This window comes from Cognatiyoonia sp. (genome assembly GCF_965661665.1).
Classification (GTDB): domain Bacteria; phylum Pseudomonadota; class Alphaproteobacteria; order Rhodobacterales; family Rhodobacteraceae; genus Cognatiyoonia.
On the sequence record NZ_CBFIEO010000003.1, the window covers coordinates 1 to 55,595 of the forward strand.

60 protein-coding genes, 2 tRNA genes and 1 pseudogene (1 of these 63 running past the window's edge) are annotated in these 55,595 nt (G+C 56.6%); 29 read left to right on the forward strand and 34 right to left on the reverse strand.

All coding sequences use genetic code 11. The features are described from left to right. Together ACTF5F_RS02410 and ACTF5F_RS02415 are read right to left on the reverse strand one after the other, a co-directional pair. Window positions 1-869, reverse strand: an 869-nt coding sequence (locus ACTF5F_RS02410; RefSeq protein ID WP_438955292.1) for a UDP-N-acetylglucosamine 1-carboxyvinyltransferase, incomplete at its 3' end; no start/stop codon positions are given. A gap of 6 nt (window positions 870-875) precedes the next feature. Next, window positions 876-1,022: a hypothetical protein gene (locus tag ACTF5F_RS02415; RefSeq protein WP_438955293.1), complete on the reverse strand. Its 147-nt coding sequence runs from the start codon at window positions 1,020-1,022 to the stop codon at window positions 876-878. Window positions 1,023-1,105: 83 nt separating this feature from the next. Here ACTF5F_RS02415 and ACTF5F_RS02420 point away from each other — a divergent pair. After that, a tRNA-Thr gene (locus tag ACTF5F_RS02420) sits at window positions 1,106-1,180 on the forward strand. 276 nt (window positions 1,181-1,456) lie between these two features. Then, window positions 1,457-1,867 (forward strand): GAF domain-containing protein, encoded by a 411-nt coding sequence (locus ACTF5F_RS02425; RefSeq protein ID WP_438955294.1) that lies wholly within the window; start codon window positions 1,457-1,459, stop codon window positions 1,865-1,867. Between the two features lie 56 nt (window positions 1,868-1,923). Here ACTF5F_RS02425 and ACTF5F_RS02430 read toward each other — a convergent pair whose 3' ends face one another. The 4 genes from ACTF5F_RS02430 to ACTF5F_RS02445 form a co-directional block, all read right to left on the reverse strand. Then, window positions 1,924-2,454 (reverse strand): hypothetical protein, encoded by a 531-nt coding sequence (locus ACTF5F_RS02430; RefSeq protein ID WP_438955295.1) that lies wholly within the window; start codon window positions 2,452-2,454, stop codon window positions 1,924-1,926. Window positions 2,455-2,480: 26 nt separating this feature from the next. Beyond that, window positions 2,481-4,367, reverse strand: a complete 1,887-nt coding sequence (locus ACTF5F_RS02435; RefSeq protein ID WP_438955296.1) for an acyl-CoA synthetase — start codon at window positions 4,365-4,367, stop codon at window positions 2,481-2,483. A 112-nt stretch (window positions 4,368-4,479) separates the two neighbouring features. Beyond that, a complete protein-coding gene (locus ACTF5F_RS02440) occupies window positions 4,480-6,273 on the reverse strand; it encodes an ABC transporter transmembrane domain-containing protein (protein WP_438955297.1) in 1,794 nt (597 codons plus the stop codon). Window positions 6,274-6,350: 77 nt separating this feature from the next. Continuing rightward, window positions 6,351-6,424 (reverse strand) — tRNA-Gly (locus ACTF5F_RS02445). Between the two features lie 316 nt (window positions 6,425-6,740). Here ACTF5F_RS02445 and ACTF5F_RS02450 point away from each other — a divergent pair. Both ACTF5F_RS02450 and ACTF5F_RS02455 read left to right on the forward strand, forming a co-directional pair. Continuing rightward, complete coding sequence (locus tag ACTF5F_RS02450; RefSeq protein ID WP_438955298.1) at window positions 6,741-6,914, forward strand: hypothetical protein; 174 nt, start codon at window positions 6,741-6,743, stop codon at window positions 6,912-6,914. A 75-nt stretch (window positions 6,915-6,989) separates the two neighbouring features. Then, the gene (locus ACTF5F_RS02455) at window positions 6,990-7,262 is read left to right on the forward strand and encodes a hypothetical protein (RefSeq protein WP_438955299.1); all 273 of its coding nucleotides are present in this window, start codon (window positions 6,990-6,992) and stop codon (window positions 7,260-7,262) included. Here the strand turns inward: ACTF5F_RS02455 and ACTF5F_RS02460 are convergent. From ACTF5F_RS02460 to ACTF5F_RS02470, 3 genes and pseudogenes are all read right to left on the reverse strand, one after another. After that, window positions 7,256-7,924 carry an SOS response-associated peptidase gene (locus tag ACTF5F_RS02460; protein ID WP_438955300.1) on the reverse strand — a complete coding sequence of 223 codons (669 nt, stop codon included), beginning with the start codon at window positions 7,922-7,924 and terminating at the stop codon, window positions 7,256-7,258. The genes ACTF5F_RS02455 and ACTF5F_RS02460 overlap by 7 nt on opposite strands. A gap of 1 nt (window position 7,925) precedes the next feature. Beyond that, on the reverse strand, window positions 7,926-8,228 hold the full coding sequence (locus tag ACTF5F_RS02465; protein ID WP_438955301.1) for a DUF1992 domain-containing protein: 303 nt from the start codon (window positions 8,226-8,228) through the stop codon (window positions 7,926-7,928). Between the two features lie 69 nt (window positions 8,229-8,297). After that, window positions 8,298-9,804, reverse strand: a pseudogene (locus ACTF5F_RS02470) (bifunctional metallophosphatase/5'-nucleotidase). Between the two features lie 141 nt (window positions 9,805-9,945). On the opposite strand from ACTF5F_RS02470, the gene ACTF5F_RS02475 reads away from it, so the two are divergent. From ACTF5F_RS02475 to arsC, 3 genes are read left to right on the forward strand one after another with little or no spacing between them, the layout of a single operon-like run. Continuing rightward, a complete protein-coding gene (locus ACTF5F_RS02475; RefSeq protein WP_438955302.1) occupies window positions 9,946-10,278 on the forward strand; it encodes a DUF952 domain-containing protein in 333 nt (110 codons plus the stop codon). After that, entirely contained in the window at window positions 10,275-11,321 is a 1,047-nt protein-coding gene (locus ACTF5F_RS02480) for a quinone-dependent dihydroorotate dehydrogenase (RefSeq protein ID WP_438955303.1), read from the forward strand. Before ACTF5F_RS02475 ends, ACTF5F_RS02480 begins: the two co-directional genes overlap by 4 nt. Continuing rightward, a complete protein-coding gene (gene arsC, locus ACTF5F_RS02485; protein ID WP_438955304.1) occupies window positions 11,318-11,656 on the forward strand; it encodes an arsenate reductase (glutaredoxin) in 339 nt (112 codons plus the stop codon). The genes ACTF5F_RS02480 and arsC overlap by 4 nt, the downstream gene beginning before the upstream one ends. Here the strand turns inward: arsC and ACTF5F_RS02490 are convergent. From ACTF5F_RS02490 to ACTF5F_RS02500, 3 genes are read right to left on the reverse strand one after another with little or no spacing between them, the layout of a single operon-like run. Next, the gene (locus ACTF5F_RS02490) at window positions 11,653-12,912 is read right to left on the reverse strand and encodes an MATE family efflux transporter (protein WP_438955453.1); all 1,260 of its coding nucleotides are present in this window, start codon (window positions 12,910-12,912) and stop codon (window positions 11,653-11,655) included. The genes arsC and ACTF5F_RS02490 overlap by 4 nt on opposite strands. Window positions 12,913-12,970: 58 nt before the next feature. Beyond that, window positions 12,971-13,450, reverse strand: coding sequence for a PaaI family thioesterase (locus ACTF5F_RS02495; RefSeq protein ID WP_438955305.1), 480 nt, complete (start codon window positions 13,448-13,450; stop codon window positions 12,971-12,973). 1 nt (window position 13,451) lies between these two features. Continuing rightward, entirely contained in the window at window positions 13,452-13,892 is a 441-nt protein-coding gene (locus ACTF5F_RS02500; protein WP_438955306.1) for a PaaI family thioesterase, read from the reverse strand. A 158-nt stretch (window positions 13,893-14,050) separates the two neighbouring features. On the opposite strand from ACTF5F_RS02500, the gene ACTF5F_RS02505 reads away from it, so the two are divergent. The 8 genes from ACTF5F_RS02505 (at window position 14,051) to ACTF5F_RS02540 (ending at window position 21,692) form a co-directional block, all read left to right on the forward strand. Then, window positions 14,051-14,419 carry a MerR family transcriptional regulator gene (locus ACTF5F_RS02505; protein WP_438955307.1) on the forward strand — a complete coding sequence of 123 codons (369 nt, stop codon included), beginning with the start codon at window positions 14,051-14,053 and terminating at the stop codon, window positions 14,417-14,419. A gap of 242 nt (window positions 14,420-14,661) precedes the next feature. Continuing rightward, window positions 14,662-15,063: a MerR family transcriptional regulator gene (locus tag ACTF5F_RS02510; protein ID WP_438955308.1), complete on the forward strand. Its 402-nt coding sequence runs from the start codon at window positions 14,662-14,664 to the stop codon at window positions 15,061-15,063. A 17-nt stretch (window positions 15,064-15,080) separates the two neighbouring features. Then, window positions 15,081-16,859, forward strand: a complete 1,779-nt coding sequence (locus ACTF5F_RS02515; protein ID WP_438955309.1) for an acyl-CoA dehydrogenase C-terminal domain-containing protein — start codon at window positions 15,081-15,083, stop codon at window positions 16,857-16,859. A gap of 45 nt (window positions 16,860-16,904) precedes the next feature. Next, entirely contained in the window at window positions 16,905-17,117 is a 213-nt protein-coding gene (locus tag ACTF5F_RS02520) for a hypothetical protein (RefSeq protein WP_438955310.1), read from the forward strand. 19 nt (window positions 17,118-17,136) lie between these two features. Continuing rightward, window positions 17,137-17,769, forward strand: coding sequence for a glutathione S-transferase family protein (locus ACTF5F_RS02525; RefSeq protein WP_438955311.1), 633 nt, complete (start codon window positions 17,137-17,139; stop codon window positions 17,767-17,769). A gap of 11 nt (window positions 17,770-17,780) precedes the next feature. Further along, entirely contained in the window at window positions 17,781-18,992 is a 1,212-nt protein-coding gene (locus tag ACTF5F_RS02530) for an acetyl-CoA C-acetyltransferase (protein ID WP_438955312.1), read from the forward strand. 5 nt (window positions 18,993-18,997) lie between these two features. After that, the gene (locus ACTF5F_RS02535; RefSeq protein WP_438955313.1) at window positions 18,998-19,438 is read left to right on the forward strand and encodes a hypothetical protein; all 441 of its coding nucleotides are present in this window, start codon (window positions 18,998-19,000) and stop codon (window positions 19,436-19,438) included. Between the two features lie 52 nt (window positions 19,439-19,490). Continuing rightward, complete coding sequence (locus ACTF5F_RS02540) at window positions 19,491-21,692, forward strand: 3-hydroxyacyl-CoA dehydrogenase NAD-binding domain-containing protein (RefSeq protein WP_438955314.1); 2,202 nt, start codon at window positions 19,491-19,493, stop codon at window positions 21,690-21,692. Window positions 21,693-21,828: 136 nt separating this feature from the next. On the opposite strand, the gene ACTF5F_RS02545 is transcribed toward ACTF5F_RS02540, so the two are convergent. Next, window positions 21,829-22,281 carry a Hint domain-containing protein gene (locus tag ACTF5F_RS02545; protein ID WP_438955315.1) on the reverse strand — a complete coding sequence of 151 codons (453 nt, stop codon included), beginning with the start codon at window positions 22,279-22,281 and terminating at the stop codon, window positions 21,829-21,831. A gap of 641 nt (window positions 22,282-22,922) precedes the next feature. On the opposite strand from ACTF5F_RS02545, the gene ACTF5F_RS02550 reads away from it, so the two are divergent. Beyond that, window positions 22,923-24,548 (forward strand): AMP-binding protein, encoded by a 1,626-nt coding sequence (locus ACTF5F_RS02550; RefSeq protein ID WP_438955316.1) that lies wholly within the window; start codon window positions 22,923-22,925, stop codon window positions 24,546-24,548. Between the two features lie 268 nt (window positions 24,549-24,816). On the opposite strand, the gene ACTF5F_RS02555 is transcribed toward ACTF5F_RS02550, so the two are convergent. From ACTF5F_RS02555 to ACTF5F_RS02575, 5 genes are all read right to left on the reverse strand, one after another. After that, window positions 24,817-25,161, reverse strand: a complete 345-nt coding sequence (locus tag ACTF5F_RS02555; RefSeq protein WP_438955317.1) for a hypothetical protein — start codon at window positions 25,159-25,161, stop codon at window positions 24,817-24,819. Between the two features lie 134 nt (window positions 25,162-25,295). Continuing rightward, window positions 25,296-25,439: a hypothetical protein gene (locus ACTF5F_RS02560; RefSeq protein ID WP_438955318.1), complete on the reverse strand. Its 144-nt coding sequence runs from the start codon at window positions 25,437-25,439 to the stop codon at window positions 25,296-25,298. 137 nt (window positions 25,440-25,576) lie between these two features. After that, window positions 25,577-25,807, reverse strand: coding sequence for a hypothetical protein (locus ACTF5F_RS02565; RefSeq protein ID WP_438955319.1), 231 nt, complete (start codon window positions 25,805-25,807; stop codon window positions 25,577-25,579). A 32-nt stretch (window positions 25,808-25,839) separates the two neighbouring features. Beyond that, on the reverse strand, window positions 25,840-26,127 hold the full coding sequence (locus ACTF5F_RS02570) for a hypothetical protein (RefSeq protein WP_438955320.1): 288 nt from the start codon (window positions 26,125-26,127) through the stop codon (window positions 25,840-25,842). Then, complete coding sequence (locus ACTF5F_RS02575) at window positions 26,124-26,603, reverse strand: hypothetical protein (protein ID WP_438955321.1); 480 nt, start codon at window positions 26,601-26,603, stop codon at window positions 26,124-26,126. Before ACTF5F_RS02575 ends, ACTF5F_RS02570 begins: the two co-directional genes overlap by 4 nt. A gap of 228 nt (window positions 26,604-26,831) precedes the next feature. Here ACTF5F_RS02575 and ACTF5F_RS02580 point away from each other — a divergent pair, with 228 nt between their 5' ends. Further along, complete coding sequence (locus ACTF5F_RS02580; RefSeq protein ID WP_438955322.1) at window positions 26,832-27,818, forward strand: hypothetical protein; 987 nt, start codon at window positions 26,832-26,834, stop codon at window positions 27,816-27,818. Window positions 27,819-27,884: 66 nt separating this feature from the next. On the opposite strand, the gene ACTF5F_RS02585 is transcribed toward ACTF5F_RS02580, so the two are convergent. From ACTF5F_RS02585 to ACTF5F_RS02615, 7 genes are all read right to left on the reverse strand, one after another. Then, window positions 27,885-28,376, reverse strand: a complete 492-nt coding sequence (locus tag ACTF5F_RS02585) for an SPOR domain-containing protein (RefSeq protein WP_438955323.1) — start codon at window positions 28,374-28,376, stop codon at window positions 27,885-27,887. After that, window positions 28,377-29,066 carry a hypothetical protein gene (locus ACTF5F_RS02590; protein WP_438955324.1) on the reverse strand — a complete coding sequence of 230 codons (690 nt, stop codon included), beginning with the start codon at window positions 29,064-29,066 and terminating at the stop codon, window positions 28,377-28,379. Between the two features lie 124 nt (window positions 29,067-29,190). After that, window positions 29,191-29,823 (reverse strand): uracil phosphoribosyltransferase, encoded by a 633-nt coding sequence (upp, locus tag ACTF5F_RS02595; protein ID WP_438955325.1) that lies wholly within the window; start codon window positions 29,821-29,823, stop codon window positions 29,191-29,193. Continuing rightward, on the reverse strand, window positions 29,820-30,806 hold the full coding sequence (locus ACTF5F_RS02600) for an adenosine deaminase (protein ID WP_438955326.1): 987 nt from the start codon (window positions 30,804-30,806) through the stop codon (window positions 29,820-29,822). Before ACTF5F_RS02600 ends, upp begins: the two co-directional genes overlap by 4 nt. Next, window positions 30,803-32,014: a phosphopentomutase gene (locus ACTF5F_RS02605; RefSeq protein ID WP_438955327.1), complete on the reverse strand. Its 1,212-nt coding sequence runs from the start codon at window positions 32,012-32,014 to the stop codon at window positions 30,803-30,805. The genes ACTF5F_RS02600 and ACTF5F_RS02605 overlap by 4 nt, the downstream gene beginning before the upstream one ends. Beyond that, window positions 32,014-33,318, reverse strand: coding sequence for a thymidine phosphorylase (locus tag ACTF5F_RS02610; RefSeq protein WP_438955328.1), 1,305 nt, complete (start codon window positions 33,316-33,318; stop codon window positions 32,014-32,016). Before ACTF5F_RS02610 ends, ACTF5F_RS02605 begins: the two co-directional genes overlap by 1 nt. 2 nt (window positions 33,319-33,320) lie before the next feature. Beyond that, window positions 33,321-33,713, reverse strand: coding sequence for a cytidine deaminase (locus tag ACTF5F_RS02615; protein WP_438955329.1), 393 nt, complete (start codon window positions 33,711-33,713; stop codon window positions 33,321-33,323). 147 nt (window positions 33,714-33,860) lie between these two features. Here ACTF5F_RS02615 and ACTF5F_RS02620 point away from each other — a divergent pair, with 147 nt between their 5' ends. From ACTF5F_RS02620 to ACTF5F_RS02635, 4 genes are all read left to right on the forward strand, one after another. After that, window positions 33,861-36,140, forward strand: a complete 2,280-nt coding sequence (locus ACTF5F_RS02620; protein ID WP_438955330.1) for an NADP-dependent malic enzyme — start codon at window positions 33,861-33,863, stop codon at window positions 36,138-36,140. 114 nt (window positions 36,141-36,254) lie between these two features. Continuing rightward, window positions 36,255-38,147, forward strand: coding sequence for a propionyl-CoA synthetase (locus ACTF5F_RS02625; protein WP_438955331.1), 1,893 nt, complete (start codon window positions 36,255-36,257; stop codon window positions 38,145-38,147). Continuing rightward, complete coding sequence (locus tag ACTF5F_RS02630; protein WP_438955332.1) at window positions 38,147-38,926, forward strand: HalD/BesD family halogenase; 780 nt, start codon at window positions 38,147-38,149, stop codon at window positions 38,924-38,926. The genes ACTF5F_RS02625 and ACTF5F_RS02630 overlap by 1 nt, the downstream gene beginning before the upstream one ends. A gap of 25 nt (window positions 38,927-38,951) precedes the next feature. Further along, window positions 38,952-39,497 carry a CIA30 family protein gene (locus ACTF5F_RS02635; RefSeq protein ID WP_438955333.1) on the forward strand — a complete coding sequence of 182 codons (546 nt, stop codon included), beginning with the start codon at window positions 38,952-38,954 and terminating at the stop codon, window positions 39,495-39,497. A gap of 611 nt (window positions 39,498-40,108) precedes the next feature. Here the strand turns inward: ACTF5F_RS02635 and ACTF5F_RS02640 are convergent. Then, window positions 40,109-40,873: an NAD kinase gene (locus ACTF5F_RS02640; RefSeq protein ID WP_438955334.1), complete on the reverse strand. Its 765-nt coding sequence runs from the start codon at window positions 40,871-40,873 to the stop codon at window positions 40,109-40,111. 176 nt (window positions 40,874-41,049) lie between these two features. On the opposite strand from ACTF5F_RS02640, the gene glyA reads away from it, so the two are divergent. Next, window positions 41,050-42,345, forward strand: a complete 1,296-nt coding sequence (gene glyA / locus ACTF5F_RS02645) for a serine hydroxymethyltransferase (RefSeq protein WP_438955335.1) — start codon at window positions 41,050-41,052, stop codon at window positions 42,343-42,345. Window positions 42,346-42,376: 31 nt separating this feature from the next. On the opposite strand, the gene ACTF5F_RS02650 is transcribed toward glyA, so the two are convergent. Continuing rightward, the gene (locus ACTF5F_RS02650; protein WP_438955336.1) at window positions 42,377-42,748 is read right to left on the reverse strand and encodes a hypothetical protein; all 372 of its coding nucleotides are present in this window, start codon (window positions 42,746-42,748) and stop codon (window positions 42,377-42,379) included. A 67-nt stretch (window positions 42,749-42,815) separates the two neighbouring features. Here ACTF5F_RS02650 and ACTF5F_RS02655 point away from each other — a divergent pair, with 67 nt between their 5' ends. Next, window positions 42,816-43,568 carry an alpha/beta fold hydrolase gene (locus ACTF5F_RS02655; RefSeq protein ID WP_438955337.1) on the forward strand — a complete coding sequence of 251 codons (753 nt, stop codon included), beginning with the start codon at window positions 42,816-42,818 and terminating at the stop codon, window positions 43,566-43,568. Window positions 43,569-43,722: 154 nt separating this feature from the next. On the opposite strand, the gene ACTF5F_RS02660 is transcribed toward ACTF5F_RS02655, so the two are convergent. From ACTF5F_RS02660 to ACTF5F_RS02675, 4 genes are all read right to left on the reverse strand, one after another. After that, complete coding sequence (locus ACTF5F_RS02660) at window positions 43,723-43,920, reverse strand: hypothetical protein (RefSeq protein WP_438955338.1); 198 nt, start codon at window positions 43,918-43,920, stop codon at window positions 43,723-43,725. Between the two features lie 77 nt (window positions 43,921-43,997). Beyond that, a complete protein-coding gene (locus ACTF5F_RS02665; RefSeq protein WP_438955339.1) occupies window positions 43,998-44,192 on the reverse strand; it encodes a hypothetical protein in 195 nt (64 codons plus the stop codon). An 83-nt stretch (window positions 44,193-44,275) separates the two neighbouring features. Then, window positions 44,276-44,464: a hypothetical protein gene (locus ACTF5F_RS02670; protein ID WP_438955340.1), complete on the reverse strand. Its 189-nt coding sequence runs from the start codon at window positions 44,462-44,464 to the stop codon at window positions 44,276-44,278. Window positions 44,465-44,691: 227 nt separating this feature from the next. After that, on the reverse strand, window positions 44,692-45,936 hold the full coding sequence (locus ACTF5F_RS02675; RefSeq protein WP_438955341.1) for an NAD(P)/FAD-dependent oxidoreductase: 1,245 nt from the start codon (window positions 45,934-45,936) through the stop codon (window positions 44,692-44,694). Window positions 45,937-46,711: 775 nt separating this feature from the next. Here ACTF5F_RS02675 and ACTF5F_RS02680 point away from each other — a divergent pair. Further along, window positions 46,712-46,987 (forward strand): DoxX family protein, encoded by a 276-nt coding sequence (locus ACTF5F_RS02680; protein ID WP_438955342.1) that lies wholly within the window; start codon window positions 46,712-46,714, stop codon window positions 46,985-46,987. Window positions 46,988-48,440: 1,453 nt separating this feature from the next. Here ACTF5F_RS02680 and lepA read toward each other — a convergent pair. Continuing rightward, complete coding sequence (gene lepA, locus ACTF5F_RS02685; RefSeq protein WP_438955343.1) at window positions 48,441-50,240, reverse strand: translation elongation factor 4; 1,800 nt, start codon at window positions 50,238-50,240, stop codon at window positions 48,441-48,443. Between the two features lie 56 nt (window positions 50,241-50,296). Further along, window positions 50,297-51,151, reverse strand: coding sequence for an MBL fold metallo-hydrolase (locus tag ACTF5F_RS02690; protein WP_438955344.1), 855 nt, complete (start codon window positions 51,149-51,151; stop codon window positions 50,297-50,299). Window positions 51,152-51,307: 156 nt separating this feature from the next. Between ACTF5F_RS02690 and ACTF5F_RS02695 the strand changes: the two genes are divergently transcribed. Then, the gene (locus ACTF5F_RS02695) at window positions 51,308-51,610 is read left to right on the forward strand and encodes an arginine transporter (protein WP_438955345.1); all 303 of its coding nucleotides are present in this window, start codon (window positions 51,308-51,310) and stop codon (window positions 51,608-51,610) included. A gap of 58 nt (window positions 51,611-51,668) precedes the next feature. Here the strand turns inward: ACTF5F_RS02695 and ACTF5F_RS02700 are convergent, their stop codons facing one another. Further along, a complete protein-coding gene (locus tag ACTF5F_RS02700) occupies window positions 51,669-51,917 on the reverse strand; it encodes a hypothetical protein (RefSeq protein ID WP_438955454.1) in 249 nt (82 codons plus the stop codon). Between the two features lie 50 nt (window positions 51,918-51,967). On the opposite strand from ACTF5F_RS02700, the gene ACTF5F_RS02705 reads away from it, so the two are divergent. From ACTF5F_RS02705 to hrpB, 4 genes are all read left to right on the forward strand, one after another. Next, window positions 51,968-52,123 (forward strand): hypothetical protein, encoded by a 156-nt coding sequence (locus tag ACTF5F_RS02705; protein WP_438955346.1) that lies wholly within the window; start codon window positions 51,968-51,970, stop codon window positions 52,121-52,123. 104 nt (window positions 52,124-52,227) lie between these two features. Then, on the forward strand, window positions 52,228-53,205 hold the full coding sequence (gene meaB / locus ACTF5F_RS02710) for a methylmalonyl Co-A mutase-associated GTPase MeaB (protein WP_438955455.1): 978 nt from the start codon (window positions 52,228-52,230) through the stop codon (window positions 53,203-53,205). 193 nt (window positions 53,206-53,398) lie between these two features. Further along, window positions 53,399-53,683 (forward strand): 50S ribosomal protein L28, encoded by a 285-nt coding sequence (gene rpmB, locus ACTF5F_RS02715; protein ID WP_438955347.1) that lies wholly within the window; start codon window positions 53,399-53,401, stop codon window positions 53,681-53,683. 131 nt (window positions 53,684-53,814) lie between these two features. Continuing rightward, window positions 53,815-55,595 carry the 5' portion of an ATP-dependent helicase HrpB gene (gene hrpB, locus ACTF5F_RS02720; protein WP_438955348.1) on the forward strand. The gene runs 607 nt beyond the window's last position, so 1,781 of the gene's 2,388 nt are visible here — the first part of the coding sequence; the start codon lies at window positions 53,815-53,817; the stop codon falls past the right edge of the window.

Here is a 55,595-nt window from a genome sequence, read left to right on the forward strand (position 1 = left end):
CCGTCGCCTTTGGTCACTTTCAAGCCAAGGTCTGTTTCCTCGATAATCGCGCCCGCTTCGACCATCTTTTCCGCAAAACACGGGATGAGGTCGAGCCGTCCGCCGATCAACTCCACCGACCCACCTGCTATCATCGGCGCGACCATAAACGTGCCAAGCTCAATCCGATCCGTCAGAACTTGCTGCGTGACACCGTTCAGGCGATCGACACCTGTAATGGTCAGGGTGGACGTGCCGGCCCCTTCGATCTGCGCCCCCATCGCGTTTAGGCAATCGGCCAGCGCAACCGTGTCCGGCTCCCGCGCCGCGTTCTTGATGACTGTCGTTCCTTTGGCCAGCGTCGCCGCCGCCATCGCATTTTCCGTCGCACCGACGGAGGCGAAGCGAAACTCAATTTCGCACCCCTTTAGGCCCTGGAGCGCGGACGCATGCACATAGCCATCGCGCAACTCAACCTTGGCACCCATCTTTTCGAGCGCATCAAGGTGCAAATCCACTGGTCGCGCACCAATCGCGCAGCCACCGGGGAGAGAAACGACCGCCTCCCCATTCCTCGCCAACAGCGGACCCAACACCTGAAAAGACGCGCGCAGCTTCCGCACCAAATCATATTCTGCCTTATGGCTCGTCAAATCTGCCGCGCTCAAAACTATCACGCGCCCGCCTTCAAGTCGCGCAATCTCGACACCTAGCGACTCCATCACGTCGGAGATCGTGCGCACATCGGCGAGCTTCGGCACGTTGGTCAGCGTCACCGGCTCTTCCGTTAAAATGGACGCGGCGATGAGCTTTAAGGAGGTGTTCTTAGCGCCCGCAATTTGAATGCGACCGTCGAGGGCATTTCCCCCTTTGACAACTATCGAGTCCATGCCTGTCTACTCTTTCTGATCTGCCGATTGAGCCGCCCGTGCGCGGGCTTGCGCCTTGCGTTTGCCCATATTGGCCTTCAACGCCGCCTTCAACCTGTCTTCACGGGTCTGGGGCTTCTTGGCCTTATCTTCTTTGTCGCGCTTTTGCTCCATACTGATGGAATATCAACCCAACGAAAAAGGGTCCAGAGAGGGCTTGCGTGAACGATCGTTTGCAGCTAATTCGCAGCCTCGATGCTGCCGTAGCTCAGAGGTAGAGCACTCCCTTGGTAAGGGAGAGGTCGAGAGTTCAATTCTCTCCGGCAGCACCATCCTCAAGATGAACGCACCGAAAATATTGCCGTCTAGAGTGGTGATTGCGCCACCGCCATCTATTTCGAACCAGATTCATATAAAAGACTCAAAATAGATGCATAAGGCTCTAATATTAATAGATATTTCCGGACCTATTTTCACGCAAAAAAGCAAACATAAATGATGCTTACTAAATACTTAGAACAATAAGTCGAATTAACTTTAGCGCCTCAAGGAAACACTATTACACCTCAAAGGAGAGTTGGTTTTGATCATTCAAATAGGTGCCCACATTGCGCAAGGTTCAGACTGTTGATGTAGAATTCTTCTACAAATTGCGCGATGAATTCGAAGCGATAGCATGCATTCTAACCCAACAGTCAGAAGCAAACGAAGTGTTAACAAGTCAGGTCCTGACCAATCATAGCCGTTTTGTTGAGACCATGATCACATGTGCTGATCCAGCATCTTGTGAAAGCCATATCCTCAGCACGGGTCGCGAATTGGCGATTACATCTTTAAGCAGCCACTCGCCAGCCTTCAGCAACCCATTCATGAAAGCCGAAAAGCTTGAGGCGTATCTTGGAACCCCTGTTTTCGATGGTGACACCTGCGTTGGTGCATTGCAGATCATGCACCAATGCAATCGTATTTGGTCGATGGCAGAACGCGAAAAACTTTCCCTGTTCGCTTTGGAAATTTAACAGCATGACCAGTCCCAAGCGATAACCCTTACATACCCCACAGAACTTTGGCGCAGTCAAACAGTACAGAGCCGCGTCTCAGGGTCGAGAGCGACATAACGTTCTGCTGTAATCCGGTGCAGGTCATCATTGGGCACAAACTGCCAGACTTCCAAGAACCGCTGCAGGACCCCATTTCTAAGGTATCGCGCCAATTGAGCGTTCCCGACGGGGCCAAAATTAATCGATGCGGAATGAAATCCAATCCTCGCCTTGGGCGCGAGGCAGGCATTAGGCAAGGTCGTCAGGATCACGCAGGCTGAATTACAGAACCCTTCAATCCGAACGAGTCCGCCCCAATTGAGCAATTGGCGCCGTTGCGCCTCCACAACAATGATCCGGCCGCCTTTGTGGTTACGAATGACATGTGTGCTTGTGGCATCCAACTGCGGCGCGCGTGCTGATCCAAAGCGTTCATTTGTCGCTCGGGCATCCTGCCAAACAATTGAGTTCTCGATTTGGTCGGAAAGGACGCACCCGCTCAATGCGACCGCGCAAAGCGCAAAAAGAAACGTGCGCGCCCTGAGAAAGCGGAGCGGTGGTGCCATTGCACTAACCGCTCCAACTTCTTTTCTTAGTCTGCCCAGTCCCATTTCGGGATAAAGCGACCCATGACGTCGGCGACCGCCGCTTTGTCACAGTTCGAGCCTTTCTGAACCTTTGAGACGAGGCCACGCTTCTTATCTTCAACTACCGCAACAACTTCTGCGTCATGATCGGCAAGGGCCGCGTTGAAGATGCGTGTCATCGCGCTCTTACGCAGGTCCGGCTTAAAGATTTTGCCAACCGCTGTCTTTGGCAGTTCTTCAACGATCTCAAGATACTTTGGATGCGCCGCACGCTCATGAATGTGCTCTTCCGCGAAGGCCTGCAATTCCGCCTCTGTCACAGTCGCACCAGCGACAAGCTCAACGTAGACGCAAGGCAGCTCACCCGCATGGGCATCCGGCTGACCGATGGCACCCGCAATCGCGACTTGGTCATGGCTTGCCAAAGCTTCTTCGATCTCGGCGGGATCGATGTTGTGACCGCCACGAATGATCAAGTCTTTCGCACGACCTGTAATCCACAGGTAGCCATCCTCATCCATACGGCCAAGATCGCCCGTGCGCAGGTACTGTGTCTCAGATTTTGGACCAGGGTAGTAGAGGCCTACGTTTTTGGACGCCTCAGTATAAGTATGCCCCATTGAAACACCAGGGTTGGAGATACAGATCTCACCAATGCCACCGGCTTCTGTCTCCTCACCTGTCGCAACAGACATGATTTTGATGTCGGTGTACGGGAATGGCAGACCGATGGAGCCGACCTTCTTCTCCCCCTCTGGTGGGTTGATGGAAACAAGCGTCGTCGCCTCCGTCAGACCGTAGCCTTCGCAGATGTTGACGCCAGCGGCCTGCTCAAACTTCTTGTAAAGCTCAACCGGCAGCGGCGCGGAGCCACAGAAGGCTTGCTTTAGCGATGAAATATCGGCGTTCACTGGGCGCTGCATCAGTGCAGCAATCGCTGTCGGGACAGTGATCATGAACGTCACTTTGTAACGCTCGATAAGCTTCCAGAAGTTATCGAACACACCGTCGCCGCGATAGCCTTGAGGCGTTGGGAAAACGATATGCGCGCCGGACTTGAGCGACGCCCCAAGCGATACGATGGCTGCAAAAACGTGGAACATCGGCAGCGGACAAATCTGAACGTCATTCTCTGTGAACAAAAGGCGATGACCCAACCAAGCATTGTAGATAATACCGGAGTACCGCATCTGCGCGACCTTCGGCATACCCGTCGTCCCACCAGTGTGAAAATAGGCAGACACACGGTCAGACGAGCTGTCAGCAAATGACAAGGTCGTCGGCTGCTTGTTCACCTCTGTTATGAAGTCGAGCACTTTGGCTTTGTGCTTCACAGGGTTCTTCGGACGAATAAGCGGTACGATGAATTTCTTCAGACCCGTCAGATAGCGCAGCAGGTCCACTTCAAGAACTGTCTCAACATTCGGGGCCAGCGCCAAGGCCTCCGCCGCTTTTTGCGGCACGTCTGTCTTTGGGAAAGCCTTCAGCGTGACCAACACCTTGGCGTTGGTCTCACGCAGGATCGCAGCGATCTGTTCTGCTTCGAGCAGAGGGTTGATCGGGTTCACGATGCCTGCAACTTGTCCACCCAGATACGTCAGGATCGTTTCGTTTGCGTTTGGCATTAGGTAAGCGACAACATCCTTCTCACCAACTCCCAGTGAACGGAAAAGGTTTGCGGTTTGCGCCGTCTTCGCTTTCACCTCATTCCAAGTGAACGTCTCTTCGGGGTCTTTTTCACCGGACTGAAGTTGAAATGTGATCGCTTTGCGGTCACCAAACTTGGCAGCCGTTTCGCTGATCATTTCGAACATCGTGGTTGGCAGCTCGCGCTGCTCCCATGGCATCTCTTGTTCGATTGCGTTCCGATCGTCAGCATTCCTAAAGGCCACGCTGCGCTCCTCCCCTGTTGTCTATACGCTCGCTCCACTGCGTGCGCACTCCCTGACGCGCAGGATGTATAACTTTAGCTAGTCGCGCAAGACTGACGCAGCGAAACAAGCACTAAGCGGCCGCGGAACCGTCCGTAAATTGCAGTTTGGCCAGCCGTGCATAAAGCCCACCTTCGGCCACAAGGCTGTCGTGCGTGCCCTGAGCGACGACGCGACCACCATCGAACACAATGATCCGATCCGCCTTTTTCACCGTCGCCAAACGGTGCGCCACGATCAAGGTGGTCCGATCTTGCGAGAGTTGCTCAACCGCTTGCTGCACCGCCACTTCGCTTTCCGCATCCAGTGCGGAGGTCGCCTCATCCAATAGAAGGATTGGCGCATCCCGCAGAATGGCCCGCGCGATGGCAATCCGCTGCTTCTGACCACCAGACAGCATCACACCGCGCTCACCCACCTGACTGTCGTACCCGTCCGGCAAACCCATCAAAAAGTCATGCGCAGCGGCGGCTTTCGCGGCGGCCTCAACTTCTGCATTCGTCGCTTTAGGCCGTCCAAAGCGAATATTCTCACGCGCGGTATCGGCAAATATCACAGGATCTTGCGGCACCAAGGCGATGTGCTGTCGGAAATCCATCCGCGCCATGTCTTTAACGTCGATGCCATCAATCGTGACCCTGCCCTTTTGAGGGTCATAAAAACGTTGCACCAACTGAATAATCGTTGTTTTGCCGGCGCCTGATGGCCCGACGAGCGCGACGGTCTCACCCGGGCTGATCTGCAAGCTCACACCATCAAGGGCAGAAATACTTGGCCGCGACGGATAACTGAAAGACACATCTTCAAAAGCAATTTCACCTCGCATGCGCTCTGGCACAGCGACCGCATTGGCCAGATCGGAAACCGTATCTTCGGCACTCAACAGTTCCACCAGCCGTTCCGTTGCACCTGCGGCCCGTTGTAACTCGCCCCAAATTTCAGTCAAAGCCGCCAGCGCTCCGGCCACCATGATCGTGTAGATCATGAACTGAACCAGCTCGCCCACAGTGATCACGCCGGTCCGCACATCATTGGCGCCCATCCAAAGAAAGCCAACGATCCCAGAAAACGCCATGAAGATCACAATTGCTGTCAGAAAGGCGCGCGTTGCGATCCGGCGGCGGGCGGCGACAAAACTGCGCTCCGTCACATCGCCGAACTTTTCGCGGCTCAACCCTTCATGCGTGAACGCCTGAACCGTCTGCGCAGACAACAACTGCTCTGAAGCGTCACCAGACGATGCCGCGATCCAGTCTTGGTTTTCTTTCGACAACCGGCGGACGCGCCGACCCAAAAGAATGATTGGCAAAACGATGAAAGGAATGGGCCAGAGCACGAGTGCCGACATCTTCACAGACGTCCACAGCATCAACCCGATGCCGCCAACAAGGATCAAGACATTGCGCAGCGCGACAGAGACGGAGCTGCCGATCACTGACAAGATCAGCGTCGTATCGGTCGTGATCCGGCTGAGAACCTCCCCCGTCATGATTTTTTCGAAGAATGCGGGGCTCATGGCAATCATGCGATTGAAGACACCCTTTCGAATGTCCGCCACCACCCGTTCGCCCAAACGAGTGACAAGGTAATACCGCATCGCCGTACCGACGGCCAAAAAGGCTGCAATCCCGATGGCTGCGAGGAAATAATCCTGCAACAACTGCGCGTTTTCTTCGTTGAAAGTGTCGATCACGCGCCGAACGGCCAGTGGCAGGGCCAGCGACAGCCCAGCCGTAATTATAAGCGCCATCAAAGCCAGCATCATCATCACACGATAAGGTGCCATGAACGGCCACAAATGCTTCAACGTCCCAACTTGCTTGGACGCCGCGCGATCGTCTTCTGATTGGATAAGTGTGTCAGCCATTCGTACGTCGTGTCTCCGGTCTGTCGAGATAAAACTGCGTCGCCGAAAGAGCAAGTCAGCACGTGTTGCGAACATCCTGGAGCGGGTAGCGGGAATCGAACCCGCACCTTAAGCTTGGAAGGCTCTTATGATACCATTTCACCATACCCGCTCAGGAACTTTGGCTATATTTTAGCCCCTGTGGACCGTCAAGCGACAAAACCAGACGGATGTTCTTCGGTTAAATCCGACACATAAGTCCAGCCACAACAAGCATCCCGGTCAAACCGAGGAGCCCGATTTGGCTGCAATTTCACCTCCGTTTGTTGTTTCTCTATCTAGGACGGATAAGCCTCCTGTCGCGAACTGTCCCCAATAACAGATCAAACGGCCACCCTCCCAAGCCAGACCAGCCATATCCGCGCCCGATTTGGCCAGTAAACACATGAGCGTAAGTACTCAGAGCGTTGTTACTTATGGTTAGAAATATGAAGAAAATTGCGATCACAACCCTCTTGGCAACCGCAGCGTTGATCCCCGCGGTCGATGCCGTTGCACAGGCAAATTCCGGCACAGCCCACGAGATGCGGATGCAGCGAACAGGATATTTCCCGAAGGTCATTCACATCCAGCCTGGCGACACGATCCAATTCATAAATTAATACGCAAGCCGCGTGCGCCTGGGAACACCCGATCGAAACGACAATATCTCTGGATATGATTCAGATGACCCGTGCTTGGTCCGCCCTAATTATGATCCTGATGAAATGTTCGACAATGAGAACATGCAAGCGCTCAACTTCAATGATGATCGCGATTTCGGATTCTATTTTGCTGGTCCAACCGACGGTTTCCAGACGCCGTGGATTTCGTCCGGCAACACATACGTCATGACGTGGCCATCATGTTATGAACCAATACTCTATGCCCCGCGTCGCGAAGGATACTCATGGAGCCGCAATAATTATCGTGGCGAAGTCTCCTTCGACGAACCTGATCTCGGTCAGTGATCGTCAAAGGGCTCGATCAATTTGGGCCCTTTTGCTTTGTTGGAATTCACTGCCGTCGAAACACGGGTGAAGGTCAGCGCCTCTTCGGGGGCGCTTTTCATAAGGGCCACAGCCCCTTTGCCTGCCTCACCCAACCAAAGCGGCCAATCTGCTTCTTCCAAGATCACTGGCAGGCGATGATGAATGGGTTCCATCGCTTTGTTGGCCGCTGTCGTCACAATTGCGCAAGTCGGCCGCGCCTCATCCCCTGCTCCCCAATTCTGCCAGACACCGGCAAAAGCCATTGGCGCACCGTCTGACCGCACGACCCACCATGGCAAAGGCTTCTGCCCCTCAACCCGTTTCCATTCATAAAACCCGCTCGCCACGATCAAACACCGTCGATTGCGACAGGCATCACGGAAGGCTGGTTTCTCCGCAATCGTCTCCGACCGCGTATTGATCAATAACGGCCCACCATTGGGCGCCTTGTACCAATGCGGCAGAAACCCCCAGCGCATCGACTGCAACCGACGTGTGCCGTCAGCAGAGGTGACAACATGCACCTGCGTCGTCGGGCAAATGTTGTAATTGGGAACATCCGGCAAATCGTTGGACGGTGTCGCGTCAAACAACTGCACCATCGCTTCATGCGGGAGGGTCAATGCCATCCGTCCACACATCTCAGCGGGTCCAAGCCTCTTTCGCCAAGGCGATCCGTGGCTCCAAATCGGCAATCTTTTTCAAAACGACGCGCCGCTCCGACATCGGCAGGTCTGGCAAGCCTCCTCTTAGCGCAACCAGCTCTTTTTGCAGCAGAACAAACTCCGGCACCACACCGTTGCGCTGCATGGTCCGCGCAAGATAATCGAGCCCCGCCTGATCTTCCGGCAAAGGCTTGCCCCCACCCGGCAGGTCGTTAAAGGCCCCTTCGGCCTCAGCCTCCCGCACCTTGGCGTCGATCAAATCTATCAGCGGATGGTCCATCAGCCCTCTGCCAAAAGGAAAACACCGCCGCAATATAGCGGGGGTGCCAAACTCAAACCAGTGGTCGGTTTACTTCAAAGTGATACGGCCATCGGTATAAGACTGGTAAGGGGCATTGTCTGCCAGGTACTCCGCTGTCACATCCCCAAGGTCTGGGCCGAAGTCATAGGCATTCGCAGCACTTTCAAAAGTGCTGTAGCCGTCGCCGCCGTTCCGAACGTATTTGTTGGACACAACGCTGTAGGTCGCTGCCAAATCAATCGGCGCACCGCCGACCAACACGTCGAAGATACGGCTGCCCGCCTCTGCTGACGGATTAACCGTGTAGGACATGCCCGCAACTTGCGGGAAACAACCTGCGCCTTCTTCCATTTCGCTCACACCGTTCTCAAGCGCCGCACCAATAGTCTCACTCGTCACTTCGAATGTGGAAAGCGTGTTTTGGAAAGACAGAACAGTCAGCACTTCGCCAATTGTGACTTCCCCTGCGTCAATGGATGTACGCAAACCACCACCGTTCTGAATGGCGATTTGGATGCCCTAATCCGCAACGCGGTCCAGCATCGCATCCGCGACCAAGTTCCCCATTGGGCACTCAACAGCACGGCAGACAGACCGATCGCCTTCAATGGCTTCCGCTGCATCAGCGACAACGCGGGTCTTCATCTCTTCGATTAGACCGGCAAGCTCTGCCACGCGCGCGACGATCGCTTCGTCTTCCGCAACGGTGGCATTGAGCAGGATCGTGTCACCTGTGACCGACGTCACATTGCCGGCATCGTCGAACCCAAGCTTGAGATGACCCACATATTTAGAATAGGCATAGGCCTGCAAAACGGGCACATCACCGACCATTTGCGGATAGGCCAGCGCACCCTCTTTGGTTTTCAACATCAGCGTGTGGGGGTGACCGCCCACGACCGCATCAAACACTGCAACCATCGCTGCGATGTCCATGTCGTTCTTCAAGCCGACGTGTGTCAGCGCGTTGATGTTATCGACACCCTCGGCTTCCAACGCGGCAACATCGCCCTGCAGGCTTTCGATTTTATCTGGGAAGATAACAGCATCCTAAGGTGAAGACGTTTCCACGGTATAAGAAGCCCATGCAGAGATGATACCGACCTTCTTTTCGCCAACTTCGAGCACAACATGGTTGTCGACTTTCCCAGCAAGGATGTTGGACTGGCTGACATCAATGTTGCCGGAAATCACGGGGAATGAAACAGTGTCGGCCTGCTTGGCCAAGCCTTCATCATCGTCATCAAACTCGTAGTTGCCCACGGCAATCGCGTCAAAGCCAACGATCTCTGCCATCTCGGCTTCGACGTCACCTTTATAGGTCGTGTACATCAGGGAGCCCTAATACTGGTCGATCATAGTCTTCACTCGAGCATAGCCGCCAAAGCACTTCCCTTCGGCGTTTTCCTCCGCCCCGCAGGTCAAATCGAACCGGTTGATCGGTTTAATACGGCTGTCCGAAGTTGATGTTAATGATTTTCAATGAAAAATCAGCAACTGCCATACCTGCGGTCAGCGACAATTCGCTCGCTGTGGTCAAAATGCGCTTAATCATGAGAACCCCCCTTGGACGTCTGTATGTGTTGGCGGGATCACCATTTCGGGTCTCTCTGCAAATGCCCTAGGCTTGTGACGCATCATTTTTGTGACAGCGCTTCAGCTTGACGCTCACCAGAGTTCGGGCCATGACGCCTGCATGCTAATTTTTAAGATCTTCCGCAACGACGAATGGGCCGATCTGCAAAGGTTGTCCGAAACCGAAGGCGCACCCATCGATGTGGCAGACGGATATATTCATTTTTCAACTGCTGAGACGGTGAAAAAAACTGCGGATAAATACTTTTCTGGCGTTGAAGAGCTGGTGCTTTGCGCGGTCGAAGCGGACACTTTGGAGCCGTTGAAATGGGAACCGGCCCGTGAAGGGGTTCTGTTTCCACATCTTTATCGCAAAATCAGATTGAGCGACATTGTCTGGACCAAGCCACTTCCTGTGGTGGATGGCCGGCACCAATTCCCGGACCTCGCATGACGCTTCTGGAACGGATGAGCCTGCCGCTTTTGCGGTCCCTCGATCCTGAACGGGCGCATGCTTTGGGCCTTTTGGCACTGCGGACAGGGCTTGGCCCCAGTTTGGGCCCCTTCACGACGCCGCGCTTGCGCACCAACCTTGCAGGGCTCGCACTGGAAAATCCCGTGGGTCTGGCCGCAGGCTTTGACAAGAACGCCACCGCGCTCAAGCCGCTCTCCCGCTCTGCTTTCGGGTTTCTCGAAGTTGGCGCTGCCACACCGCGCTCGCAACCCGGCAACCCAAAGCCACGGCTGTTCCGACTGTCAGAGGACGCAGCCGCCATCAACCGTTTTGGCTTTAACAACGACGGGATGCACGCGATCAATGAACGCCTCAAGCATCGGCGTGGCATCGTCGGGCTGAACCTCGGCGCCAACAAAGACAGCGACGACCGCGCTGGCGATTTTGCAAAGGTGTTGAAACACTGCGGCGACAACATTGAATTCGCGACGGTCAACGTCTCGTCCCCCAATACGGAAAAGTTGCGCGATTTGCAGGGCCGGGCCGCATTAGAATCTCTACTGCAAGGTGTGATGGAAGCGAATGAGACGCTTGATGCCCCCGTGCCGATCTTCCTAAAAATCGCCCCTGATCTGAACACGGACGAGATTGCAGAAATCGCAGATGTCGCCAACACATCGGGTATCTCCGGCCTAATCGCCACAAACACCACGCTGTCCCGCGATGGTTTGAAAAGTGCACACGCAGGTGAGAAAGGCGGGCTATCCGGCCAACCTTTGTTCGAAAAATCCACGAGGGTGCTTGCAGAACTGCGCCAGCACACTCGCCTGCCGATCATCGGCGTCGGCGGTGTCGGCTCAACTGAGCAAGCATATCTCAAGATCCGCGCGGGCGCGTCGGCGGTGCAGCTTTACACCGCGATGGTGTACCACGGCATCTCCCTCGCCAATGACATCGCGGGCGGTCTGGACGAGTTGTTGCTGAACGACGGCTTTGCCTCTGTAGAGGAAGCCGTGGGTGTGGATGAAGGGCTCTGGCGATGATCGAAATTTGGCACAACCCGCGCTGTTCGAAATCACGGCAAACTCTCACTTTGATCGAAGCCGCGGGCGTTGACTTCAAAACGCGCCTTTACCTGCAAGATGCGCCCAGCGCTGATGAGATCAAAGCCGCTCTGTCAAAGCTTGGCGTCACAGCCAAAGACATCACGCGCAAAGGCGAAAAGGTCTTCAAAGAGCTAAACCTCAAACATGCGGATGATGAGGCCCTGCTCGCGGCGATGGCCGAACACCCGATTCTGATCGAACGCCCAATCGTGATCAAAGGCAACACGGCGGTCATGAGCCGCCCACCTGAGAACGTGAACGCCCTTCTCTAACCCAGCACCGCACGTTCCAAGGCAGGATATCGGCTGCCCAGCGTCGCCCCGCGCACCGCAAACCCCAAAAGCATCCCGATCCACAGCCCGTGGTTTTCAAAGACCACCATCAACGGCACCACCGCGGCGAAATATACCACCGCCGACACGATCATCATATTACGCATGTCTTTGGTGCGCGTGGTCCCGATGAAAATCCCATCCAGCATCCATACCGCAAAGCCAAAGATAGGCGAAAGCACCATATAGATCATATAGATGCGCGCCGCCTCCCGCACATCGGGGGCGGTTGTCATGCGGTCAATCGCCCAGTGCCCGAAGATAAAAAACCCGATCGACATCACGACACAAATCGCCGCCGCCCATGTGCTGGTTAAAACGACTGCGCGCCGCAACCGTGCCCGCGACTTCGCCCCAAACGCCTGCCCGATCAAGCTTTCCGCCGCAAAGACTATCCCATCCATCGCGTAGGAGGTGACGAACAGAAATTGCAGCAAAACCTGATTGGCCGCCAAGGTCGCATCGCCAAATCGCGCCCCAAAAAACATGAAGCTGACAAAGATTGCTTGCAACAGAACCGACCGGATCAGGATATCACCATTGACCGCCGCCATATTGAGCAATCGCGCACGGTCCAACACGCGCATCCAATTGCGCCAAGCCACACTTCGAAAGTTATCGCGGCAGAGCCACATGCCGATAGCAAGCCCGCTCCATTCTGCAATAAACGTGGCCCAAGCCACGCCGGTTACGCCCCATTCGAACTCAAGCACGAACAGCAGATCGAGCAGGATATTGATCCCGTTCATAGTCAGCTGAACGACCATCACGCCCGCTGTTCGTTCCTGCGCGATGAGCCAGCCCATCACACCGTAGAGCGCAATCATCGCTGGTGCGGACCAAATGCGGATGGCCATATAGCCGCGAGCTAACGCCTCAACCTCCGCGCTGGCAGGCGACACTTGGAAGGCCAGCCAAAACAGGACCGATTGCAGCAGGATCAGCATCAGCCCTGCCCCGAACCCAATCGCCAGAACGCGGGTCAGCAAGGCGGCGACTTCATCGAGATCCTCTGACCCCAAGGCTTGCGAAGTGAGGCCAACGGTGCCCATTCGCAGAAAACCAAAAATCCAATAGATCGCTGTCAAACTAATCGCGCCGATCCCGACAGCACCAATCGGCGGCGCCTCCCCCAATTGTCCGACGACACCAGTGTCGACGACACCCAAAATGGGCACCGTGACATTGGAAATCATAATCGGGATCGCGATGGCCAGAACGCGACGATGCGTGAGGGGACCCTGTGCTATCACGCTAGCTCAACAGAAAGTGGCCAGTTGCTTGCGCAAAGGGCCGATCACGATTGTCCTGCCACGCCTCGACATTCACCGACGCATAGCGCCGCCCATAGCGGTTCACTTTCGCCCGCGCATAGGCGTCACGCGGCAAGCCGGACCGCAGATAGTCGACCGTGAAATCAATCGTCTTGGGCATTTTGAAGGTGGTGCCATCCACCTCTCTCCCTGCTTCCATATCCTGCCAGAGCAGAACCCAACTCAATTCGATGATCGCAGTAACTTCCAGAAACGCGGCAGTGGCCCCACCGTGAAGCGCTGGCAGCATCGGGTTGCCAATCAGCATGTCGGCATAGGGCAAAACCCCTGTCAGCTCATCACCACGCCGATCAATCTGGATGCCCATGAAATTGATGTAGGGCACGCCAGCCACCAACGACTGTAAGACGCTATCGCGCCGTTGTTTGAGGACTTGTACGGGTTCGGGACGATTCGCCATCTTATGCCACCACCACAGTAAAGGCGCCAGTGGCAGAGGCCACGGGCCAGTCTTTGTCGTCATCGACCGCTACCGCGCGAACAAAGGCCACGGATTTCGTCACATGATAACAGGTGGCTGTCGTCGTGATCGCCTGCCCCGGCGTGGCAGAACGCATATAATCAATCCGCAGATCAATCGTCGCTGTGCTGCCCAGCGCCTCAGGATGCGCCATCACCGCGGCCCCGCAACAGGTATCCATCAACGCAGACACAGCACCACCATGCACAACTTTCGTTTCTGGATCGCCTATCAGCCGCTGGTTATAGGGCATCCGCACCACGGCTTCCCCATCTCGGATGTCCACAATTTCCATGCCCAGCGCTCTGGCGTGCGGCAAGGCCGAAATGAATTGATGCGCGATCCGCATCTTTCTGCCATCTTGATCGTTCGTTTTTATCATGACTGCTCTTTGCCTGTTGAAGCGAAGTTTGGCAGATTGTGCTGGATCCGCAAGCTGGCGACGAAATGACGCAGTTCTTTGGAGAGTACCAGATTCACCGCGCAACAAAGTTGCCGAGCAAATCAACATGGTGATACCTTTAGGTAAGGGGGCAAGCGATGACAGACCAGCGACTATCGGTCAAAGAAATGTGCTCGAAATTTGACGTCACACCCAGAACGTTGCGCTATTACGAATACATCGAACTGCTGGCACCTGAAAAAGAAGGCCGGTCCCGCTTTTATGGCCCCCGCGAGGTTGCGCGTATGACCCTTATCATGCGTGGTCGGCGCTGGGGCTTTGCGTTGGAAGACATTCGCCAGTGGTTGTTGATCTACGAAAATGACGGCAACGAAGCGCAGATGAAGTCGTGGGTCGAATTGGCTGGCAAGCAGCTCGATGAATTGCGCGAACAGCGGTCGCAGCTCGATCTGGCGATCAAAGAGCTTGAAAAACACCGCGACGATGTCGCGTCGTCCTTGAGCTAGCAGTCGAATCTTCCGGACCAGACAGTGCGGACGGGGAACTGAACGCTGTTCGTCACCGTTAGAAAATTGCGCCAAAACCAATGAAATTTTTTGCTTACGTTTCGTAAGCAAAAAAGTGACGCCACGTTCCGTTTACGTTAACGTCAACACTTCTTGTAAAGTAAATCTGTAAATCACAGGTGCGGCGCATCCAAGGCATGGGGTCTTGAGTGTGGGACCGAACAGATAGTCTGGCTTTTGTTATGACGACAGAACGATTGAGAATCCGCGAGATGTGCGACGCCTATGACGTCACACCACGCACCCTACGTTTTTACGAAGCAAAAGAACTCATCTTCCCAGATCGGGAAGGTCAACGCCGCCTGTACACAAAGCGCGATCAAGCACGGTTGAAGCTGATCTTGCGCGGCAAGCGTTTCGGGTTCGCGTTGGAAGAAATTCGCCAGCTGCTCGACCTCTATCACATGGATGATGAGCAAGAGACACAGCTGAGCAAGACCTACGTACTCGCTGAAAAGTACCTCGCCCAGATGGAAGCTCAAAAGGCTGAACTAGAAGAGGCGATCGGTGAGTTGAAGGTTCAAATGGAATGGGGTGCGGCAAAACTTGCCAAGCTCTCGAAAGAAAAAACAGAAGCCACTTAAACGGGAAGATAGAAAAGATGCCAAGCTACACAGCACCGACCAAAGATCTTCAATTCGTACTGCATGACCTTTTGAAGGTCAGCGAACAGGATATTCCTGGGTTCTCCGAACTTGACCGCGACTTTACAGCCGCCGTCCTCGAAGAAGCTGGCAAGGTGTCATCCGAAGTCTTGGCACCCCTGAACGTCGTTGGCGACACCGAGGGCTGCGTCCTTGAAAATGGTGTTGTCCGTACACCAAAGGGCTTCAAAGAAGCGTTTGAGCAAATGAAAGAAGGCGGCTGGACTGCCATGGATGTGCCAGAAGAGTTTGGCGGCCAAGGTCTGCCATACGTCATGCACACTGCCGCTCAGGAACCAATGGTCAGTGCCAACATGGCGTTCAACATGTACCAAGGTCTGACCCACGGTGCGTTGTCCGCTATTCTTGACCACGGCTCAGAAGCACAGAAAAACCTCTACCTGCCAAAACTCGCATCTTGTGAGTGGACAGGCACAATGAACCTGACAGAACCACACTGCGGCACAGACCTTGGCCTGATGCGCACCAAAGCGGTTCCACAGGAAGACGGCACATACAAAGTCTCCGGTCAGAAGATCTTCATCTCTGCCGGTGAACACGACATGTCCGACAACATCATCCACCTGGTGTTGGCAAAAATCCCAGGCGGCCCAGAAGGCATCAAGGGTGTCTCCCTCTTCATCGTACCGAAATTCCTGCACGACGATGAAGGCAACCTTGGCGCGCGCAACGGCGTTAGCTGCGGTAAAATCGAAGAGAAAATGGGCATCCACGGCAACTCAACTTGCGTGATGAACTACGACGAAGCCGAAGGCTACCTCATCGGGGAAGAGCATAAAGGCATGCGCGCCATGTTCGTCATGATGAACGAAGCGCGGTTGGGCGTGGGTCTGCAAGGTTACGCACAAGCCGAAGCTGCCTACCAAAACGCGGTTGCTTACGCGAACGACCGTTTGCAAGGCCGCGATGTGACAGGTGCAAAAAACCCAGAAGGTCCAGCCGACCCACTGATCGTTCACCCTGACATCCGCCGCAACCTGATGGACCAAAAATCCTTCGTCGAGGGCGCGCGCGCGTTCACATACTGGGGCGCGTTACTGATCGACAAGGCCCACAAGAACGACGACAAAAATGCCGACGGCCTGATCTCCCTGATGACACCTGTTATCAAAGGCTTCTTGTCCGACAAGGGCTTTGAATATGCCGTTGCTGCGCAGCAGGTTTACGGTGGGCACGGTTACATCGAAGAATGGGGCATGTCCCAGTTCGCACGTGATGCACGGATCGCGATGATCTATGAAGGCGCAAACGGTGTTCAGGCGCTTGACCTCGTGGGCCGCAAGCTCGCACAGGATGGCGGCAAGCACGTCATGGCGTTCTTCGAGATGATCAAGACATTTATCAAAGAGAACGAAGGCAACGAAGCGCTTAAAGCAGACTTCCTTGACCCCCTGAAAGAGGCGTCGAAGGACCTACAAGCGGCGGGCATGTACTTCATGCAAAACGGAATGAAAAACCCGAACAACGCATTGTCCGGTTCGTATGACTTCATGCACATGATGGGGCACGTCTGCCTCGGCCTGATGTGGGCCCGCATGGGCAAGGCTGCGATGGAGGCCCTTGAAGGCGGCGCATCCGATAAAGAGTTCTACAAAACCAAGCTCGCAACAGGCCGCTACTACATGGCGCGCCAACTTCCAGCGACCAAAACACACCTCGCCCGGATCAACACCGGTGCCGATACTGTGATGGCACTGGAGGCTGCGAACTTCTGATCTTAGGGTGGGCAGGAATGCCCACCTAACCACTTTGAGGACCAGATGCACAAACGACTTCGCCTGAAGCGCCGCTTCCCCGTCGCCATGACAGAGGACGGCTATCGTAGGCTCAAAAAGTTCGCTCAGGACAGTCATCTGGAGGAGGGAGAGGCGCTATCTTGTATGTTCAAAAACTTCGACAGCGTCATCAATAAAGATACTTTCGGCCACTGCCTGAAAATCTTTCAGACGGGACTGCCATGCCGGAATCAATAGCGCAGATGGAGGTCGCGATATGACAATCAAATTGCATTGCTTCGGCGAAAGCGGCAACGCCTACAAAGCGACCCTTGCCCTCGAACTTGCTGGCCTCGATTGGGAGGTCGTCAAAGTTAATTTTTTCGCTGGTGCCGCCCGCACAGATGAATTTCGCCAACAAAACGTGATGGCCGAAGCACCCGTCCTCGTCGATGGCGACTTCACCCTAAGCCAATCTGGCGCAATCCAGCAGTACATCACTGATAAAACGGGAAAATTCGGTGGTGAGCTGGATGAGAAATACGAAGTTCTGCGCTGGGTTCTGTGGGACAACCACAAGCTCAGCTCACAGGCTGGCATGACCCGCTTCCTGATGAACTTCCTGCCCGAAGAAAAGCGCCCAGCGCAGGTGATTAGCTTTATGCAAAGTCGCCTCGCCTCCGCCTACAAAACACTGAACACGCACCTAGACGGCCGCGATTGGATCGTTGGTCGCAACGTCACCAATGCGGACCTCTCCTGCTGTTCTTATCTTTACTATCCAGAACCATTTGGATTTGACCGCACAGAATTTCCCAACATCGACCGTTGGCTGACAAACATCTCAGACCTCGACGGTTGGAAACACCCTTATGACCTGATGCCCCGTGCCTTCCTCGGTGCATCCTGAAGGAGAAGACTATGACGGAAGCCTATATCTACGACGCCGTTCGTACACCGCGCGGCAAAGGCCGCAAAGACGGCAGCTTGCATGAGGTCACCTCTGCACGCCTGTCCGCTGGCGTTCTGAACTCCCTGAAAGAGCGTAACGGCCTTGAAGGTCATGCTGTTGAGGATGTGATCTGGGGCAATGTGACCCAAGTAGGTGAGCAAGGTGGCTGTCTCGCACGGACGGCAGTTCTGGCCTCCGACCTTGATGAGCGAATCCCTGGCCTTGCCATCAACCGCTTCTGCGCCTCTGGCATGGAAGCTGTGAACCTTGCCGCGAACCAAGTCAAAGGCGGCGCTGGCCAAGCCTATATCGCTGGCGGCGTTGAAATGATGGGCCGCGTGGCGATGGGCTCTGACGGGGCCGCGATTGCTGTGGACCCATCGATTGCGATGGAAACATACTTTGTACCGCAAGGTATCTCTGCCGACATCATCGCGACAGAATACGGTTTCACCCGCGACGACGCAGACTCCTTGGCTGTCCGCAGCCAAGACCGCGCAGCCGCAGCTTGGGCCGACAACCGGTTTGAAAAGTCCATCGTCCCTGTGAAGGACGTCAACGGTCTGACAATCCTCGACAACGACGAATACATGCGTCCTGGCACAGACATGCAGGCGCTTGGGTCTTTGAACGCATCCTTCCAGCAAATGGGCGAAGTGATGCCAGGCTTCGACAACGTCGCCCTGCTAAAGTACCCACACCTCGAAAAAATCAACCACATTCACCACGCAGGTAACTCTTCCGGTATCGTGGATGGCTCAGCCGGTGTTCTGATCGGCAACAAAGAGTTTGGTGAAGCCTACGGCCTGAAGCCACGCGCCAAAATTCGCGCGACGGCAAAGATCGGCACCGATCCAACCATCATGCTCACAGGCCCTGTGCCCGTGACAGAGAAGATCCTTGCCGATTCTGGTATGTCCATCAGCGACATCGACCTTTTCGAAGTGAACGAAGCCTTCGCGTCCGTCGTCTTGCGCTTCATGCAGCGCTTTGACGTCGACGACAGCGTAGTAAACGTCAACGGCGGCTCTATCGCGATGGGGCACCCACTTGGTGCAACTGGCACAATCATCATAGGAACCCTGCTCGACGAGCTGGAGCGCACCGGCAAAGGCACAGGTCTTGCCACGCTCTGTATCGCATCCGGCATGGGCGCCGCAACCATCATCGAAAGGGTCTGATCTGAATGGGTGCAATAACAGCAAGCGAAGCCAAACAAGTCTTCCAAGACTTACTGGACCGCGTCACCGGCTCTTACCTGAGCCGTGATTTCGACGCCTTCGCTTATGTCGTCCATTTGCCCCACCACATTTCAACCTCCTTTGAAACCATAAACATCCGGGAGCCTCACCACCTCAAAGCAGTCTTCGACGCTGTTTGCACTTTGACCCACACTGGCGAACCAAACCTCACTGCGGTTTGCCATGATGCGAAACCAAAAGGTCGCGACAGGATCGACGGAAGCTATTCAAACCTGGCACCGGACCATGCGGTCCTCACTGCGGAAATCAAATGCCAAACAGTTTTGATGTGGATTGGAAATGAATGGAAAGCCTGCATGTCACGCTACGAATTCGCCAAGGATGATGTTGTCGCGGTCGCACTGAGCGCCGCAGTAAGTACTTAGGGTCTCAATCGGCCCACCAGATAAACCGCCCACACGCGGACAGGAGAAGAAAATGACAGATTTCACAATGGCCACAGACACTAATGGCGTTGCCGTCATCACATGGGACACACAAAGCAAGTCCATGAACGTGATGAACCAGCAAGGTTTCCTCGACCTTGATGCGCTCATCGACCAAGCCCTCGCAGATGACGCCGTCAAAGGCATTGTCATCACTTCTGGCAAAAAAGGCTCCTTCGCGGGCGGTATGGACCTCAACATCATCGCAAAGATGAAAAAAAGCGCTGGCGACAACCCAGCGCAAGGTCTGATGGACGGGCTGATGGCCTCTCACGGTGTGCTGCGCAAAATCGAACGCGCTGGCATGGACGCCAAGACCAACAAAGGCGGCAAGCCGATCGCAGCCGCCCTGCCTGGCACAGCCCTGGGCATTGGTTTTGAAATCCCGCTCGCCTGCCACCGCATCTTTGCCGCCGACAACCCAAAAGCCAAAATTGGCCTGCCGGAAATCATGGTCGGCATTTTCCCAGGCATGGGCGGCACAACACGCCTTGTGCGCAAACTGGGCGCGATGACAGCCTCCCCCTTCCTATTGGAAGGCAAGTTGAGCGATCCGCAGAAAGCCAAGGCCGCTGGCCTGATCGACGAAGTTGTGCCTGCGGATGAGCTTCTCTCCGCTGCGAAGACATGGGTTCTGTCAGAGCCCTCCATCGTTAAGCCTTGGGATGAAAAGGGCTACAAAATACCCGGCGGTGCGCCATACCACCCAGCTGGGTTCATGACCTTCGTCGGTGCCTCCGCCATGGTCATTGGCAAGACAAAAGGCGTCTACCCAGCGGCTAAGGCCCTGCTGTCCGCAGTTTACGAAGGCGCGCTCGTACCCTTCGATACAGCGATCAAGATCGAAGCCCGCTGGTTCACACATGTCTTGATGAATCCAAGCTCCGAAGCGATGATCCGCTCCCTCTTCATCAACAAGGAAGCGCTGGAAAAAGGTGCGAACCGCCCTGCTGTTGACGACGAAACCGTCAAAAAAGTCGGTGTTTTGGGCGCAGGCATGATGGGTGCGGGTATCGCGCTTGTTTCCGCCCTTGCAGGCATCGAAGTTGTCCTGATCGACCGCGAACAAGAAGCAGCTGACAAAGGCAAAGCTTACACAACCGCGTATATGGACAAAGGCATCAAGCGCAAAAAAGTGACCGAGGAAAAGAAGGACGCCGTGCTCGACCTGATCAACGCGACAACCCACCTTGACGCACTGAAAGGCTGCGACCTGATCGTTGAAGCTGTGTTCGAGGACGTGGGCGTCAAAGCGGAGATGACAAAGAAAGTCGAAGCCATCGTAGGCGAAGACTGCATCTTCGCATCCAACACCTCCACCCTGCCAATCACAGAACTCGCCAAAGCGTCCAAACGCCCAGAGCAGTTCATCGGCATCCACTTCTTCTCTCCCGTGGACAAGATGCTGTTGGTGGAAATCATCAAAGGCAAGGAAACAGGCGACCGCGCCGTGGCCAAATCGCTCGACTTCGTGCGCCAAATCCGCAAAACGCCAATCGTTGTCAACGACGAGCGCTTCTTCTACGCCAACCGCTGCATCATCCCTTACATCAACGAAGGGATCCGCATGGTCAAAGAAGGTGTAGAGCCTGCATTGATCGAAAACGCGGCGAAACTCGTCGGTATGCCGCTTGGCCCGCTTCAGTTGACGGATGAAACCTCCATCGACCTCGGCGTGAAGATTGCGAAAGCGACCAAAGCCGCTATGGGCGACGCTTATGACGACGCACAGGACGAAGTTCTGTTCTGGATGTTTGAAGAAGGACGCTTGGGCCGCAAATCAAACGCTGGCTTCTACGCCTACGACGAAAAAGGCAAACGCCAAGGTCTGTGGGAAGGTCTGTCAGAGAAATTCCCAGTGGCCAACGATCAGCCTGACCTTTTGGAAGTCCAGCATCGCCTGCTCTTCGCGCAAGTCCTCGAAGCGGTCCGCGCGTTAGAGGAAAACGTGCTCGAAGACATCCGCGAAGGCGATGTTGGCGCGATCCTCGGCTGGGGCTTTGCCCCTTGGTCCGGTGGCCCGTTCAGCTGGCTCGACATCATCGGCGCGCCCTACGCGGCGGAGCGTTGCGACCAACTGACAGCGGCACACGGCGAACGCTTCACAACAACAGCCCTGCTGCAAGAAATGGCCGACAGCGGTCAATCCTTCTACGCACGCTTCGGCACAGGCACTGACGCAAAAGCAGCCTAGGCCCTGAAAAATCAAAACCGCCATGCTGGGGTTCATCAGCATGGCGGTTTTTTGTGTTCGATTGTGCCAATCTAAAGGGAAGGGGCACTAGCTTCTCGAAGTGCCCCTTTCCAAAACGCTTGGCTTCCGGAATGCGCTAAGCTGCTGCGTTAAATACGGTTTTCGCCTCATCGAGTGAGACGGATCCGGCATCTTCTTCTTCCAAGAAGCTCACCAACAAATCTGCCTGTTCCAAAGGCATCACGTTGTAATCGGCTGGCTCAGCCGCCAGCTCCAACGTGTCCACGGTGCGCGGACAAAAGAAAAGCGCGCCGACGTTGGCAAAGATTACTTCGTCACGAGCGAACTGGATCACCACAACTTCAAACCGTCCGTGTGGTTTGCAGCGTGTGATCCCACGGAACCCGTCCAAAGCTTCGGCGGGTATCATCGCGAACGGATCACCGAAGACGCTTTGGGCCGTTTCGCCTTCCACCAAGACCGCTTGCTTCGACATCAGCGTTAGCGGTGCGGCATTGCCCAACGCATCGGCTGGGACGGTCAGCGGCCAGCCCTCCGGCATATCTGTATCCGCATTGGCATAGATCACCTCGCGCTTCACTTACACGACGGTTTGCATCCCGCCATCAAATGTCAGCACTTAGTCGCCTGGCGCAACCGCCTCGACTACCCGCCACACTTGTGGTGTGGCAACTTTTGTTCCTGCGACAACGCCCTGTGGGCAATCAGCCAAACACTCCGGCTGCTGCTGCCCAATATAGGCAACTTTGTCATTCTGTGATGTAAAACCCAAACCAAACATAATAGCGACCCCTTTCTCTGAAATGTAATGTGAGGTGCTACTAATCCGAGCACCCGATCTCAGTGAGCGCGATTCGCGTGCCGCGTTTGCGGTCTGAATAAGGTATAATTGTGTCACTGTTCAGGCCGAGAAGGTAATCTGCCGACGTTCATTCAAATTGTCTTAAAATTGGAAACAAGATCAGCCTGCAAAGTGGTTTGATCCAACCCTATGAAAACAATGGGATTTGTGGCGCAGCGACAAAGGCTGAAAGCCGCACCAACCTATACAGCAATCGGCAATCACAAAAAAACGCCTGTCCAAATGCGGTTTTTGACAGGCTACAAATGTGGCGAAATTGGCCTATCGCTGCCGCCAAATGCTCTATTGTCTGACATTTGAGAATCGGCATACCTTGAAGCCCAACTCGCACGTAGGGGAGGCGCGCCATGGGATGGATGTCAGACGAGACCGGGCTTGATAAATGCGCGGCAAACTATGTGCCGCTCACACCCCTGAGCCATCTCAGCCGTGCCAACATCGTTTATCCAGACAGGACCGCGCTGATCTATGGCGATCACCAATTGACCTACCGCCAGTATCATGCACGCGTGTCGCAACTGGCCTCCGCCCTCGTCAAAGCGGGCGTGAAGCCCGGCGATGTGGTCGCAACGATCCTTCCCAACATTCCCGCCCAGTCAGAGGCCGCATTTGGCGTTCCCGCCTGCGGCGCGGTCCTCAACACGATCAACACGCGCCTCGACGTCGACACCATCGCCTATATCTTCGATCATGGGGAGGCGAAAGTCGCCTTGGTAGACAGTCAATTCCTGCCTTCGGTGATGCAGTCCGTTGAGCTGATGGAAGGCCCCGCCCCGCTAATCATCGAAGTCCCTGACCCAATTGCGGGTGTCGCAGGCATTGGCGAGCAGACGGATTATGAGGAATTCATTGCCAACGGCGATCCCGACTTCGAATGGATCTTGCCACAGGAAGAATGGGAAAGCCTCGCGCTCAACTATACCTCCGGCACCACAGGGCGTCCGAAAGGTGTCGTCTATCACCATCGTGGCGCGTATCTGATGACAATGGGCACGCCGATCAGCTGGCAGATGACGCTTTATCCGACACTGCTGCAAATCGTGCCGCTCTTTCACTGCAACGGCTGGAACCACACGTGGATGATCCCCGTCATGGGCGGCACGGTTGTCTGCTGCCGCGACATCACGGCCAAAGCGATATATGACGCCATTGCCGACCACGGCGTCACCCACTTTGGTGGCGCGCCCATCGTGCTCAACCTTATCGTCAACGCAGCCGACGACGAACGCCGCCCCTTCAACCGCACGATAGAGGTGTTCACCGCTGGCGCACCGCCCGCACCGGCAACGCTCGAAGCAATCGGAAAACTCGGCTTCAACGTCACCCAAGTCTACGGCCTGACCGAAACTTACGGCCACGTCACTGAATGCATCTGGACCGACGACTGGGATGGCCTGCCGCAAGACGAACAAGCCGCGATCAAGGCCCGCCAAGGCGTCGCCTATCCGCAAATGGAACATGTCACCGTCCTCGACGACAAGATGGGTCAAGTCGCGATGGACAGCGACACGCAGGGTGAGATTGTCATGCGCGGCAACTCTGTCATGAAGGGCTACCTTAAGAACCCCGAGGCCACGGCCAAAGCCTTCGCTGGTGGCTACTTCCATTCCGAGGACCTCGCCATCCAACACCCCGACGGCTACATCCAAATCTCTGACCGCGCCAAAGACATCATCATTTCTGGAGGGGAAAACATCAGCTCGGTCGAAGTGGAAGGCGCGCTCATGCACCATCCTGCCGTCAACCTCTGCGCCGTGGTCGCAAAACCCGACGACAAATGGGGCGAAGTGCCGTGCGCTTTCATCGAGTTGAAAGAAGGTGCCACAGCGGATGCAGCCGAACTCATCGCCTTCACTCGTAAACGGCTCGCTGGCTTCAAATGTCCGAAGAAAGTCCTGTTCCAAGAACTGCCAAAGACATCAACGGGTAAGATCCAGAAGTTCGAGCTGAGAACGCTGGCAAAATCGCTCTGACGCGGATGAAGAGCACCTCGTCACCTGTAGATATGTTCGCCATGTTTGGCTACTTTGGCGGCTTCGGCTACGCCGCTTATCTGCAACTGGTGAAGTCATCTTAGTCTTACGACCATCTCGTTGCCACGGGGCATTCACCGGAAGAAGCAACCGCTTTTGTTGAGGCCTACGCAACGCACCGATCGATCGCTTTGTATGTCGGAGGCGTCTCCCTCGTCGTAGCAATCGTTTCGGCCATGGTGTTTCGGGAACCGAAGTCCCAAAGACGCTAGTAAGCCAGCGCCACCCAAATATGCACCGCGATCAATGGGATAATTGCAACGGACATCCCGACATGAAGCGCGAGCCATGTTAGGTAGCCGCCCCGTGTCTGAAATCGCACGATCTGTTTGTTCAGGATGCCCGTGATCCCAATCAGCAGAAACAGAATGGTCAGCGCCAACATCCACGTATGCCAGACCCGTGCCGCGTGGAGCCCGAACAGGATCACGGTTGTTATACTAACCCAGCGGTGCTGGATCACATCATTCACTCGTGCCTGCCCAGTCCAGCGGTTGTAGAAGAGCACCCATTGGAACGTCATGGCGGCGAGCAATCCGACACCTGTGATCACCTGCCAAACAAAACTGACATCTTCTGGGACAAGCCGCCCTTACCAACCCGACAGCAGCGCGGCTGAGACTATGCAAAGCCCGACCAACCCGAAGAAAGCATAGGGCGTCTGAACAATCGCGCGGGGCGTCGACATCACGGCTGCCTTCCCGCATCGGAAATGATGATCAACTCCTCCATCACCTGAGGGGACGCGGCTTGCCCGACAGCGGCTAAGAAAGTCTCCAGATCAGGCAGGGCTTTCACCCCGTCACTTGGCCAGTCGCCCCCAATGGCCACCTCCTCCGAAAACCCAGCGACCTTATCAAGATAGAGCGCATAAGCCTACTCCACGGCTTCATAAAGCTGCTCTTTCATCGCCAAATACTCATCCGCCCCCAAACTGCCCTGCGGATAGGTCCACGTCGTGGTCCCCATCACATCGCCCATCCTCCAATCGTTTTTGGGCTATCGTCATGCTCATTATGGCAACTTACGCAAGGACCGGCAGAGGCGAAATCGGGGAACATGCCAACCACGCCAACTCCTTCAATGGCCGAAAAAACCAGACCGCCACTTGCCTTCACCTCCTCAAACGTTGCCATCTGCGCCGCATCAAAGAGGTTTGATTTATTGATCGGCTCATCGGAGCCGAGATAAAGGCTCAACCGCGTTGGCTTCGCTTCTAACCGTGCGCTGGTCAGCCATAGGAATAAGGCGGGCGACGGGCCTTCTCCACACCCTGCTCCGCCCAATCTTCGCCAAATCCCAGACCAGCCTTCTTCCGAGCGCCGACGATCCGACTGGTGTAAATCTGCCGCGCCGCCTGATTCACGGCGTTCACGGCTGTGAACACATGTGCCGCATTCACCTGCCGTTCCATGCTTGCGACTTGCCTATGCTCCGGCAGCGGGGCTGGCGCGGTAACAAAGAGGAAAATCGCCAGACACGAAAACACGCCCGGCAGGATAAAACGAAATGTAATCATGGCGTCTTCCCTTCATATTGTTTGGTGGTCCCATACGGGCTCGGCCCGCTTTTCAGGTAATCGTGGAGCGCGTCGGCACTGAAAGCCTCCGCCACGACGGTAGGCACGCGATGCACATGGTTCCCGTGGAAGTCGTGACAGCCGAGGCCACTTTCCCACGCATTCGCTTTGATCAGCGTGACATGATCGATGTCCAACGGGTCGGAATTCAGCTTCAGCGGCTCATGATAGGCTTGGCAGAAATCAAGTGTGGCAAAGGCGCGCTCATCCGTGTGTTCCGTATGGAAGCCCAGACAGGAGGTGGCTTCGACCACATCCAAAGCGTCGCGAAACCGCGCCTCCCGAAACCGATAGATCGGATGCCGATCATTGGGGCGATCATGGCATCCGATGCAGGTGGCCGACGTGATCGGCTGATAGCCAAATGCGCCCACGTGCCCAGCGCATATTGCAAGTTGGCCGGTATCTGCTGCCACCACATGACTTCTGGCGTGCGGTGACATTCCGCACAAGCCAATTCGTCTCGGGGTCATTTCATGCCTTTAGTCGTAGTGATTTGAGCGCTCGGCTCTCAAACCTCGCAGCACGCTAGGGAGTATTGGTTAAGGGATGGTTAAATGGTGAGCGGGCCGTGATGACATTGGCTCAGATGCGCTGTTCAACCGGTTGTGATTGTGCATACTGCCGAAAAACTCGGCAGGCACATGACAGCACTCGATCAGTACGAAAGACTGGAAAGCGAAGGGCTTTGGCGCGAGACGAAAGACGCCCAACGCCGCGATACTGTGGTGTCCTTCGGCAACGCCACGTTGGTGATTTCCGATGCCGCTGGTCGCCCCCTAACCCACTGGTCCCTCCCCGCAATCGTCCGTCTGAACGAAGGCACCAGACCCGCCTTATTCGCACCTCAAGCCGATGCGGATGAAACGTTGGAAATCGCCGACGAATTGATGATTGATGCGATCGAAAAGGTGCGCAAGACGCTCCTCACTGGCCGCCCCCAAAAGGGTAAACTTCGGTCTGTGCTGATCGTAGCAGGCATCGTTGGCTTTGCAGCCTTGGCAGTCTTTTGGTTCCCTGGAGCTGTCAGGGAACAAACATTGGGCGTCGTACCCGCCTCCAAACGGGCAGAAATTGACGCCGCCATCCTTCAAAACATCCGCGAAACGGCGGGGCCGTTCTGTGCTAACGCGCGCGGACGGGCGGCGCTGCAATCGCTGGCGACGCGGCTCTTTGACACTGAACCAAGGCCAACCATTGTCGCAACCTCAAGCGCCGTTGGCGGCTCCGTCGTTCTCCCCGGTGGCACCATCGTGATCGACAAATCGACTTTTGAAACCGTCGACGAACCCGCGATCACAGCGGGATACATCCTTGCGGCCCAAGCCCGCGCTGACGCCGCTGATCCCCTTGGGAAGGTGATCGACGGGGCAGGAATTCAGCCGACACTCAGGTTTCTGACGACGGGCGATCTGGCGGCAGAGCATATCGCGGCCCACGCAAACGCGCTGATCGACCGCGCCGCCCCAAACGCATCGCCCAAGGGACTTGGGGCAATGGCGCAGGACGCCAAGGTGAACCTCGTACCCTATCTTTCTGAAGTTGGTGGGCCTGAGGCCCCAACCGACTACGAGACAGTGATTGTCTTGCAAGACAATGCTTGGGTCAGCCTTCAAGGCATCTGCGACTAAATCCCAGCCCCAAACGAGGAAAAGCACCGCAAGACACGCGCGAGGCCCTTGCCCGGGAGGGCTCAATCAGTTCTTCAGGGATGCGTCCGAAAATTCCATGCCCCGAATGGTTTGCAGGGCTGACTGTTGGTGTGATCCATCCGCAAATGGCCCCGCCGCAACAAACATCAGGTTGCCGCGCAACGTTGTCTGCGCTGGAACGCCCAAAGACTGCAAACGTGCCACCAATTGATCTGCGTTCGCATGGACACCAAAGCTACCAACTTGAATGAAGGGCTTCGATAGATTTGAGCGGGGTGCCACAGCAAATGCGCGTTGCGTTTGAAGCCTACGATTTGGGTTCAACCGACCGTCATCCCAAACCGGTGCGTCGCCTTTAAATGGACCCGCAAGCGCGGTTTGACGACCGGTCGGGTTGGAGGCAGGCACCTCAGGCGTGCCCAAGAACGAAATGGCTGCTTTCGTGCGGGGCCAGACGGGATCGCACACAACGCGATGCCCCCGTTCGGTGTGATCCAGGTTACAAGATGCGCCCATAATCCCGCGATCAAGCTCCATCTACACCGCACCACCAGTGGACAGTGCTACAGCGGCTGCGGGAGACGTCGCCACGGTCGGCGCAGCCATGCCTGGGCATTCGATCAGCTTGCCGGTGTTAGCGCCCGTGTAGCGGATCGGGCTGTTGGCCATCGCCTCACAAATGTCCGCCATCGTCATGCGCGGAACAGGGTCAACAGTAGGCGTTGGAACCACCGCTGGGGCCGCGGCCACGGATGTACCCGCAGACGCAAGCCCGCAATCAATCTCTTTACCCGTTGAGCTGCTGATGAACACTGGTTGGATACCGTATTTTCCCTCACAAACGTCAGCCAAGGTCAGCAGTGGCCGATCGACCAGCGGCGCCGCTGGAACGGGTGCCGGCGCAGGTGTCGTCGCAGTCAGAAGGGCTAGCTTCGCGCACGCCCGTTCGGCTGCTGTCGGCGCTCGCACCAAAGGTGCGGCGACTGCGGGTGCTTCAACCGCAGCAGCAACGTCTGCCTCTGCTGTGTCTGTCTCCGCGGAATTGGCAAACGTAGGTGTGAAGTTACACAGCTGCATGCGCGTGCAATCCACCCGTGGCACCCAGTTGGTCACGCCACTGATGCCCGCGCAAATAAACGTACATCCGTTGCTGTCGACATATTGATTGCCTGCATAATCAGCCGGAGGAAACTCTGCTGGAACACCGCTAGACGACGCATGTGCCATGCCAGCTGTCGTTGAAATCGCTAAAAGTCCTGCCAAAATACTGTGCAGTCACATAATATCTGCCACGAGATCTTGTGGGGGGGGGGGTGCCGCAACACCCCAAACCTGTAAAGGCGAACTTGGCCTATTTTGTACCGAACATCCGGTCGCCCGCATCCCCTAGCCCTGGCACGATGTAACCGTTTTCATTCAGGTGATTATCTATCGCAGCAGTCACGATTGGCACGTCTGGATGCGCCTCCCGCATCCGCGCGATCCCTTCAGGTGCCGCCAAAAGACACATGAAGCGGATGTCATTTGCACCCGCATCTTTCAACTTCTGAATCGCTGCGACGGAGGAGTTTCCTGTTGCCAACATCGGGTCTACTGCGATCACCAACCGCTCCGACAATTCGGTCGGCACTTTGAAGTAGTACTCCACAGGCTCCAACGTTTCTTCATCGCGGTAAAGCCCGACAAAGCCCACCCGCGCCGACGGGATCAATTCTAGGATGCCATCGAGCAACCCGTTCCCCGCCCGCAAGATCGACACCAAGGCCAACTTCTTGCCCGCCAGCTTTGGCGCGTCCATTGGCTCCAACGGCGTTTCAATCCGCTCCGTCTCCATCGGCAACTCGCGCGTGATCTCATAGGCCAAAAGCTGACTGACCTCGCGCAGCAATTGCCGGAATTGCGCGGTGGAGGTCGCCTTGTCCCGCATGATGCTCAACTTGTGCTGCACCAAAGGGTGGGTCACATAGGTTACGTGCTCGGTCATTCTGCCTCCACTCGGCTTATCAGAAACTGACGTGTTGCATCATCGCAAAAAGCCGCCTCAAGCGCCACACCCGTGATCTCACGAAAATCGTCCAAGCTCCAGCCAAACCGCTTTTCCAATTGCACGTATTCATTTGTCATCGTGGTATGAAAGAACGGCGGATCATCGGTCGAGACTGTTACCTTCACACCAGCTTCCCGCAGTTTCTGAATGGGATGCGCCTCCCAACTCGGCACGGCCTTCAACACAACGTTGGAAACCGGACAAACCTCCAACACCACGTCCTGATCGACCAATTGCCGGACGACCTCTGGATCCTGAATGGCCCCAATCCCGTGCCCAACCCGCCCGACACGCAGATCACGCAAAGTCTCTGCCACCATGCTCGGGCCGCCCCATTCGCCAGCGTGACATGTCAGGTGCAGCCCCGCCTCCCGCGCAACATCAAAGCTATAGGCAAAATCACCGGGACGCCCCATCATCTCTGCCCCTGCCATACCGAAACCGACGAGATAATCGCCCGCCGTCTCCGCTGCACACAAAGCAGCAGGCTTGGCCTTCTCCGGCCCTAGATGCCGCAGGCAGGTGACGATGGTGCGATGCACAATGCCAAAGTCACGCTCAGCTTGTTTTGAGGCTTCTTCCATCGCCGCCAGAAACTCCCGCCACGCGGTCAAATCGGACCCACCACAGAAATCCGGCGACACGAACGTCTCGCAATAAATCACCCCATGCGCCGCCGTCTCTTCCAAAGCAGCCAAGGTGAGCCGCTTGAAATCCTCTGGCGTCTGGAGCGGCAGACAAGCGGTATCATAGACAGTCAGGAAATGCTCGAAATCGCGGAAGATGTAATTGCCTGCATCATCAAAAATGCCGCTGATGTCGATGTTTTTCTCCTGCGCCAATCCACGAATGAACGCAGGCGGGGCGGCCGCCTCATGATGCAGATGCAACTCCACTTTTGGCAGGGATTTCATACTCATAAAACGCTTTGACCTTCCCCAGTGTAAGGAACACCCAGATGCGCGGCGACGGTGGCCCCCACATCAACAAACCCCATGTGACCCAATCGCCCTGCGGGGGGCCCAGACATCAAAACCGGCACCCGTTCGCGCGTGTGATCCGTGCCAACCCACGTCGGGTCATTCCCATGATCGGCTGTGATGATCAACAAATCATCGTCCTTCAAGTCTGCCAACACATCGCCCAGCGCGCGATCAAACCACTCCAAATGCCGTGCATAGCCCGACACATCGCGGCGATGGCCATAGGCGCTGTCAAATTCCACGAAATTTGCAAAGACAAACGCTCCATCCTCTGCCGTTCGCGCATATTGGTGTAAGTGATCGAACAGGGACGCATCCGCCCCCTTCACAACATCATCAATCCCACGCATGGAGAAGATATCACCAATCTTGCCCACTGCATGGACAGGATGCCCCGCCGCATGAACCTGATCGCAAAGCGTAGGCGCAGGCGGCGCGATGGCGAAATCCTTGCGGTTTTGCGTCCGCTTGAACCCTGTCTTGGCATCCCCAATAAACGGCCGCGCGATGACGCGCCCGACCTTCATCTCATGCACCATCGGCGCAAGACCCTCACAGAGCTTGAGCAATCGCTCGAGGCCGAACGCCTCCTCATGCGCCGCGATCTGCAAAACAGAGTCGACGGAGGTGTAGCAAATCGGGAAGCCCGTCTCGATATGCTGCGGGCCGAAGTCATCGATAATCGCCGTGCCAGACCCGTGGCAGTTGCCCCAGATCGCATCCACACTCGCAAGCTCACAAATCCGCTGTGTCACAGCCTCTGGAAAGGCCGGCTGTTCATTCGGGAACACGTGCCACTGCCACGGCACCGGCACACCTGCTAATTCCAAATGACCTGTCGGTGTGTCCTTGCCATGCGACACCTCCGTCGCCGCGCCCCAAGCCCCGCGCAGCTCCCCCGTCAAAGGCAGATGATAGGCGCCAGAGGCGAGCTTCAACGCCTTTCCTAGCCCCAGACTGAGCATGTTTGGCACCGCCAAAGGTCCGCTACGCCCGTCGTCTGCCAAACCAGCCGCACAGGCTTTCGCGATGTGGCCCACCGTGTTCGCACCCGTGTCCGGCACGCCGTCGTTGAAAAACTGACCCGCATCCGGTGCGCCGCCGATTCCGACGCTGTCGATCACAACCAGAAACGCGCGCGGCATCACCCGACCTCCGCCAAGATCAGCTTGGGCGTCGCGCCCGCTTCATCCACAATCGTCATGGCTGCCAATACAGCCTTGGCCGCCGCTTCCGCCGCGTCCTCATCCGCCGCATGGATCGTCACCAATGGCTGACCGCGTTCAACTTTCGCATTCAAATCAATAATCTCCGACAGCCCAACCGCGGGATCAATGTTGTCGGTCTCGACCCGCCGTCCACCGCCAAGCCCCACGACAACATTGCCCAACCCTTGCCCATCCATCGCGGCAACATAGCCGCTCCGCGGGGCCAAAACATCACCCACAACAGGCGCGGAAGGTAAATGCGTACGCCAGTCGTCGGCCATATCTGGCGGACCACCCAAGGCGGACACCATATTAGCAAAGCGTTTCAACGCCGATCCATCGCCAAGGCTATCCTCCAGCTTAATCTTGGCAAGCGCCCGCTCCTGCCCCGAAATCTCCAGAACCACGGATCCTAGCGCCACGGCGAGGTCCACCAACCGCGGCGCCACATCGACGTTGCCGGACAGAACTTCCATACAAATGCTCACTTCCAAAGCGTTGCCCAAGGCTGGTGCCAAAGGCTGAGACATATCAGTGATCAACGCCTTCGTAGGACACCCGGCGCCAGTCGCCGTTTCCGCCAGCGCCTCCGCCAGTTCCCGCGCCTCTTCTTCCGATTTCATGAATGCGCCCGATCCGGTCTTTACATCCAAGACCAAACCATCCAGCCCCGCCGCCAGCTTCTTCGACAGGATCGACGCGGTGATGAGATCGACGCTCTCGACCGTTCCTGTCACATCCCGAATGCCGTAAAGCCGCCGATCTGCAGGCGCGATTTGCCCCGTGGCCCCGATAATCGCAAAGCCGACGGAGTCGATGATCTGCCGCAACCGCCGCTCTGGAACGTCGGTCGACACACCCGGGATCGCCTCCAACTTGTCCAACGTCCCGCCCGTATGCCCCAATCCGCGCCCCGAAATCATCGGTACATAGACACCGCAAGCCGCCAACATCGGCGCAAGAATAAGCGAGACACAATCCCCAATCCCGCCTGTCGAATGTTTGTCCAGAGCAGGCGCATCCAATGACCACTTGAGCACATCACCACTATCCCGCATTCCACGGGTCAACGCCACGCGCCCCTCCGGCCCCAAACCGTTGAGGCACGCCGCCATTGCAAAGGCCCCCGCTTGCGCGTCAGACACTGCGCCGCTTGCCAACCCATTGGTAAACCACACCAATTCTGCTTCAGTCGGCGCCACCTTCCGACGCACCTTGGCTATGATGGAGCTGGCATCCACTGCTAAACCTTCGACATGTAAGCTTGATCAAACACACCAGGTAGCAACGCTCCAACCGTTGTCGTGAGTTCGGTACCATCCGTCGTGCCCAAAGTTACAAGAGCCTCGCCCGCCGCAAACTCTGCCAACTTCTGACGGCATCCCCCACACGGGCTGACAGGCTTTGGGCTGTCGGCAATCACGGCGACTTCCGCAATCCCCCGCTCCCCCGCCGCAACCATCGCGGCAATCGCACCCGCTTCGGCGCATGTTCCTTCGGGATAGGCCACGTTTTCGACGTTGCAGCCAACAAAAACCGCGCCCGATACGGTGCGTACAGCCGCCCCAACCTTGAAGTTTGAATAGGGCGCATGGGCGTTTTCACGAACCTTCCGCGCGTCATCCATCAAGGTCATAATCTATCTCCCTCTGGCCGTCTCTCGACAGTATTGAACACCATTCAAGATGCAAGCTGGAATTACTGCTTCCCCCTGCTTCACCAATTCAATATATTGAACAAATTAAAGATAGTTTAATATTAAACTATATTGGAGGACCGCAGCGTGGTACGCTCAAAAAACGATAATTTCCGTCAGTTAGCTCTGGACTATCACCGCACGCCAAAGCCTGGAAAACTCGAAATCCGCGCCACGAAACCTCTCGCCAACGGGCGTGACTTGTCACTTGCCTACTCCCCCGGAGTTGCGGATGCCTGTTTGGAGATTAAAGATACCCCCGACACCGCCCGCGATTACACCGCGCGCGGCAACCTCGTCGCAGTCGTCTCCAATGGTACGGCCGTGCTCGGCCTCGGTAACATCGGCGGCCTCGCCTCCAAACCCGTGATGGAAGGCAAAGCCGTCCTCTTCAAGAAATTTGCCAATATCGACTGTTTTGACATAGAACTCGATGAGCCTGACCCCGAAAAGCTCGCCGATATCGTCTGCGCGATGGAACCAACCTTCGGCGCGATCAACCTTGAAGACATCAAAGCGCCGGATTGTTTTATCGTCGAAAAGATCTGCCGCGAGCGCATGAACATCCCTGTGTTCCACGACGATCAACACGGCACCGCCATCGTTGTCAGCGCGGCCGCAAAGAACGCGCTACGTCTGGCAGGCAAATCCTTTGAGGACATCAAGATCGTCAGCACTGGCGGCGGGGCCGCTGGCATCTCCTGCCTCAACATGCTCCTCAAGATGGGCGTAAAGCGCGAAAACGTCTGGCTGGTTGACATCGAAGGGCTCGTCTACGAAGGGCGGGAGGCGGAGATGACCCCGCAAAAGGCGTGTTATGCGCAAGGCACAACACCCGCGAAACTTGCCGAAGTAATTGAAGGCGCTGATCTTTTTCTTGGTCTGTCCGGTCCCAACATCCTGACCCCCGAAATGGTCGGCAAGATGACCGACACGCCGATTATCTTCGCCCTCGCCAACCCAACACCGGAGATTGACCCCACCGCCGCCCGCCAAGCCAACCCGAATGCGATTATCGCCACGGGCCGCAGCGACGTGCCCAATCAAGTCAACAACGTCCTCTGCTTTCCCTTCATTTTCCGTGGCGCATTGGACGTCGGCGCAACGGACATCAATGACGAGATGAAGATCGCCTGCGTCGAAGGCATCGCCGCCCTCGCCCGCGAAACCACCTCCGCCGAAGCCGCCGCCGCTTATCAGGGGGAAGAGCTCACCTTTGGCCCGGACTACCTCATCCCCAAGCCCTTTGATCCGCGTCTGATGGGCGTTGTCGCCACCGCCGTGGCTAAAGCTGCGATGGACAGCGGCGTCGCGACCCGCCCCCTCGCCGACATCGCTGCCTACAGACAATTGCTGGACGGCTCCGTCTTCAAATCCGCGCTCCTGATGCGCCCCGTCTTTGAGGCCGCCAAAACCGCCCGCCGCCGCATCGTCTTTGCTGAAGGCGAAAGCGAGCGTGTCCTGCGCGCCGCCCAAGCCATCATGGAAGAAACGCCTGAGGAGCCAATCCTAATTGGCCGTCCCGAAGTGATTGAGGCGCGCTGCAAACGCGCTGGCCTCAAAATCAGACCGGGTGAGGACTTCCAAATCGTGAACCCCGAAAACGATCCGCGTTATCGCGCCTATTGGGGCACCTACCATGACATTATGGCCCGCAAAGGGGTCACACCCGACCTCGCCAAAGCGATCATGCGCACCAACACCACGGCCATCGGGGCCGTGATGGTCCATCGGGAGGAGGCGGATAGCCTCATCTGCGGCACCTTCGGCCAATACCTCTGGCATCTGAACTACGTGCAACAAATCCTCGGCACCGATGACCTGCGCCCTGTCGGGGCGCTCTCCATGATGATCCTCGAAGATGGCCCACTTTTTATTGCGGACACGCAAATCCACACGGAACCCACACCCGAACAGATCGCCGAAACCGTGATCGGCGCCGCCCGCCATGCGCAGCGGTTCGGGGTGACCCCCAATATCGCGCTCTGCTCGCACAGCCAGTTTGGCAACCTCGACAGCGACTCCGGCCGCCGGATGCGGGCCGCGATGGATATCCTCCATGCGGAACCGCGCGACTTCGCGTTTGAAGGCGAAATGCACATCGATGCAGCGCTCGATCCTGACCTGCGCGCCCGCGTCTTCCCCGCCGCCCACCTCGAAGGCCCCGCCAACGTGCTCATTTTCGCCAACACAGACGCGGCCTCAGGCGTCCGTAACATATTGAAAATGAAGGGCGACGCGCTCGAAGTCGGTCCTATTCTGATGGGCATGGGCAACCGCGCCCACATCGTCACACCGTCGATCACCGCGCGGGGCCTCCTCAACATGTCAGCCCTCGCTGGCACGCCGGTCGCGCAATACGGCTAACCACCCAAAGCTGCAAAAAAATTTACACCAGCACCCACACGTCCTCAAAACCCACTTGCCGCACTTTCTGATCCTGCCTACCACTGTCTGACAGAGTGGAGGGAGGACCGCCCAATGAAGTACGCAGACGTCTACGCACGCGCCGCCGATAAACCTGAAGAGTTCTGGCTCGAACAGGCGCGGGCCATCGATTGGGTCAAAGCTCCGACAACCGCGCTCGACGACAGCAACGCGCCCCTCTACCGCTGGTTCACCGATACAGAAGTGAACACCTGCTACAACGCCGTCGACCGTCACGTCGAAAACGGCCGTGGCGATCAGGCCGCTATCATTTACGATAGCCCGATCACCAACACCAAACGCACGATCACCTATGCCCAACTCAAGTATGACGTCGCCAGCTTGGCTGGCGGCCTCTTGGCAAAAGGCGTGAAAACAGGCGACCGCGTCATCATCTACATGCCGATGGTGCCAGAGGCGCTGACCGCCATGCTCGCCTGCGCCCGCATTGGCGCGATCCACTCCGTCGTGTTCGGCGGCTTTGCGGCCAACGAACTCGCCGTCCGCATCGATGATGCCACACCCAAAGCCATCATCGCTGGCTCCTGCGGGATCGAGCCGGGCCGCATCGTCGAATACAAACCTTTGCTCGACGGGGCCATCAATCTCGCCACCCACAAGCCAGATTTCTGCGTTATTTTACAACGGGATGAGTGCAAGGCCGCACTCACAGACCGCGATATAGATTGGCAAGAGCTGCAGGCGGGTGTGGACCCCGCCCCCTGTATTCCCGTCAAAGGCGACCACCCCGCTTACATCCTCTACACCTCTGGTACGACGGGTCAGCCAAAAGGTGTCGTGCGCCCGACCGCGGGCCACCTCGTGGCGCTCAATTGGACCATGAAAGCGATCTACCAATGCGATCCAGGTGATGTGTTCTGGGCCGCCTCCGACGTGGGTTGGATCGTGGGTCACAGCTACATCTGTTACGCCCCGCTTATCCACGGCAACACCACCGTTGTGTTCGAAGGCAAACCCGTCGGCACCCCTGATGCTGGCACCTTCTGGCGCGTGATTTCAGAACACAACGTCCGCAGCTTCTTCACCGCACCCACGGCCTTCCGCGCCATCAAACGCGAGGACCCGATAGGCGAAGAGATCAAGAAATACAACATGTCCGGCCTCCGCGCGCTCTACCTTGCGGGCGAACGCGCCGATCCAGACACGATTGAATGGGCGCAACGCACAATTGGCGTGCCCGTCTATGACCACTGGTGGCAGACCGAAACTGGCTACACCATCGCGGGCAACCCCGCGGGGATCGAGGCATTGCCTGTCAAAATCGGCTCGCCCACCGTGGCGATGCCTGGGTTTGACGTCCAGATTCTCGACGAAGGCGGCAACCAAGTCGTCCCCGGCGAACTCGGCGCCATCGCCGTCAAACTTCCGCTCCCTCCTGGCACTCTCCCCACGCTGTGGAACGCCGAAGATCGCTTTAAGAAAAGCTACCTCAACACCTTCCCCGGCTACTATGAGACGGGCGACGCTGGCATGATTGATGAGGATGGATACCTCTACATCATGGCCCGCACCGATGACGTCATCAACGTCGCGGGCCACCGCCTTTCCACCGGCGCGATGGAGGAGGTTTTGGCCGCCCATCCCGACGTCGCTGAATGCGCCGTGATCGGCGTGACCGACCAGTTGAAAGGGCAACTGCCGATGGGATTTGTCTGTCTCAACAAAGGCGTCACAACACCGGAGGATCAAATTAAATCAGACTGCATCAAACTAATGCGCGAAAAGATCGGCCCAGTTGCTGCCTTCAAACTCGTCACCGTGGTTGATCGCCTGCCAAAGACACGCTCCGGCAAGATCCTGCGCGGCATAATGGTCAAGATTGCGGACAATGAAGACTTCAAAATGCCCGCCACAATTGACGATCCTGCCATCCTTGACGAGATTAAAGAGGCATTGATCCAAATGGGTTATGCAAAGGGTCAGTGATGCAGCTTGGGGACATCGTCGATCTTGCAACGCACCCGCTCACCGATGACGCCTACATTGCGAGCTGTGCGGAGACTCTCGATCAGGACGGCGTGCTCGTCCTCCCGAACCTGATCCAACCCAACGCACTCAAAGCGATGCAGGTGGAGGCGGAAGCAGGCCAACCCCGCGCCTATTTCTGCGCACAAAACCACTCCGTCTATCTCACGCCGCACGATCCGGCCTTTCCAGACGACCACCCCGCCAACAGACAAGTCGTCTCCTCCAAAGGCTGCATTTGCGACGACTTGGTTGCCGCTGAAAGCCCCCTTCGCGCACTTTATGATGATCCTGCCTTTCGCAGCTTCATCAAAAACACCGTCCGCCAGTCCGAGCTGCACCCCTACGCCGATCCGTTGTCCTCCATCAACATTCACTACGCGAACCGCGGGCAGGAATTGGGCTGGCACTTCGACAACTCATCCTTCGCGATCACGCTCCTCATTCAGAAGCCCGATGCGGGCAGCGCGTTTGAGTACATCAAAGACCTGCGCGACGCCGACGCGGGCGACATGAACTTTGAAGGCGTCGCCGCCTTACTTGATTGCCGCACCCAGCCGGACGTGCTCTCCATGAACCCCGGCGATTTGGTGCTCTTTCGGGGCCGCAACTCCATCCATCGCGTCTCCCCCAATGAAAGCGACCGCACCCGCATGTTGGCGGTACTGGCGTACAATGCTGAACCCGGCGTTGAACTGTCCGAAAGCGCGCGTATGACGTTTTACGGTCGGTTGTCCTAGGCCCCGCACGCCCTATCATTTCAGCATGAGATGGATTGCAGCGCTCTGGCTCACGGCCAGCACCACATGGGCTAACCCGATGATAATAGAGGATTTCACAGACGGCGAAGCGACCGGCTGGTCCTATGTCAGCGACCGTGTGATGGGCGGCGTGTCGAATGGGGGCGCGGCGTTCTTCAAAGAAGGGGACGAGACATTTGCCCGCCTATCGGGAGAGGTCAGCACCGCCAACAACGGAGGTTTCATCCAAATCCGACGCCAACTCTCGACCGCCCTTCCGGCCGCATCCACTGGCATCCGGCTCACCGCTCGCGGCAACAGCAAACGCTACTACATCCACCTCCGCCCCACGACCTCCCGCCGCCCGTGGCAGTACTACGCCGCCAGCTTTGAAAGCACAGCGGATTGGTCAGAGGTGACGCTGAACTGGTCAGACTTCAAACCCCAAGGCGGTTTACCGGACCGCTTTGATCATGCCCAGATCACTAGCGTAGGGATTGTTGCCTACGGCGCGGACTATGAAGCGGAATTGGACGTGAAGACGGTCGAGATCATCAGCCCGTCGTCCTGACAGAGGGCCAACACCTGCCCCGGGGGGTAGTTTTCTGACCTCATTTCGACAACACTTTATGGCCGCCAAACGCATTCCCCAGAATTTCTGAAATCAACAGAACCCAAAACACCAGCCCGCCGGGAGTTCGAGGTGTCTTGGAACCAATCCAGTGGATCGTTTCAGCCAAGAACGGGCGGAACCCAAGGTGTCGGCCCGGCGCCTTCGGGTTGTTCCGGGCCTTAGGCTTTCGATTTAGTCCTAAAAGTTGAGTTAAAGCCAACTCAAGAACGACTGCGAGCGTTTACTGTTTCAATTCGGTCGAGGCTATAGCTAGGAGTCTCCGCAGCGTCCTCGAAACCCTCCGAGCCCTAAGGTGTAGTCCCTGAAAAACTCAACTACGACTTGATCTTCGTCGCAAATGGTGACCTCGACAAACCCAACAACATCTCTCCCGTCAAAACTAATTCCGGCGGTACCACTGAAATTGCCGTTCCCGTTGTCATTAATTTCAATTTGGTTCAGCTTGGATGTCTCGTCAGAACACGCCAAAAGTGCTGAAATCAAAAATACAGATATTATCGTTCCGCTGATTTTTAGGCGCTCTCGAGAAGGTTTGTAGCGAGTAGCCCTCAAACAAACTGCTCTCTGATCAACCGCTCTTCCAGCCCATGACCCGGATCAAACAGGATCTTATGGGCCACATCGGGCTCTGATCTGATCTCCACGCTCGCGACATTTCTTACAGATTTCGCATCTGCATCGGACATAACGGGTCGTTTTTCGGGATTTCTGACATCAAATCGAACAACAGCGCGTTTTGGCAGCAGAGCCCCCCGCCAGCGGCGTGGGCGGAACGCAGACATCGCGGTCAGGGCCAAAACATCCGATCCAATCGGCAAGATCGGCCCGTGGGCGGAGTAGTTATAGGCTGTCGATCCCGCAGGTGTGGCCACCAACGCGCCATCGCAGACCAGCTCTTCCATCCGCAGCTTGCCGTCGACCGTGATCCGCAGCTTCGCCGCTTGTGGACCGGCCCGCAGCAAGCTCACCTCGTTGATTGCCAAGGCCTCATGCATCGACCCATCAACACAAAGCGCGGTCATCCGCAGCGGGTTGATGATCTCTTCCTCTGCTGCATCCAACCGCTCCAACAGGTCATCCTCTGAAAACTCATTGAGCATGAACCCCACCGTGCCGCGGTTCATCCCATAGACAGGCGCGGGATTGTGCTGCGTCGCGTGCAGGGTTTGCAGCATAAACCCATCGCCGCCCAAAGCGACAATCACATCCGCATCCTCGACAGAGCCCGAGCCATATCGCTTCTCAAGCGTCGATTTCGCTTTCAGCGCAATCGGCACTTCGCTGGCAAGGAACGCTATCTTTTGGCGCGGCATCGGAAAACCTTCGAATTGTTCAGACAGGTTGTCCAATGATCCAACCGGAAACGCAAGTCGCAGCTGCGAGCGGTAACATGTCGGACTCATGATGATGTTGGACGTTTTGTCACTTTTTCCTATCGGAAACTTCTTGTATCAGGCGCTCAAATTGCTTGCTTCCGGAGAGAATCCCCATGAATGCCACCGTCAAAGACTCCGGTTTCTTCACCGAAACCCTCGCCACCCGCGATCCTGAAATCTACGCCGCAACGCAGGCCGAACTAGGCCGCCAGCGCAAAGAGATAGAGCTGATCGCTTCCGAGAACATCGTCTCCGCCGCCGTGATGGAATCGCAAGGCGGCGTGATGACCAATAAATACGCCGAAGGCTACCCCGGTCGCCGCTATTACGGCGGCTGTCAGCACGTCGATGTGGCCGAAAACCTCGCCATCGACCGCGCAAAGCAGCTATTTGGATGTGAATTTGCCAACGTGCAGCCAAACTCCGGGTCCCAAGCGAACCAAGGCGTGTTTCAAGCGCTTCTTCAACCGGGTGATACGATCCTCGGCATGTCACTCGACGCAGGCGGCCACCTGACCCACGGCGCCAAGCCCAACCAATCGGGCAAATGGTTCAACGCCGTGCAATACGGCGTACGCAAGCAAGACAGCCTGCTTGATTATGATGAGGTGCAATCCCTCGCGACCGAGCATCAGCCAAAGATGATCATCGCCGGGGGCTCCGCTATCCCGCGCGTCATTCATTTCGCCCGTATGCGGGAGATTGCCGACAGTGTTGGTGCCTATCTCCTTGTAGATATGGCACATTTCGCGGGTCTTGTCGCCGCGGGCATCTACCCATCCCCCTTCCCACACGCCCACGCGGCAACGACGACAACGCATAAAACCTTGCGCGGTCCACGGGGCGGCATGATCCTTACCAACGATGAAACCATCGCCAAGAAGTGCAACTCCGCCATCTTCCCTGGCATCCAAGGTGGCCCGCTGATGCATGTCATCGCAGGCAAAGCCGTGGCCTTTGGGGAGGCGCTGCGCCCAGAGTTCAAAACTTACCAAGAGCAGGTTGTCAAAAACGCGCAAGCCTTGGCCGATCAGTTGATGAAAGGCGGGCTCGACATCGTCTCCGGCGGGACCGACACGCACCTGATGCTCGTTGATCTGCGTCCAAAGGGCGTCAAAGGCAACGCGACTGAGGTTGCCCTTGGACGCGCCCATATCACCTGTAACAAAAACGGCATTCCATTCGATCCAGAAAAGCCAATGGTCACATCCGGCATCCGCCTTGGCACACCAGCCGGCACCACACGCGGCTTTACCGAAGTAGAGTTCCGCCAAGTGGCTGACTGGATCGTCGAAGTGGTTGATGGGCTGGCCACCAATGGCGAAGACAGCAACGGCGAGGTCGAGGCCAAAGTCCGCGCCGAGGTTGAGGCACTTTGCGATAAATTCCCAATCTATCCAAATGCTTAAGTGATTCATAGGGTCCGCTGAAACGCGGGCCCTACACCAACCCGCGTGACCACAAATACCAAATGGTCAGCACAAAGCCCAAGATCAGAGCGGTTGAGATCTTGGCAAGAAACACCAAAATCCGGCCAATCCGCTCATCCCGCGCGTCCTTCTTTTGCAAATGCGCGATCACCAAGGCGGCATCCTTGCGCAGCGCCGCGTGATCAACCTGTTTCGACAGTTTCGGATGCTCCGACATCGCCTGCACCGCCGCGATATTTTTCGCCGCCCTCCGAACAGACTTCGGTAGCGTTCGCCCCGCTTTGTAGATCTGACGCTCCAACGTCGCACCTTTGATCCGCATCCGCTCTTCAAACAGCGTACAGATTGTTGTGACTTGCTCTGAAAGCGTCGTTTCTACCATTGCCCCGCTCCTAGCGGTAGCCAGACCAATTCTCAATGGCTATGACAGGACAAACGCGGGAAACCCTATGCTCAATTTCATCCGACACGGCACAGCCGCCGACCTGCCCCCCTTGCTGATTGCGCATGGGCTCTTCGGCTCGGCCCGCAATTGGGGCGTCATCGCCAAACGCCTATCCGCCCACCGCGAAGTCATCGCTGTCGACATGCGCAATCACGGGATGAGCCCGTGGTTCGACACCCATAGCTATGAGGATATGGCCTCTGATCTGGCCGAAATCGTCGATCAACCGATGCACGTCTTAGGGCATTCGATGGGCGGCAAGGCGTCGATGCTATTCACCACGCTCTACCCTGAAAAAGTGGTCAGCCTCATCGTGGCTGACATCGCACCCGTCACTTACACACACACCCAGATGGGTCCGATCAATGTGATGCGCGCTGTTGATTTGACGAAAGTGAACAGCAGGTCCGATGCAAAGGATCAATTGAGCGATGTAAGCCCAGAATTGGCTGATTTTCTGCTCCAAAGCCATGATCTCAAATCAAAAACTTGGCGCCTCAACCTCGATGTTCTAACGAAAGAAATGGATAAGATTGTAGGCTTCCCGGATAATGTCACCCCCACCAACGTCCCGACGCTCTTTTTGTCGGGGGCGGTCTCGGACTATGTCAAAACGGACCACCGCAACGTTATCCGGGAATTGTTTACCGCCGCCAAATTCGCGAGAATTCCCCAAGCAGGTCACTGGCTTCATGCGGAGAAGCCTCGCGAATTTGAGGCGGCGGTAGCTGCATTTCTGGCGTTTCATGACCCCTAAACTTCGAAAAGTTTGGCAAGCAGACCCTCCAATCCTTCCTGAGGCGGGAAAATTGGGTCGAGGGCCTGCTTACCAACTGGGGGGTACGTCTAGCGGCTGCATGGGCATGCGATCGTGTTCGCAATCGGCGGGGCCCAGCCTTGCCGCAACGCCCCTAAGCTGCGAGCGGCACCTCGTAAACCGGCGCTGAAAAAGTCCGACGGGTCCGGAACACTGTGTCCATGTGACGTTGAGTGACACCTGGCAGCGTGAGAATTTTGGTGACGGTGGCGTCGTTGGACTTACGTTCTGCGACAGCAGAGATTGCGACAAGACGGCGTGAGCGAGCGAGTTCTGTGTATGATGTAGTCATGTTGTTCTCCGTTGATTTAGTAGCCCCCAAGGGACGGGTAACGAACAAATAATTACAACGTGTACTGAGTGTTCTGATTAAGCTGCGAGTGACAGTTGAGTGAATGACAGCGCGGAGCGACGCGCATCATTGGCGACCTGCGCCAAACGTGTTTTCCGGCTTGGGAAAGCAATAACGTCAGCTGACTTTTGTACGTGCTTGGCGCGTTTAGCGAGCGCTGCAACAGCAACAAGGCGACGGTTTTGAGCGATTTTTGCGTATTTGATGATCATATTGTTCTCCGTATAATTGGTCACCACCCGGAACGGATAACGATCAGAATAGTTACGTAGGTACAGGTGTAGATTTGAGCGACTTAAGCTGCGAGTGCGACAGCTGACTGAACAGTGCGGCAAGAGCGGAATGTTGCGTCGATGTGGCGCGTGGTCAGTGTTGGCAATGTTTGGATTTTTGAAATCGTAGCGCCGTTGCGCTTCCGATTTTCAATTTCGCTCAGTGCAATCATACGACGAGTGCGGGCGATGGCGATGTAGTTCTTTGTCATGTCTTGTTCTCCGTTTTACATGGCCCCCACCAGTTTTGAGGATAACAGATCAACTCTTACCTCACTTGTTTCTAGCGATTAGGCCGCTAAAAACCTTGTATTCTTTTCTGTTGTTTAGCGGTTAGACGCGAAGAGATCGTCAATTTGGCTTTGAGCGCCTGTGAGACGGTCAAAGGCATCGGCCGCGACATCAAGCGGCGGCAGAAACGATCGACCGCTTCTAACTCTTATCCCAGAAATCTCATGGGGTCGTAAGCGCCGAGCGGCGCATTCGGGGTCTGCGCACTCAACATTTGTGCCAAAATGCGCCCCGTCTTGGGTCCAGCAGTCAAACCGATGTGCTGATGCCCAAACCCAGTATAGATGCCCGTCGCTCCAATCTGCCCAATCATGGGAAGGCTATCAGGCGTGGACGGGCGGAACCCCATCCAATCTTTCGTGCCGGAATACCGCAAGGTCGGAAACGCCTCCGCCGCACTCTTCTTTATGAAGTCTGTCGGAGCTTGGCGTGGGCCAGTCTTATGACTGCCCAATTCAACCGTACCTGCGCAGCGCAATCCCAGCGCCATCGGGTTCACGGCGAACTTGCCCCTCGTCATCATCATCGGGTTACGGGGCAGGATGGAGGGGTCTTCGAATAGAACGTGATAGCCCCGCTCCGCCTCGAGCTGCACCTTCAGCCCCAGCTTGGCCATCAGGTCTTTCGACCAAATCCCCGCAGTGAGCACCACCTCCGCACAGTCGAACCGCCCCTGATCGGTCGCAACATGGCAGACTCTACCGTCCTCTTTCCCGATATCCTGCACCGTTGCCTGAACAAACCGCCCGCCCTCTTCTTCGAAAAGCTGCGCAAGCGCTTTGACGTAACCGCCAGGGTCCGTGCTGTGCCCCTGCCCTTCCAGCACGGCCAGACATTGGACATGTGAACCAAGGATCGGCTCTTCCTCCTGAACCGCCCCACCGGTGATCAGCGTCGGCTCGAACCCGCAACGCGCCTTGAGGGCCCAGCTATAAGCATCCTGACGGAACGCTGCCTCATCCTTGTAGACGTAGCTCAGCTTGCTATCGCGCACCCAACGGTCCAGCGACGTACCCTGCGCCAGCGCTTTGTGCTGATCCACCGCGTCGTGCAGCAATGGGTGAAGGTCATCAACGATCTGCAATGTTTTGCGGTCCGTGGCGTGGGACAGATAGCGCATCAGCCACGGCAACATACGCGGCAGGTAGCCCCACTCAACAAACAGCGGGCTGGAGGGTTTACTGAGAAACTTCGGAATGTCCTTCCAAAGCCCTGGAGTCGTCACGGGGGTCACAGCCCACCGTGCGATCAAGCCGGCATTGCCAAACGACGCCCCCTCCCCCGGCGCGGCGCGGTCCATAAGCAGCACCGCTTTGCCAAACCGCCGCAACCAAATCGCGGTGCTGACCCCGACTATTCCGGCTCCGACAACGATGATGGGTGGGTTCGACATGGCAGTACTAGAGGCAACAGCCCGCCCGCACGCAACCGCGAAAACGACCCGTCACAGCGCCCACGACACAAAAAACCTGACGACTTATCCACAATATCCTGTTGATAAGTGATTCGCTCTCCGCTAGGTGAGAAATACTGGTGCATTATAGACGCGGTAATTGCATTCCTGACGGCGGGGCTTGGAACATGGATCCAAGCCCCGTTCCAGCTTCAAATATCTAAAAATATAAAAAGGTGTCAGGTGCATAGACGCGGTCTGTGCTTGGCCGAAGCCCCCTGACACCTTCTCTGAAAACCGCATCCGAAGATGCCGCCTTCAAATGCTCAGGTCCCCGAAGGTCCCCTCGCTGCTGCTTTGTCTCTTTCGATCCTCCACAACGATCATCGCGGTTGCCCTTGATGACCCGCATAGTCCCTACTGATACCGCCCTGATCCTCCGGCTTCAAAGAAACCCTAGTCTCTAGCTTCTATCCCTGTGGTCTCTGATCCTCGATCCAGTTGCCTGTCTCGTCTCTCATCCTCCGCAGTGGGTCTTCTGCGTCCCGCTTGGTTGCCGAAGCTCCTTGGCGATGACTTGAGGCTGGGGCAAGTGACGTGAGTCGAGCAAGGGGGGTGCAAACATTTCTTGTGGGGGAAAAATGGGAGAGGTCGGTGGATAAGCTGTGGAAGACGCGGATTCCGCCTGAAAAATCAGCACACTGCATTTTTTTGCGATTTTCGAAATTTCTGGTGCTGACTGGGGTCAGCTAGAAGCAATGGGAAGGGGACACCCATGAAATACGTCAACTACATCGCCATGAGTATTGTGAACCTCGTTATGTTGATGGCGACTGCGCTGAAATTGTCCGGCAATGAGGTGGCGCTGCAAAGCTTTGTCGACCTCGGCCTGGCAAGCTGGTTCGGGACGTTCATCGGGGTGTGCGAGCTTTTAGGCGCGATCTACTACCACGTCATGTTCCCCCCGATTGAGGCCGGCATCCCCGCCGCCGCCGTCCTGCTCTGCTGCGTTTATATTATCAGGCGCAAAAGGACAGGAGTGCTACCTTAACGTCCGTGGAGAAAGTTACGCGAAACGATTTCGCAGCAAAACTTCATTACTGACTGATTAAGGACGGTTAGTTAGGGTTGCAGTAACCTACGGAAGCGCGTGGACCTCGGGGGGTGCGCGCGGCGTATCGGAAATGGTCTGGGAAACCTTTTCAACCACGAATGGGCGGAGCCCCGGCCCCGGCGATGCCCGGTATTGGATAGCAATAATCCCTCAGTGTTGCTGTCCAATTGACAGAACATTATCAAATGGTAGGAAATCCCCGGATATAGCAAAAAGATTTGACCAAGTTGATTGGTTGTCTCTTCTTTTCGCGACCAAAATACCAACACTAGTCACAGCTACGATTGGAGAATGCCGTGCTCCTCCCGCGACACCAATGCTGACTTTAGTGTCGAGACAGCTTTGGAGATTTGCCAGTCCAGGCAGAAACACGCAGACCCTAACATACATTGCAAGAAACAAAGAAAATGCCTTAGCAACCCGATGTTTTGAGAATTGTTTGGTATTTTCTGGAGTGGCAAACGGCCGCCGCAGCTCAACAAGGCTAGTCAATGTCCACAGCAAAGGGAAAATCACGATGCCAGCCGGCACATACCGAAGATTATGTATTCCGAGAAAGAGCCACGAAAATACTATCAGTCCGATGAGGGTCGAGACTAGGATTTTTTTGTCTAATCCAACGAGCGATCAGCTTCACCCGAACTTGGATTTCCCGATCAATTGGCCGTGCCCCGTTTTTCCGGAAAATCACTCCAAGATTCCTGAAAACGGGTCACCTACAAGTTCAGTAAAATTTCGCAGAAATCGAGAAAGAAACAAACTAAAACACAACGCGAAAATATCACTGCCACTGCTACGCTACTAAAGAATTGAAATGATAGTGTTGCAAAGAAGTTGCCGACCCAAAATGGCCACAGCGCCTCTGGAAGGCCTAAGGAAAAGCCATAATAGAAAATGCTAGAACATCCAAACAAACCAATTAGCGCTTAGGAAACCAACACGATTGGACGGCTGACAAACCAACCGGCTGGCGCCTTATTTAAGCTATTCAAGATTCAACCTTTCAAAGCAGCTAGAATAAATCTGACGTTTTTTCGGTCTTGGGCCTAGCGAATAATTCGTATTTAAGTGAGACTGTATTGCGTTACACACGCAAGCGCTTCCCACTCGTAAATCACAAATCTCTTCGGAAGTTGGATTTGAATGCTTCGGCACCTAAACTTCCAAGGCGTGCAACCAAATTCGGCTGCACCAAACGTTTCGCAATTCAATAGCCACAGGGTGCCGCTCTCGGCACATTTACTGCACAAAAATGCCTGCGGCGCACTGGCCTCAATAAGCGTCGTAAATAGTCAGCTTTAGCTGTACTAGCACCCAGTTTTTCGAGGGTGTGCAGCTGCATTTGGCTTTGCCAAACGTTTTCCCGCACTCGCTCAAAAATGGTCAGCTTTCAGCTGTCCATTTTTAGAGCGGAAATAAAAGCTTCCTGTGGTATGTCCACTTTCCCGAACTGGCGCATTTTCTTCTTACCCGCCTTTTGCTTGTCCAACAGCTTGCGTTTCCGCGTCGCATCGCCGCCATAGCACTTCGCGGTCACGTCTTTGCGGAGCGCTGACAACGTCTCCCGCGCGATCACTTTGCCGCCAATCGCCGCTTGGATCGGGATTTTGAACATGTGGCGGGGGATGAGTTCTTTGAGCTTTTCGCACATCGCGCGGCCGCGCATCTCTGCCCGGTCGCGGTGGACCATCATGGAGAGCGCATCCACCGGCTCTTCATTCACCAGAACGCTCATCTTGACGAGGTTGTCGGCCTGATAGCCGGTGAGTTGATAGTCGAATGATGCGTAGCCCTTCGTCACTGATTTCAGGCGGTCGTAGAAGTCAAAGACCACCTCATTGAGCGGCAGGTCATAGACCGTCATCGCGCGGCTGCCCGCATAGGTTAGATCCACCTGCACGCCGCGTCGCTCTTGGCAGAGTTTCAGCACGTCGCCCAAGTATTCATCCGGCACAAGGATCGTCGCTTTGATGCGCGGCTCCTCAATATGATCGACGTGGGTGAGGTCGGGCATATCGGCGGGGTTGTGCAGCTCAATCATCGTGCCGTCGCGCATGTAGACGTTGTAGATCACGCTGGGCGCGGTGGTGATGAGTTCGATGTCATATTCCCGCTCAATACGGTCGCGGATGACTTCGAGGTGTAGAAGGCCAAGGAACCCGCAGCGGAAGCCAAAGCCGAGGGCTGCAGAGGTTTCCATCTCATAAGAAAAGCTCGCGTCGTTGAGCGCCAGTTTATCGATGGCGTCGCGCAGATCTTCGAACTGGGCGGAGTCCACGGGGAAGAGACCGCAGAAGACCACAGGCTGGGACGGTTTGAAGCCCGGCAACGGGGTTTCGGTGCCTTTCTTTTCTGATGTGATGGTGTCACCCACGCGGGTGTCGCGCACCTGTTTGATGGAGGCGGTGATAAAGCCAATCTCCCCCGGGCCGAGCACGTCGATGTTGGCCATCTGAGGGCGGAAGACGCCCAATCGGTCGATTTGGTGGATCGTGCCGTTGGACATGAATTTCACACGGTCTTTGACGCGCATTTCCCCGTCGATCACGCGGACAAGGACGACAACGCCCAGATACGGGTCATACCAGCTGTCGACCAGCATGGCTTTCAGCGGGTCATCGCGGTTGCCTTCAGGCGCGGGCAGTTTCTGCACGATTGCTTCAAGCGTTTCCTTGATGCCGACTCCGGTCTTGGCGGAGACTTGGATCGCGTCGGTGGCGTCGATGCCAATGACATCCTCAATCTGTTCGGCCACGCGGTCACACTCGGATGCTGGCAGGTCGATCTTGTTGAGGACGGGGACGATTTCGTGATCCGCGTCGATGGCTTGGTAGACGTTGGCGAGCGTCTGCGCCTCCACCCCTTGGGTACTGTCGACGACCAGAAGCGAGCCTTCGACCGCGCGCATCGAGCGGGAGACTTCGTAGGCGAAATCCACGTGGCCCGGCGTGTCGATGAGGTTGAGGATATACGTCTCCCCATCCTCGGCGGTGTATTCAAGCCGCACGGTGTTGGCTTTGATCGTGATGCCGCGTTCGCGTTCGATGTCCATCGAATCCAGCAGCTGCGCCTTCATATCCCTATCCGCGACGGTATTGGTGTCTTGGATCAGGCGGTCGGCGAGCGTGGATTTCCCGTGGTCGATGTGCGCCACGATGGAGAAGTTACGGATACGCGAAAGGTCAGTCATAGCTGGGATATGTAAGGGTTTTGGCGGTCCGTCAATGGGGCGTTGTGTCAGGGGCGTCAGAATTCGATTTTGAGCCCGTCAATGCCGATGTCGAGCGGGCCATCCCACGTCTGTCGCGTGGCTTCGATCCAGTCGGCGTGGGTGAACTCTGGCAGGTCGTCGGGGACGAGATGGGTGAGCGCGAGGCGTTTGACGCCCGCCTCCGTCGCGATGCGTCCGGCGTCTTGCGCGGTGGTGTGGCTACGCAGGATGTGCTGGCGCAGGCGGTCATCGCCATTGGGGTTGCGTTTGACGATGGCTTCGACGCCTTCGGTGAGCATGGCTTCATGGACGAAGACGTCCGCGTTTTGGGCGAAAGGGATCATTTCGGGGATAAAAGTTGTATCGCCAGAGACGACGAGCCGCTTGTCGGCAGTCTCGAAGCGGAAGGCATAGCTGTGGTCGATCGGCGGGTGATGGTTGCGGAGCGCCGTGACGGTGATGCCCTTTTGGGTGAACACGTCGCCCTCCTCAATCTCGACAATAGTGATGAGCGTTGCTAGATCGACGCGGCCTTCATTCTCCACGCGCAGCGCATTGTCGGCCATCATCGCTTGCTGAAAGTGGTGCCAATAGTCGGCAAGGCCTTTGGGGCCATAGACGGTGAGCGGTCGGGTGAGGCCTGTTGTCCAAGCGGTGTGGATCAGTGGGCCAAGTTCGGCATAGTGGTCCGAATGCAGGTGAGAGATCAGGATCACGTCAATATCAATGAGACGCACGCCCTGATCACAAATGCCACGGATCACCCCAATGCCAGCATCCAGCACGATGGTAAGATCATTCATCACCACGAGATTTGAGGTCGGCATATGAGAACCAGGCCGGACCGCTGGCCCGCCGCGCACGCCCAAAAGTGCCACAAAATCGCTCATCGTCCCCTCTCCCACCGGTCACGTGACCGTCACCAGAAAGCGGTGCGAAATCAAGACCCCGCGAGCAATCGCGTATCCCACGGTTTCGTTCATTGCTGAGAGAGGGAATCGCCATATAGTTCTAAGCAGGCAGGCAAGAACACATTGGGACACGTCATGCGCAGCATCTTTTTCGGATTATCGTTCTTGGCTGTGGCCTCTTGCGGGCCGCGCGTGACGGGGGAAGTGGGCCGCGCTTGCATAGAGGCGGATCGGAGTGCGGCAACACGCATGCTCTGCGCCTGCGTCCAGCAAGCGGCCAACGCAACTTTGAATGGATCAGACCAGATCCGCGCGGCAGAGTTTTTTACCAATCCAGAACTAGCCCAGCAAACGCGGCAATCAGATCGACACAGCGATGAACGGTTCTGGGACCGCTACAAAGTCTTCACCCAGCGCTCAGAACAACTTTGCGGCTGATAAGGTCGTCCGTTGCCGCTTCGATCATGGCCCAAGCACCGTCGAAATCCCGCGTGTATCAGGGATCAGGGACAGGACCATCTGCAAAAAGCTGAACGGGTGTGGCGTTTCCAGCGGGTCTGAGCCGTTTGATGTCGGCGCGGTTGTCCGCGTCCATCGCGAGGATCAGATCGAAGTCATAGAAATCCGCGACTGTGAACTGCCGTGCGCGCAGGTCTGACATATCGCGCACCAGCTCGCGGCCTTCGTTTTGTATGGGCGTGTAAGGCGGTTTGCCGATGTGCCACCCGCCTGCCCCCGATGCGATGCGGCCACGACGCGGCCCGACATCGTCTGGTTCGGTGAAATTCCTATCACATGAAGGTGATTGAGCAGCATCTGATCAGTTGCGACCTCTTCGTTGCAATCGGCACCAGCATCGCAGTTTATCCGGCGGCCGGTTTCATGCAACTGGCTGATGCGTCTGGCGCAGACACATTGGAGCTAAATTTGGCGCCCTCTGACGTGCAATAGTCTTTCACGCAGCACCGCTATGGCCCCACCATAGAGGTTGTGCCTGCATTGGTGGCAGAGATCATGGGCTAGACTTGGCCCGCGGGACTGGGCAGAACGGCACCATGACAGACGCAAAGATCCTGAAGCTTGCAGAAAGCATTCGCGCCGGAGAGCGGCGCGCCCTCGCCCGTGCGATCACTTTGGTCGAAAGTGGGCGTGCGGATCATCGCACGGCGGCGACAGCGTTGTTGTCAGCTGTGGGTTCAGAGCGGCAGGCGATCCGCATTGGTTTGTCAGGTACGCCCGGTGTTGGAAAATCGACGTTTATCGAAAGTTTCGGTCTGATGCTGACCGATCAGGGGCTAAAAGTCGCTGTTTTGGCGGTCGATCCCTCCTCCGCCCGCTCTGGCGGGTCGATTTTGGGCGATAAGACGCGGATGGATCGGCTGTCGCGCGATCCCAATGCCTTCATCCGCCCCTCCCCCAGCCAATCACAATTGGGGGGCGTGGCAAGACGTACGCGGGAGGCCATCGCGCTCTGCGAGGCCGCCGGATACGATATTGTGTTGGTGGAGACCGTGGGCGTTGGCCAGTCCGAGACGGTTGTGGCCCAGATTTCAGACCTTTTCCTGTTGCTTTTGGCACCTGCGGGTGGGGATGAGCTTCAAGGCGTCAAACGCGGCATCATGGAGATGGCGGACATTATTTTGGTCAACAAGGCCGATGGCGATTTGAAAGCGCAAGCGATCCGGACCTGCGCGGATTACGCAGGCGCGCTGCGGCTGTTGCGCAAACGCGCGCAAGATCCAGATGGCTACCCAAAGGCGCTGACGGTATCGGCGCTTGAGGCGGATGGCTTAGACGCTGGTTGGGCGGCGATGCAAGAGTTGGCAGAGTGGCGCAAAACCTCCGGCATCTGGGACCGAACCCGCGCCGATCAAGCGCGCTATTGGTTTGGGGAAGAAGTGCATTTGCAGCTTTTGGAGCGGCTTTACCGCGATCCGGCAATCCGTGCGGAAATTGCGAAAGTCGAGGATGCGGTGAGCCGTGGCGAGATAACAGCGACGGCAGCGGCTGCAAAAGTGACGGCGAAAATCTAACGTGCCGTTTCCAAAAGGTATGGAACTGACGTTCCATACGCCATTTTTGGAGAATGCCACTTGACCGGTCGGAGGAATCCTCTTATCCCGCGCGGATTGAATTAATGGCCCTGCGATGCGAGGTCGCCCACCTGTTGACCAGCGTCCCGCCAATCGGGCCTGTGGACGCCGACAAAGACGAAGGAAGATGCTCATGTCACGCCGTTGCGAGCTTACTGGAAAAGGGCCGATGTCTGGCAACAACGTCAGCCATGCCAACAATAAGACCAAGCGTCGCTTCCTGCCAAACCTGCAGGACGTAACGCTTCAGTCTGACGCGCTGGGTCGCGCTTTCAAATTCCGCATCTCCAATGCGGCGCTGCGCTCTGTCGATCACCGTGGTGGACTTGATGCGTTTCTTGCAAAAGCAAAGGACGCGGAGCTTTCTGCCAACGCGTTGAAGGTGAAGAAAGAGATTTCAAAGGCGTCTGCGGCGTAAGCCCACCCGCGATTTGAGATAGAGGGCCCGGTTGCTACTGCAACCGGGCTTTTTTCATACCTCCGGCCGAGGTATTTGACGCGAAAGAAGATCGGCTTGCCTGCAGAGGGATATGCGGGCGATATGAGGCCATGAGCGATTTACCCATTGAAGAGGTGCTGCCGGAGGTTTTGGCAGCTTTGGCCCAAGCGGGCCGCGTGGTTTTGCAGGCGCCACCGGGCGCGGGCAAAACAAGCCGCGTGCCATTGGCGATGCTGTCTGAGGTTGACGGCAAGATCATCATGCTGGAGCCGCGCCGCTTGGCCGCGCGGACGGCGGCGGAGCGATTGGCGGAGCAGCTGGAGGAGAAACCTGGAGACACCGTTGGCTACCGGATGCGCGGTGCATCGGTTGCAGGCCGTCGGATCGAGGTCGTCACTGAGGGGATTTTGACCCGCATGGTGCAAGCCGATCCAGAGCTCACTGGCATCGGGGCCGTGATCTTTGACGAATTTCATGAGCGCTCGCTCAATGCTGATCTGGGGCTCGCGCTGGTGTGGGAAGTTCGGCAGGCGATGCGGCCTGATTTGCAGCTGGTTGTGATGTCGGCGACCATAGAGGCCGCGCCTGTCGCAGCGCTTTTGGACGAAGCGCCCGTGGTGACATCGGAGGGGCGTGCCTTTCCGGTGGATGTGAGGTGGTTGGAGAGGCCCTTAAGCAAACCGCTCACCTGGTGGGGGTTTGTGGGCGCCGCGACTGAACTGGTGGCGCAAGCGGTGGTGGAGACGAAGGGTGGTGTCCTCGTGTTTTTGCCTGGTGCGGGGGAAATTCGGGAGGTGCAGGCCAGGCTTACCTCCAAGCTGCGGGACTGTCAGGTATTGCCACTTTATGGGGCCATGCCTTTTGCCCAGCAGCAGGAAGCGATCTGGCCCGGTACGGGGCCGAAACGGAAGGTGGTGTTGGCCACATCTATTGCGGAAACATCGCTAACCATCGAAGACATCCGCGTTGTGGTGGATGCCGGTCGCGCGCGGCGGGCGCGGTTTGACCCACGCTCCGGCATGTCACGGCTGGTGACGGAGCCTGTGAGCCGTGCGGAGGCAACACAGCGGACGGGGCGCGCGGGCCGTGTGGCTGAAGGGATTTGCTACCGATTGTGGGCCAAGGCAGAGGAAGGGGCGCTGCCCGCCTTTCCACCGGCAGAGATCGAGACGGCGGATTTGGCGGGGCTCGCGCTGGAACTGGCGCAATGGGGCAGGGCTGTAGAGGATATGGCGCTGTTGACCCCGCCGCCCGCGCAAGGATTGGTAGAAGCGCGCGCGCTGCTGGGGGATTTGGGGTGTTTAGCGAATGGCGCGTTGACCCCACATGGGGCGGACGTGGTGCGGATGCCACTGCACCCGCGTTTGGCACACATGCTGCGGCGGGCGGGGCCATCTTCCGCGCCATTGGCGGCGCTTCTGAGCCACCGCGATCCGATGCAGGGGGTGGGCGTTGATCTTGAGACGCGGTTGAGAGCGATGGCCTTTGGCGACGCGCGGTTTAAGGAGATCGGGCCGGATGCGAAGCGCTTTGCCAAGTTGGGGGGGCCGGAGGCGGGGTTGTCCGTGGGGCAGCAATTGGCGCTCGCCTTCCCTGACAGGGTCGGGCTGCGGCGCAAGGGCGATGACCCGCGTTATGTCCTGTCGGGCGGCAAAGGCGCGGTGATGGACGCGGGGGAGGTGCTGGCAGGGCAGCGGTTGATCGTGGCGTGTGACCTCGATGGCGATGCGCGGGAGGCCAAGATCAGGCTCGGCGCGCCTGTCACAGAAGCAGAGTTGCGGGAGATTTACGGCGCTCAGATCGGCTGGGTTGGCATATGCGAGTGGTCGCGGCGTGAGGGGCGTGTTTTGGCCCGACAGCAGGAGCGGTTCGGCCAGATCACGCTACAAGA

Coding starts and splice junctions, on each gene's coding strand:
- ACTF5F_RS02415 (WP_438955293.1), bottom strand. CDS start 1,022: ATGGAGCAAAAGCGCGACAAAGAAGATAAGGCCAAGAAGCCCCAGACC.
- ACTF5F_RS02430 (WP_438955295.1), bottom strand. CDS start 2,454: ATGGCACCACCGCTCCGCTTTCTCAGGGCGCGCACGTTTCTTTTTGCG.
- ACTF5F_RS02440 (WP_438955297.1), bottom strand. CDS start 6,273: ATGGCTGACACACTTATCCAATCAGAAGACGATCGCGCGGCGTCCAAG.
- ACTF5F_RS02450 (WP_438955298.1), top strand. CDS start 6,741: ATGAAGAAAATTGCGATCACAACCCTCTTGGCAACCGCAGCGTTGATC.
- ACTF5F_RS02460 (WP_438955300.1), bottom strand. CDS start 7,924: ATGTGTGGACGGATGGCATTGACCCTCCCGCATGAAGCGATGGTGCAG.
- ACTF5F_RS02465 (WP_438955301.1), bottom strand. CDS start 8,228: ATGGACCATCCGCTGATAGATTTGATCGACGCCAAGGTGCGGGAGGCT.
- ACTF5F_RS02475 (WP_438955302.1), top strand. CDS start 9,946: ATGCTAATTTTTAAGATCTTCCGCAACGACGAATGGGCCGATCTGCAA.
- ACTF5F_RS02480 (WP_438955303.1), top strand. CDS start 10,275: ATGACGCTTCTGGAACGGATGAGCCTGCCGCTTTTGCGGTCCCTCGAT.
- arsC (WP_438955304.1), top strand. CDS start 11,318: ATGATCGAAATTTGGCACAACCCGCGCTGTTCGAAATCACGGCAAACT.
- ACTF5F_RS02490 (WP_438955453.1), bottom strand. CDS start 12,912: ATGATTTCCAATGTCACGGTGCCCATTTTGGGTGTCGTCGACACTGGT.
- ACTF5F_RS02495 (WP_438955305.1), bottom strand. CDS start 13,450: ATGGCGAATCGTCCCGAACCCGTACAAGTCCTCAAACAACGGCGCGAT.
- ACTF5F_RS02500 (WP_438955306.1), bottom strand. CDS start 13,892: ATGATAAAAACGAACGATCAAGATGGCAGAAAGATGCGGATCGCGCAT.
- ACTF5F_RS02505 (WP_438955307.1), top strand. CDS start 14,051: ATGACAGACCAGCGACTATCGGTCAAAGAAATGTGCTCGAAATTTGAC.
- ACTF5F_RS02510 (WP_438955308.1), top strand. CDS start 14,662: ATGACGACAGAACGATTGAGAATCCGCGAGATGTGCGACGCCTATGAC.
- ACTF5F_RS02515 (WP_438955309.1), top strand. CDS start 15,081: ATGCCAAGCTACACAGCACCGACCAAAGATCTTCAATTCGTACTGCAT.
- ACTF5F_RS02520 (WP_438955310.1), top strand. CDS start 16,905: ATGCACAAACGACTTCGCCTGAAGCGCCGCTTCCCCGTCGCCATGACA.
- ACTF5F_RS02525 (WP_438955311.1), top strand. CDS start 17,137: ATGACAATCAAATTGCATTGCTTCGGCGAAAGCGGCAACGCCTACAAA.
- ACTF5F_RS02530 (WP_438955312.1), top strand. CDS start 17,781: ATGACGGAAGCCTATATCTACGACGCCGTTCGTACACCGCGCGGCAAA.
- ACTF5F_RS02535 (WP_438955313.1), top strand. CDS start 18,998: ATGGGTGCAATAACAGCAAGCGAAGCCAAACAAGTCTTCCAAGACTTA.
- ACTF5F_RS02540 (WP_438955314.1), top strand. CDS start 19,491: ATGACAGATTTCACAATGGCCACAGACACTAATGGCGTTGCCGTCATC.
- ACTF5F_RS02550 (WP_438955316.1), top strand. CDS start 22,923: ATGGGATGGATGTCAGACGAGACCGGGCTTGATAAATGCGCGGCAAAC.
- ACTF5F_RS02570 (WP_438955320.1), bottom strand. CDS start 26,127: ATGATTACATTTCGTTTTATCCTGCCGGGCGTGTTTTCGTGTCTGGCG.
- ACTF5F_RS02580 (WP_438955322.1), top strand. CDS start 26,832: ATGACAGCACTCGATCAGTACGAAAGACTGGAAAGCGAAGGGCTTTGG.
- ACTF5F_RS02585 (WP_438955323.1), bottom strand. CDS start 28,376: ATGGAGCTTGATCGCGGGATTATGGGCGCATCTTGTAACCTGGATCAC.
- ACTF5F_RS02590 (WP_438955324.1), bottom strand. CDS start 29,066: ATGGCACATGCGTCGTCTAGCGGTGTTCCAGCAGAGTTTCCTCCGGCT.
- upp (WP_438955325.1), bottom strand. CDS start 29,823: ATGACCGAGCACGTAACCTATGTGACCCACCCTTTGGTGCAGCACAAG.
- ACTF5F_RS02600 (WP_438955326.1), bottom strand. CDS start 30,806: ATGAGTATGAAATCCCTGCCAAAAGTGGAGTTGCATCTGCATCATGAG.
- ACTF5F_RS02605 (WP_438955327.1), bottom strand. CDS start 32,014: ATGCCGCGCGCGTTTCTGGTTGTGATCGACAGCGTCGGAATCGGCGGC.
- ACTF5F_RS02615 (WP_438955329.1), bottom strand. CDS start 33,713: ATGACCTTGATGGATGACGCGCGGAAGGTTCGTGAAAACGCCCATGCG.
- ACTF5F_RS02625 (WP_438955331.1), top strand. CDS start 36,255: ATGAAGTACGCAGACGTCTACGCACGCGCCGCCGATAAACCTGAAGAG.
- ACTF5F_RS02630 (WP_438955332.1), top strand. CDS start 38,147: ATGCAGCTTGGGGACATCGTCGATCTTGCAACGCACCCGCTCACCGAT.
- ACTF5F_RS02635 (WP_438955333.1), top strand. CDS start 38,952: ATGAGATGGATTGCAGCGCTCTGGCTCACGGCCAGCACCACATGGGCT.
- ACTF5F_RS02640 (WP_438955334.1), bottom strand. CDS start 40,873: ATGCCGCGCCAAAAGATAGCGTTCCTTGCCAGCGAAGTGCCGATTGCG.
- glyA (WP_438955335.1), top strand. CDS start 41,050: ATGAATGCCACCGTCAAAGACTCCGGTTTCTTCACCGAAACCCTCGCC.
- ACTF5F_RS02650 (WP_438955336.1), bottom strand. CDS start 42,748: ATGGTAGAAACGACGCTTTCAGAGCAAGTCACAACAATCTGTACGCTG.
- ACTF5F_RS02655 (WP_438955337.1), top strand. CDS start 42,816: ATGCTCAATTTCATCCGACACGGCACAGCCGCCGACCTGCCCCCCTTG.
- ACTF5F_RS02660 (WP_438955338.1), bottom strand. CDS start 43,920: ATGACTACATCATACACAGAACTCGCTCGCTCACGCCGTCTTGTCGCA.
- ACTF5F_RS02665 (WP_438955339.1), bottom strand. CDS start 44,192: ATGATCATCAAATACGCAAAAATCGCTCAAAACCGTCGCCTTGTTGCT.
- ACTF5F_RS02670 (WP_438955340.1), bottom strand. CDS start 44,464: ATGACAAAGAACTACATCGCCATCGCCCGCACTCGTCGTATGATTGCA.
- ACTF5F_RS02675 (WP_438955341.1), bottom strand. CDS start 45,936: ATGTCGAACCCACCCATCATCGTTGTCGGAGCCGGAATAGTCGGGGTC.
- ACTF5F_RS02680 (WP_438955342.1), top strand. CDS start 46,712: ATGAAATACGTCAACTACATCGCCATGAGTATTGTGAACCTCGTTATG.
- lepA (WP_438955343.1), bottom strand. CDS start 50,240: ATGACTGACCTTTCGCGTATCCGTAACTTCTCCATCGTGGCGCACATC.
- ACTF5F_RS02690 (WP_438955344.1), bottom strand. CDS start 51,151: ATGAGCGATTTTGTGGCACTTTTGGGCGTGCGCGGCGGGCCAGCGGTC.
- ACTF5F_RS02695 (WP_438955345.1), top strand. CDS start 51,308: ATGCGCAGCATCTTTTTCGGATTATCGTTCTTGGCTGTGGCCTCTTGC.
- ACTF5F_RS02705 (WP_438955346.1), top strand. CDS start 51,968: ATGAAGGTGATTGAGCAGCATCTGATCAGTTGCGACCTCTTCGTTGCA.
- meaB (WP_438955455.1), top strand. CDS start 52,228: ATGACAGACGCAAAGATCCTGAAGCTTGCAGAAAGCATTCGCGCCGGA.
- rpmB (WP_438955347.1), top strand. CDS start 53,399: ATGTCACGCCGTTGCGAGCTTACTGGAAAAGGGCCGATGTCTGGCAAC.